Raw genomic sequence first — 57671 nt, 5'->3', positions numbered from 1 at the left:
ATTTTCCGGAAATTCATATTTGTAATCTTTATCCTCAGATTCAGCGTTCTACGGGAAATATGCATTCTGCAAAATATTCAGGACTTGATTTTAAAATTCCGCCGTTTGCAGCTGATCCGAGAGATACTGCAGCGAAAATGGTTGAACTGGCAAAAAATCCAAGAAAAGATTTGTTCCCGGATTTTACCTCGATGATGATGAAAAATCTGTACGGATTATTTCCAAAGCCGATTATTAATACCGCTTCCGCAGCGATGAGACTGCTAATGAAAGTAAAAAATGCTCCTTCTGATTCCGGAAATGTATTAGAGCCTTCTTCAGAACCTCACAGAATTTATGGTGAAACCATATTTCCGATTCCTTCCAGAAAGACAAAAATTGCGATGGTTGCAGGACTTGGATTAGGTTTGGCTTATATGTTTATTAAATTTAAATCTTCAAATAATAAAGCCCGAATTTAAAATTAATTGAAACATAAATCTTTTATATTAATTTAAAAATTAAGTAAATTGTGCTAAAGAATTTTTTGAATAAATGACTTTACACAAAATCTCTATAGTCGCCCTTTCTGTTTTAGGTATTGCTTTTCATGCGCAAAGTAAAAAAGAAATGGCACATCTGATTCAGAAGGAATTTCAATTTGCAGAAAAACAATATAAATTTTTACTTAAAACTGTTCCTCAGGACAAAATGCCACAATCTTATAAAGATGGAAAACTTGTTACGAAAGATATTTCCTGGTGGTGTTCAGGGTTTTATCCCGGTTCGTTATGGATGATTTATGAACAGACCAAAGATTCTGAGATTAAAAAAGAAGCTGAACGAACTTTAAAAATCATTGAACCCAATAAAACTTTTACAAGAGATCATGATCTTGGTTTTATGATGTTTTGCAGTTTCGGAAATGCATACAGAATCACTAAAGATCCAAAATATAAAGATATTATTTTGACTTCTGCGGAATCCCTTTCTACAAGATTTCGTCCGGGGATGCAGGCTATTTTATCTTGGGATAAGATGGCGGATTTCAAAGGTCCCGTCATCATTGATAATATGATGAATCTTGAAATGCTGAATTGGGCTTCACAAAACGGAAACAATAAAAGGTTGGGAGAAATCGCTGTTGCTCACGCCAATACAACGATGAAAAATCATTTTCGTCCGGATTACAGTTCGTATCATGTGATTGATTATGATGTGAATACAGGTGAGGTTTTAAATAAAAAAACTTTTCAGGGATATTCCGATTCTTCGGCTTGGGCGAGAGGGCAAGGTTGGGCTTTATACGGTTATACAATGATGTACCGATTTACAAAAGATGAAAAATATTTGACTCAGGCTCAAAATATTGCAAAATTTATTCTCAATAATCCTACATTGCCGGAAGATAAAATTCCATACTGGGATTTTAATGACCCAAAAATTCCAAATGTTCCGAGAGATACTTCTGCGGCAGGAATTATTGCCTCGGCTTTGTTAGAATTAGGTCAATATTCAAATGGTAAGGAAAAGAAAAATTATATAGATACAGCAAAACAGATGTTGATGAGCTTATCCAGTGAAAAATATCAGGCGAAATTAGGAGAAAACGGAGGTCTTTTATTGATGCAAAGTACAGGCGGACTGCCTTTGAATTCTGAAATTGATGTCCCATTGATTTATGCGGATTATTATTTTCTGGAAGCTTTAAAACGATATAAAGACTGGTATTTATAAGTTTCGGGCAAATCGAAGATTTGCCCGAAACTATTTTAAGTAATGATTTTAAACATATTCAAAGAAATTAATTTATTATTTGGTGCATAATTAATTTTAAACTGATACTTTTGTGTCAGTGAATTAGTTGATGGGAATTTAGAGGTAAGAAATTATTTTAATCAATATAAAAATGATCAAAAAACCTTTACACAATTTCCATATTCCCGTAATGGGATTAGCCTACACGATAGACAGCCCTATTCGTGTGGCACAGTACGGAATTTCTTCCGTAATTTCTATAATTGATGATGAGATTATAGAAAAGATGAAAAATTTTTACAATAAGAAGTTTAATCTGGATTACTCAAGTATTTCAAGCAAGATTGACGACTACCGAGCCAAAAGAATTACTGCTTATCTCGACTTGGTAGATGATATCGTGAACGAAAAATTTGAAGCATTTAAAGAAGAAATTTCAAAAAACAAAACAGCTCTGAAAAATTTTATGGAGATGCTTCCGAATACTTCAGAGTTGAGAATAAGTCTGCAGAATTTCCTGAACCAAAGGGAAAATGTCACTTCAACAATTAAAAATTTTATTGAAAATCATCTTTCTCCTGGAAATATCGATGTCAATATTATGACTAAAGTTGATAAAGATAATTTTAAGAATAATGAGCAATTACCTGTAATCTATAATGATGCTCATGCGTCTTTACGCGGTTTTGCGAACAGCAAACTATCTTCTTCAATGGTTCTTTCTGCAGGAATGAATCCTCGTTTGTACAGCTATATCGAAGAATTTGATGATTTTTTTCCAGACGAAAGTGGATTTCTGAAAAAGAAAATTATTTTGAAAGTCAGTGATTTCCGTTCTGCGATGATACAGGGAAATTTTTTGGCTAAAAAAGGACTTTGGGTTTCCGAATACAGGATAGAATCGGGATTGAATTGTGGTGGGCATGCTTTTGCAACAGAGGGTTTGCTTCTCGGACCTGTTTTGGAAGAATTTAAACAAAGAAAAGATGAATTAATTCAATCTGCATATACTTTAATGGGTAAAGCTTTGGAACAAAAAGGAAAAAATACTGTTTCCAAACCCTTGGACATGAAAATTACAGTTCAAGGTGGAGTGGGAACGGCAGAAGAACATGATTTTCTTTTAAAAACATATGATGTTGACAGCATTGGTTGGGGTTCACCATTTTTGCTGGTTCCGGAAGCAACTTCGGTTGATGATGAAACAAGAAAATTACTTTTAAAATCAAAAGAAGAAGATTTTTATCTAAGTAATCTTTCACCTTTGGGGGTTCCTTTTAATACGGTAAAAGGGACTTCAAACGAAATTATCAGACATGAAAAAGAAAAGAGAAACCGTTTTGGAAGTTCGTGTCCGAAAAAATTATTGGCTTTAAGTAAAGAATATTCTTCGGAGGGAATTTGTACAGCTTCAAAGAAATATCAGGAGATTAAATTTGCAGAACTGGAATCTGAAAAGGAAAATATATCTTTCAAAACATTTCAAAAAAAGAGAGAAAATATCACCGAAAAAGCATGTCTTTGTGTCGGTTTGGTAAATTCGGCTTACATGGAGCAAAAATTGGAAATAAAAGGTGAAAAGCAGGGAGTTGTGATTTGCCCGGGACCTAATTTGGCATTTTTTGATAAGGAAGTTTCTCTTTCGAAAATGGTAAAGCATATTTATGGAAAAGAGAATATTATTTCACATAAAAATCGCCCGAATATGTTCATAAATGAACTGAAAATGTATGTTAATCACCTGGAAAAAGAAATTAATGGTTCTATAGAAAACTTTACTCATTCTCAAATAAAAAAATGGAAAACATTTAAAGAAAATCTTTTAGAAGGAGTTAATTACTATGAAAATATTCTTGAAAATACTTTTTTCTTTAAAACAGATTTGGATATAAATAATCAACTACAGGAATACAAATTGAGATTATCTAAAATTAATATTCCTCAAATTTAACAAGTTTTAGTTCGAATTCATTGTTTTGGTAAATAATTTTATCTGTGTTAAAAATTATATAAGCTTGATTAAAGTTTTTAGGATTTTCCATAGATATAAAAATTAATTTTTGTTGAGAACCTTAATAAAATATGGCATTAAAGCTTATTCTTTAAATTGGCTGATACAATTTTATATTATTGAAATATAGCAAACTAAATATTTTAATGAATATTTTTTTCGAAAACATTTTGTCAGAATCCAAAAACTCTCTATATTTGCACCACTAAAAAACAACAATGTAATTGGAGTTTTTGGAGAGATGGCAGAGTGGTCGATTGCGATAGTCTTGAAAACTATTGACTGTAACAGGTCCGGGGGTTCGAATCCCTCTCTCTCCGCAATTTGGAGAAACAAATAAAATCAAAAGTCTTTAAATCTTAGTGTTTAAAGGCTTTTTCGTTGTTTGAGATTATCAAAATATATCAAAGAAAAACAAATTGAAAGTGAGTAATTCGGTGAGTAGCCGGAAGTATCATTTTCTACTCACCGAATAACAGGTAAACAGCCCATTCATCGATTGAACATCTTGTAGGTTTTAAGATTCGCAAATACATTACTAATCTTAAAAATCTAAAGTTATGGAAATCTACAGCTTACTTTTCTATGCAAAAAAAGTCAAAAACAATCCTGGAATTTCTACCATTTATTTACGGATTACTATTTCGGGTAAAAGAACAGAAATTTCGACAGGGCAGATTATTAAAACATCACAATGGGGTATAAAGTCAGGAAAAATAACAGGCAATACTCCCAATGCAAAACAATTAAATTCTTTTATAGAAGGAATAAGAGCAAAATTATTTGAATGTTATAATAATTTGTTCAGTGAAGGTAAAGAAATAACCTGCGAAAACCTGCGGAATAAATATCTGGGAATTGAGGAAAGAAAGTTTACACTCATTGAGGTTTTCAAAGATCATAATACGAAAATGAAAGAGCTGATAGGAAAAGAATTTTCTAAGGGAACATGGGAGAGATATGAAACTTCATTATGGCATACACAGGCATTTATGAAGTGGAAATTTAATATTACTGATATTGATGTCCGTCATATTAATTCCGGATTCGTTGCCGATTATGAGTTTTATTTGAGAACTGTAAGAGACTGTTCCAATAATTCTGCTGTAAAGTACATTAAGAATTTTCAAAAGATTATAAATATCTGTCTTAGCAATGAATGGATGAACAAAAATCCCTTTGTAGGCTATAAATCCAAAATAGAAACGGTAGATGTAAGATTTTTAACTGATTTGCAGTTAAGGAAAATCCAGTCAAAGAAATTCATTTCTGAAAGGTTAAGTATTGTAAGAGATATTTTCGTATTCTGTTGTTTTACAGGTTTAGCCTATATCGATGTTAAGAATTTGACAAAACTTAAAATTACCAGAGAGATTGATGGAGGGTTATGGATAAAGACCAAAAGGGCTAAAACAAAGATTGAAGCCAGTATTCCCATATTGGCTGATGCACAAGAAATTTTAAAGAGATATAAGGACCATCCAAAATGTATTAATGAAAATGCAGCCTTACCCGTTCTTAGTAATCAAAAAATGAATGAATATTTAAAAGAGATTGGAGATTTATGTGAAATAGATTTTGATATTACTTTTCACACCGCAAGGCATACCTTTGCTACAACTGTTACTCTTAATAATGGGGTACCATTGGAAACTGTCAGCAAGATGCTTGGGCATACCAATATTAAAATGACACAACATTATGCAAAAATACAGGATAAAAAAATTGGCAAGGATATGTCTGTATTAAAAAATATATTAACCAAAAGAAAAAAGGTCATTTAAATCTGTGAAAAGATATTTCCGGAATTTCTTTATTTTCTATTCCCATTTTCTACAATTTTAAAAATAAAGTTATCTGATCCATTTTATGCAGAATTTCTGGATAAAGATTAATCTACGCAAGTTTTTTTACTCCTCTTCGCTCTACAGATTAATTTATATCAGGATTTGAAAATGGGTTGTAAAATAATAAAATCGGAGTATCATTTTTACATCCAGCACATGAAAAAAAAGGCTTAGATGCAAATTACTTAGAGTGGATATTGAACTTGCATTTTGCAATGCAAAACAGCCTTTTGTTAGGAACAGCTTTGTCAACATTTTGGGCAGAAGTTTTGGCGTTTTGGGGCGTGGAATATCAAAAAACATTCTGGGCTTGTGTAATACTTTTTCAAAATATAATTTTATTGCGTTTATTCTGCTATTGATTTGTTTTCAATGCTTTAAATTTTTTTTTTTATTTTTATTGAATTAAAATTCAAAAGAAATATTTGAGATATATTCGGAAATTGACACATATACTTCTTTTCTCTAAGTAATAATATGTCTAATATTACACGTATACAGATATTATAGTTTTTTAAATTAAAAAATGAAGTGTTTTTGAATGAAGTCCCACATTAAATTTCAAAGTACAAAATTTATTGGCATTCTAAAAACACAGGAGATGAAAGTGAAATTAAAACAAGATTCTGCAGGCTTTAGCTTGTAGGATTTTTGTTTATAGAATCAATACAAAAATTGAGAGAGGGGAGTCTTTCATAAGAAGGTGTATTTATAAATGTAATTAATGAAAAAAATAAATAACAAAAAAAGTGTTTTTTTTTATAGCAAAATATTATTAATCCTGCTTTTATTATTTTTTTTCGTTGGGATCATACTATGGTTGCTAAAACCTTTACCATCTCACTTGTTGTTTGTGGGAGTAGGATGTTCAATGGTATTTATCCTTGTTTTTTGTACGCTTTTTAAACTAAAAGTATTTGAGTATGAAAGCTCAATGTTGTTTATTTCCATAAAGCAGTCTTATTTATGGAAATTGAATTCACCTATGAAGCCTATAGAGTTTCCGAACGATATACTGCTTGATTTTGACATTCGTAAAGAATTTTTTACTACATTACTGATTATGGTTATAAAATCTAAAAAATATAAAACCAGAAAAATTTACTGTAAGATAGTAGGATTGAACAACGTACAGATTTCTGAACTGAAACAATCACTTCAAAAAGCAAAAGAGTATGCTACAAATTGAGTTTAAAAGTATCTATATTGGTCTTTAATCGAATCAAAGATAGAGAGTATCTGTAACTTTCTCAATTGGTAAAAATGAGATTCAAACTATGTATGAAGTGGGAAAGTTTGGAAATGAAGGTTTTATTGCGTTATTGTAAGTTATTGAAGTATATGCTCTGCCAGAGAGTAGAGAGAGTGGCAATAATATACAAAACAAATTTAAATATATATACCAATGAACTGATGGATTTTATTTTAGAGCTAATTAATGATGAAAAAAAAATTAAAGCTCAAATGATAAATGAATATAGAATTCCTAAAACAATTTTATACAAATGGATCAAGAAGTACAAAATATAGGACTTGATTACAAACAAATGCATACGATTTCTCACTAGTAAATATCCGGAAAATGAAATTGTATAAAGCTTTTTAAGTAAACCAAGTTTGCCAGTATTGGATATTATAGAAATTGATCAAAAGATTTTTGGAATTACAGATGAGTTAACAGTATTTTTTTATCAGTAACATCGTTCGTATAGTAGGCTATTAATTCGAAAAAAGGACAACGATATGCTTCACCCAAAATTTAATTTCGCTATAAAATAAGATATATCATCAATTTCATTTGAATTATCATATAACGAACCTATTCTAAAGACTCTATATAGATAAGTATGTCTAAGTATATCGTTGTCAAAATCATTTCAACATCACGTTACAATTTTTTTAAGACCAGTCATTTTGGCAATTCATTTTCTATACTCACGAGAATAGTATCATAAATAGGTCTTGTGACAATGCCATTAGCTTCCAGATCTCTTAAGTGCTTCAACAGTAGGTGAAAAATAAACCCCCTTTTTGAAGATATTTCTTGGGAAAGACTTTGCATAATTGAGATTCTTTGTTTTGATTTTATAAATGGCATTGTAGTCAGTTGCCTTTGATCGAATGTAATATATCAGTAGGGTAGCATGTTATGTTAGAAAGGATATTTTATCTTTGGAATAAAATCTTAAGAAATAATATATATACGCTAGTTCATTCAATTATTAAATATGACAAATAAAATAGTATGAAAAAAATAATATTGTTTCAATTTTGCTTGACTGCAATATGCTGTTTGTCGTGGTCTGGTTGCTTTTCACAATCCAAATCTTACAAACCCGTTTCTAAAGAATTGTATGATACTATTATGAAGGAAGATAGTCTGCTTTTCAGTGCCGCAAATTCAAGAGATATTAATACACTTAAAACTTTTTTCACCAAAGATCTTGAATTCTTTCACGATGTTGGCGGGTTGGCAGGCTATGAAGAGACCATTGAAAATTTCACGAGAGTGGCCAAAAACTACGGATATACCAGAAGGGTTCTTGTACCTGGGAGTGTGGAAGTATATCCGGTCAAAGATTACGGTGCCATACAAACAGGACTGCATCAATTCTGCCGTCTCGAAAACAATACCCTTACGAACTGCGGAACATTTAAGTTTGTACACATTTGGAAACAAACCCCTGATGGCTGGAAAATCTCAAGAGTAGTTAGTTATGGACATTAAATACAAGAATATACGTTGCTGTCATATAATATATGGTATAGGATATATATACCTCTACTATCAAAGGTCGTAAATATAAAAGTATTTTCTACAACAGAGCATTTCTATTCTATTAAAAAGTTTTTTTGTGATAGACTGCATTTTCTGATGATAATCAACGGCAGTCATGGTTAATGAACATGACTAGAGTACATCATTCCAAATAAATTTCAGCAATGGAGTAGAGTTTCATCTTACTTAAAGTCTATTTAGTTATCATATTAAAAAGCTCTTCTATACTGCCACGGAATTTCTGCTTGGACTTCCAGTTCTTTGGCAGCTTCCAACGCAAAGTAGGGATCACGCAAATGTTCTCGTGCGATGAAAACCAGATCTGCTTCATCATTTACAATAATATCATTCGCCTGAACCGCTTCTGTAATCAATCCCACTGCGCCAGCCGCAATAGCAGTCTGTTGTTTAATAATCGCTGCAAACGGAACCTGATAATTTGGGAAAACGCGGTCTTTGCTCATGTTGGCAAATCCACCCCCTGAAGCTGTGATGAGGTCTACACCATTTTCTCTCAGGATTTTTGCCAAAACGATGCTGTCATCCAGTGTCCATGCATCTGGGGTTTCCAAATAATCAACTGCAGAAATTCTGACCAATAAAGGCATTCCATCAGGAATTGCTCGTCTGACTTCACCAACCGTTTCTACTAAAAAACGTATTCTGTTTTCGAGACTTCCACCATACTCATCCTGTCTTTTGTTAATTACTGCCGAGTAGAACTGGTGAAAAAGATATCCATGACCTGCGTGTAATTCTATTACGTCAAATCCCGCACCAACCGCTCTAAGAGCAGCTTCAGTAAATTTGACTTTCAGTTCCTGAATCTCGTCAATCGTCAATTCCTGAGGGATTACACCATTTATTTCTGTAGGAGAAGATGATTTTACAATCCAGCCACCTTCTTCTTTAGAGAGTGGTTTCATCTTTTCGTTTGGATGTTTCAGACTTCCTTTTCCTCCAGAGTGCCAAAGTTGGATTCCGATTTTTGCATTCTGCTCATGCACAAATCCAACGATGTTTTTCCAGGCATTTTTTTGTTCATCATTCCAGATTCCAACATCACTTAATGTGGCAAGCCCTTCGGGTGAAACTGCAGTACATTCGGTCATGATCAGACCTGCGCCACCTACTGCACGACTGCCAAGGTGAACAAGATGCCAGTTTCCGGGAATACCTTTGAAAGCACTGTATTGCTGCATAGATGAAACAACGATTCTGTTTTTTAGGGTAAGATCACGAAGTGTTAAAGGTGAGAATAAATTCATAAAATATTTTTTAATTTGTTTTCATATTATCGAAATTCAGCTCAGTATTTATCGTATTTAATGCGTGCAAAGAATGTTGAATGATTTGTTTTCTCCGTTTATGTTTAAAATAAGGCTGCAAAGATTTTGAGCATGACTTTACTGGATCATGTGATCCTTACTTCAGATTCTCATTTTTCATTTGCGGATGAAGGAATGATTTGAGTAGTAAAATAATATGTAATCGAAAAATAATAGGATCAAATAACATCTAAAATCAAGATCATGAACATAATAGGATATCACACGGCAATTTCAGAAGTCAGTACTTTATTGGTATTTCGCCACAGTAACAATTCTGTCGGAATTGTACAGGGTATTGAACACAACGGAAATCTGATAGATATTCCGCCGAACCGCATCAACATTGATTCGGTCATGAGAATCGATTCGTCTGAGGATTCTTTTACGGACTTCTATTCGGATTTTTACCATCAGCTGAAAGATCCCTCTGAATATTCATTTTTTAAAGTGAGGGAATTCGAGGCGCACGATACAGCTTTAGATTTACAAGAATACATTGATTGTTTATCGGAGGTTGAGAGACAAGATCTGAAAGCGGTTGAGGTTTCTATTGAAGCGGTCAATGCGATCAGAAATAAGAAAATCAATGAAAAGGAATCTTCTGTTTTGAAAAAGGGTTTTAGTAACGGGTCGGTTATTAGTAATAGTAGTTCTCAATACCGTTATCAGATTGAAGATGTTCCGTGGGACAAGATGGCTGAATTGGGTATTGACAGGGAAAAGTTGGAAGAGATAGGAGTGTTGGATTCTTTGTTAAAGGGATATAAGACACCGATGTTGATCCCGATATTTTTTAATAATGGGGAAGCGGTAAGTCAGATTGATGCACGCTTACAGTTGCGGATCGATGATGATGGAGAGTTGATTGTTAAGGTGCATCGGGTTCTTAAGAAAGTGGATTTCAGAAAGAAGTTTAAAGGTCACAAGTTTACAAAAGAGGATAGGGTCAATCTTTTAAATTCGGGGAATATGGGCAGAGTGGTGGATCTTATCGATGCGGTTACGGGCGAGATAATTCCTTCATTGATAAGTTTGGATAGGCTGACCAATGAGCTGATCTCTTTGAGAATGGAATTTGCAAGGATTCCCGATTTTCTTTGCGGGGTGAGATTGGATTTGGAACAAAAGCAGGTGCTTCGTGATGGGAAAGCTTTGTTTATTGAAAATATGTTGTCGAAGAAGGGAAAGTTTTTTTCTGCAACTGTGCAGTTTAATGCGGACAGGCAATGGGTGAAGTTTATGTTTGAGAATAAGTTTAGAGGTGTTGGTTTTAGCGAAGTGATTCATTCTGAAATGGAAGTTCCTTCACATTTCAGAGGGATAAAGCTTCGCAGATGGCAGATTGAGAAGTTAAAGGCAGGGGATATTGCTTATATCAATGGGTTGGAGAGCAGAAAAGGGAAGGAGTATCAGGGATATATGAGTTTGATAAGTCTATAGGAAGAATTGTGTTTTCTTTTAAGAATCCGAAGAAGAAATAGGAGAGTCGTGAAGATGTTTTTGGACTCTGGAAGAAAGGAGTAATCAATTTAGAAGATAATTTTTAGCAACCTGCAAGGTCGAAAGACTTTGCAGGTTGCTTTGTTTGCGTTTTAAAAAGTAGATGGCTGATGAAAATCGGGCGGCAAAAATGCAATTCCTCCCTGTGGTCGGAAACGCATTTTTGCGGAAATTGGAGCAACCCCATTTCTAAAACATTGCCCGGTAGGGCTTTTATATGTTTTTGAAAAAAGGTTGCGGAGGTTTTATAATATTTTTAGACAGCGCAACGAATACTATTGATTGCTTCATAATTGGTATCGAAAAAGGTCAGCCAATTAGATACAGTCATCAGGTCATCACCATTATAAACCTAATTAATACTCTTTTGGAAAGTTAGAGATATTCTTCTGGAAGGAGGATTGGCTTGTAAACTTGCCAAAGTTGCAGTTTTTAAAAATCATCTATTTCCCGACGTATTGATTCTTCATTATTTATTATATAGATATTATTTGAAGAGAGCAATAATAGGTAGTCCTATGTTAATCCCAATGACTGGTTTTACTTTGAAATCTGCCTTGTTACTATAATTGCTTATGTCATTTAATCTTATTTGTGGTTCAATATTGATTGGCGTTGATTTTCCTCTAAATCGCAAAGGAATACCAAATCTGAAATTGGTTGCGTTGTAAATACCCATATTTTTTTCAAATAATACACTAATACCAGGCGTAACTAATTTTTCTTTACCATCCTTATTTGTATTAGAAAGCGATACTACAAATTGCAAACTGAAATTGTTGGTTATAAATTCATTATAATCTCCAATATATCCTTTATTGTTTTCGAGAACTGCCAGATTACTTTGCTCGGTTTGAGGAAATTGTGAATATTGATAATAGTCAACTGAAGTCATCAAATCAGCTATTGCAGAATTGTTTTGAAATATTTTCCAAGTAACGGAACCATAAAGAGAAATGGTGTTATTATATTCCCAGATCGTATTACCCTGAAGATTAGCTTCCCATAGATTTAACTTTTTAGGCTCAAAACTAATTGTATTATCCGTAGCAATAAATGTTTTTCGTTCTTTAAATGGATAGAAGCCCCATGCAGAAATCCAATAATTTCTGAACCAGGTATAAGAATCACGTTTATAAAGTCTTTCAACTTCAGCTAAAGCTATTTGGTTTTTATAGTCATCCAATGACGGTGATTTTTCATATTCAGCACTAATTAATTCATTAAGCTTGTCGTTATCTTTATCGGTAATAGAATTCAAATACGCTTTTGTTTTTATATATACAGGATCATTTGGCTTACTATTGGCAATTTTTTGAAGCGTATCAATGGTATTCTGTATAAGGCTCTTAGAGCTTGTAATTTGTTCTGATCTTGCCGCTTCATCAGAATGATTTTTTTTTATAATTTTTGCTAACTGAAGGTTTCTGACAATAATTAAATTGGTCTCCAGATCAGTTTTGTAATCCATTCCCTTATATTTCAACTTTCCTCCCCAGAACCAAGTAAATTTAGCACCAAATCTTATATCCGATTGCCATTCATCATTTTTATACAATGTGGTGAAGTTTTTTTTAATGTTACTTTCAAAAAGGGGAGTGAATAACCATCTTAATTTTTCATCCTCGTCATCATTTCTAAAATTAACTCCAAAATTGAATTTGTCATTGTCGGATGTGTATGTTGCAGTATATCTTGAAAGGTTTATTTCAGAAACACCACTTAAGTAATATGATGTCTTTTTTTGTAGTAGTAGATTAAATGCTCTTTCTGTTGCTAGGCTGTTTTTAAAAGTAGTATCAGTTTTATACACATAACCTTTTATGGAGTCTATTTTGGTCTGGCTCCAACCAGCTGTAGTTACTGATAACATAATGCTTGTAAAAAGAATTTGAGTTTTCATAGTAGTTAGTTTTTAGGTTTATAGTTTTTATTTTTAAGGATCTGAATTCATTTTTATTAGAATTATTTAATTTTTAAAATTTTAGAAAATAAGAAAGTAATCGACAATAAAGAATTATTAATATTTCAATTACGTTTTATAGATGATCTACTTGCTTTTTAATTATATCACATAAAAATACGTTGTTAACGTGCAAAACAAGTCTCAGTTCTACAAAATTGTTTTTCACTAACTTACGGATTTCCGTAAATTGTAAAATTAATTAAATTGAACCAGCAAATATTCAGTGTTTTTACTGAATATTTATAACCTATGCCATCTTACTTCCGAGGGTTCAATAAGTTATAAACATTAAAGACCTTTATCCAAGCCCTTATGCTCAGAAATATATCCAAACTTAGAAATTGTAAAAGTCCGTTTCTCAAAAATAGATTTCATAATGAGCCATATCTGGTCAACAATGGTGTATTTCCTATCATTGTTTTCATTTTTAACCGTTAGAATACCGTTAAAATCTATGCTGCTGATATACTCTTTATTATTATGGTAATATAATGTAGACCCGATAAAATTATAGGCTTTTCCAATAACAAAGTAAGGTTTTCCATTATGCAGATCTTTCTTAAAAATCATTATTGACTTAAAGAGGCTATTTTTTCCTCCTCTGCCATCCTCAATGAAGATTTGAAATTGTTCTCTCTCGGATAATGCTATCAAACGCCCGTCAATGGTATTTGCAACAATCTTAAGAATCTGTGGGCGTCTTAAAATACTATTTATTTTTAAATCCAGAATTCCAATTTCTAACTCTTTTTGTATATCCTTATCCTCACCTCCAGTTTCCCTTAATTGAACAAGTTTTATATTGTAATGGTCTGCAAATTGTTGCGTATCCTTGGTGAAACCTTTTTTAGAAACTATGATACCTTCTTCTATATCAGAATCAAATATGATTGCCCACAACTTCATAACAGTATCTTTATTGATCCTTTTATTCCAGTATTTGCATTCGATAGCAGTTCTGTAAGAGCGAGTACCATCGGATTCAGATGTTAAAACATCTATTTGATGGTAAATATTGGATTTTCCTTTGACTTTACACGCATAGCCATATCCTTCTATACTTACGTTGAATTCTTTTCTCAAAGTTTCATAAATATATTTGGTAATGGATTCATAAGTCTTCCAGTTGAGAGTATTTCTTTGTTCCATCAATTTTATCTTTACAAACAAATAAGAAATAAAATAACGATTAAATTAAATCCTTAAGGAAGGGGTTATTCAAATCCAGTTTGACTATACAACCATTTTTAGATTCTTTAATCCAGTAGTATCTTAATTCTCTCAGAAAATGTTCTATTTACCATCCTACTTAAATGATTTATTCTATAATTTTAAAATTACATTTTCATAACTAGAATCGAGGATGGCTTTTGGATTTTGATCTTTTCTTAGTTCGTCTTTTGCAAATTTCGCTACGCTAGTAGAGAGGTAATCTCTAAGCAGCCTGTCAGTTATATAGTTATCTCCTTTGATCACATCTGGAACGTTGCCTCCTAAAGCATTTACGAGATGATATGTCCATATTCCATTTTTTAAAGTATCACTAGAATATGAACTTTGACCTGATTGGCAAGAAAGAAATGTAATGTAAGTTGGGTGATCAATAGAAAGTAGTACTAGTTCTTCTTCATCAATATTTGAAATGTGACTTCTCTCGTTTTCATCTATAAAACTTTGTGCGCAAGCGTCTATAAATATTAATGCATTTTTACACTTTGATTTTTGTAAAGGATCTATTAATAGTGATCTTAGTGAAACAGATGTCTCTGGGATATTACTTATATGCATATCGTAAGTCGATAAATAATTAGTTATACCGCTATGGAAACCATGACCTACATAATAAAAATCAGTCTATCATCTTTTTCAAATGAATGAAATAAGGACTTTAGGTTGTATTCAATTGAACTTTTAAGGGCTTCCTCATTCAGGAACATAAAAATCTCCTCTTCCTCAACACCGAAATCGTCCAGTAACATCTTTTTGAACTTTAAAGAATCTGAATTTGCATATTTAACTGGAAATATGTTGTTTTTTGGATAGTAGTTTTCAATACCAATAATAATTGCGACTGTTTTTCTAAATTTTGGAATATTTAATATTGTTTGCAATGTTTCTTTGGTACCTTCTACAAGAGACTCTGAATCCTCTCTTACATACTTTTTATTTTCAAACAAAATATCATTATCAGATTTATTAGTTTGAATCATATAGATGGACCTATCTCCAATTTGTACCCAGTCATAATGTACAGAGGGAATCGGATGAAGTAAGGATATTGCTTTTTTTGTTATTTCATCAATTCTAAAATCATTGCTGATACCAACTATTTCATTGTTATTAGGGCTTATTTCTTTAACTCCAAAAATTATTGACCCACCGTTAGTATTTGCAAATGATGAAATAATCCGAGCAATTTTTTGGGGCACGAAAGGAACAGCACTTAATTCTAATTCGTTACTTCTTGCTGTAGTTAATAATTTGTCAATATTAGAACTGGAAATATTTGTATTTCCAACTGGTATTCTATTAATACCAGTTTTTTTAAGTAGTTGCCCCAAGGTTATTTGTCTTGGTGCATTATTACCGTCTTCGTACCATAATTCTGCATCAACATATTCTAAAACGTCAAATTCAGAACTATAATATAAAAGTATATAATCTTTGTCAGATGGTCTTGCCACAAGTGTTATTTCATTTCCATTTTTCGTGATGCCGCCAATAATACTTTCTGCAATGATGTAATTATTGCTCAGGTCATATTCAGGAAAGGTCGAAAGATAATTAATAACATTTGTTACTGCTCTTGCTATGATATTTTTAGTATAGTTTAATAAGTCAAAATCAGGTCTTGACAAATGATAGAACTCAGAAGGTATAACGGTATTATTCGGTATTTTAATTATTTCTGTTGAATAATCACCATCTAGGATGCTAGGAGGATCAATATCTAATGTACTAACCATACCTAAAATTTCAATAGGTATATTCACGCAGAATCTGAAGTCATAAATGAGTTTTCTGAACCAAAAGATGTCAGATTCGAAACAGTCATCAAAGACCAAAAAGGTAAAGTCATTAAGACAATAAAAGGTAGTGAAACCAAAATTTTACCCGGACAAAAAACGATTTTAAAAGCGGAAGCTCAGGTCAATGATATGGAATTCTGGAGTTGGGGTTATGGCTATCTCTATACCGTTTACACAGATTTATACATCAATAATAAACTGATTGATAGAGTGCAAACCAAATCGGGATTTCGAAAAACGAAATTTGAAAATGGAATGGTTTACCTCAATGACCGCGTCATCCAATTGAAAGGTTATGCGCAGCGAACCAGCAATGAATGGCCGGCGGTTGGAATGTCTGTTCCTGCGTGGCTGAGTGATTTTTCTAATAAAATGATGGTGGAAAGTAATGCCAATCTCGTTCGCTGGATGCACGTGACGCCTTGGAAACAGGATGTGGAAAGCTGCGACAGAGTGGGATTGATGCAGGCAATGCCCGCAGGTGATGCCGAAAAAGATGTTTCAGACAGACGCTGGCAACAGAGAACTTTGCTGATGCGTGATGCAATTATTTACAACAGAAACAATCCGAGCATTGTTTTCTACGAATCCGGAAACGAATCTATTTCCGAAGAACATATGGCTGAAATGAAAGCCATTCGCAATCAATACGACCCATTTGGTGGGAGAGCCATCGGTTCGCGTGAAATGCTGGACAGCGAAACTGCAGAGTATGGCGGCGAAATGCTTTACATCAACAAATCTGCTGACATTCCTATGTGGGCAACAGAATATTGCAGAGATGAAGCGCTCAGAAAATATTGGGATGATTACTCGTACCCTTACCACAAAGACGGCGACGGAACTTCCTATTACAAGTCTACCGTAACCAATAAAGTGGAAAAAAGAGAGGATGCTCAGGTCTATAACCGAAATCAGGACACTTTTACCAAAGAAACCGTAACCCGATGGTATGATTATTACAGAGTTCGTCCCGGAACCGGAAACAGAGTGAGTTCGGGTGGTGTTAACATTATTTTTTCTGATACCAATACACATTACCGTGGCGTTGAAAATTACAGAAGAAGCGGTGAAGTGGATGCGATGAGAATTCCGAAGGATGGTTTTTTTGCACATCAGGTGATGTGGGATGGTTGGGTAGATATCGAAAATTACAGAACACATATTGTTGGACACTGGAATTATCCGGAGAATACTCAAAAAGATATTTTCGTGGTTTCAAGTGGCGAAAAGGTAGAACTTTTCATTAATGGAAAATCTTATGGCTTTGGCGAAAAATCAGACGAATTTTGGTTTACTTTTAAAAATATTAAGTTCCAACCCGGAAAGATTGAAGCTGTCAGCTACGACAATCAAAATAAGGAATTGAGCCGTGATAAAATTCAAACCGCAGGCAAACCACATTCTATCAAACTGAAAAAATGGAATGCTGCAGATGGTTTCAAAGCCGACGCGGCCGATTTGGTTCTGGTAGAGGTGGAAGTTCTTGATGAGCAAGGCAATCGTTGTCCGCTGGCTAATAATTTAATTTCATTTGAATTAACCGGTCCTGCAGAATGGCGTGGCGGAATTGCAAAAGGTAAAGAAAATTACATTCTATCAAAAAATCTTCCTGTAGAAAGCGGAATCAATCGTGTTCTGGTTCGTTCAACACTTGAGAAAGGAGAAATTTCTCTCAAGGCAAAGGCAGAAGGATTAATTTCGGATGAGATTAAATTTAATTCCATTCAAATCGATGAAAAGGATGGTTTGTCGGCTTATAAGAGCGGCGATTTCCAACCAGTGAACCTTTCGAGAGGCAAAACGCCATCAACACCATCTTATAAAATTTCAAGAAAGTCAGTTGGGATTGAAAAGGCTGAAGCAGGAAGCAATCCAGAAAAAGCAAAATTTAGTTTCGACGATAACGAATTGAGCGAATGGGAAAGTGAAGGCGATATTTCTAAAGCCTTTATTACCTATACTTTGAAGAAGGAAGCAGTTGTAAGTGAAGTTGAAATGAAACTGGTTTCCTGGCGAAACAAAAGCTATCCTATTAAAATTTCTGTAGATGGTAAAGTTGTGTATCAAGGGATGACGCCAAAGACTTTGGGATATTTCTCAATTCCACTTTCAGTTCCGACCAAAGGGAAAATAGTAAAAGTAGAATTGATGGGTGATGTGGCAGAAAAAGATGCATTTGGTGGCGTTGTAGAAATTACCGGAAAAAAAGAACTGCAGGATAGTAAAAAAACAAACCGTTCGCTTGGCATTGTTGAGATTGAGTTTTACGAAAAAGCAGATGGTTGCACAAGATAATTACACGTTTAAAAAGCAAATCTTCACACAATAGCTGTAATAAATTTTGAAGGATAATAATGATGTAGAGTCGATCAACAGAATTATGAATGAAAAGAGACAAGATTTTTGCTTTAATACAACAGCAATGTCTGCTTTTTTTTGCATTTTGTATATTTGATCAAAACTATTTAACTATGACAGATTTCTCAGACCTTTTCATATTCAATGACCAAGATATGGTAAAAGATGAATTAGATTGTGTGGCAAAACAAAACTTGGGATGACATTGTACGTGATATTTTAAAAGATATTGGTGATAAATGATTTTTTTTTTTTTAATCCACGCTTTTAAGCAATAGAGAATAAAATTGCAATATACAAGCCTAGAAATTAAATTAATGGAATCAGTCAGCAACGTTGATATAATGATTGCTCAAATTAAAAGGAGATGGACTAATTTTAAGAACGATTTTCCCCGTAGTACCAAGAATAGCAGATCATGAATCAAAGTTTTTTGAGGAATTGTTTGCTTAATTCAAGTTACTTTTCTTTAGTTTTGGATCTTTAGTCATAGCGTTTCATTGTAAAAATTTCCAATCTAGTTTTTTTAATCTCAATGTTTGGTTCATAAATAAAAAAGCCTAAATGGTTAAATTTAGGCTTTATCCAGTTAAGTTTATGGAATGTAAAAATGCTGATTAGAAGTAAATAAAGATTTTACCCTCTAACCTCCGTAAGCAAGATGTCTCAGACCTAAGCTCATAAGATATTGAGCTATTCCATCTCCATATTTGGCGTATGAAGAGATTGTTTATTTATCCACTCTATGTCAGGTAGCTTTTGACTGTTTATGAGTTCTGCAACGAATCGCTCTTCGCGGGGCTGGCTTGCCTCGAATACATCTGTAAAAAGACTTTCATCTTCATTAATGCCAATGATGTCGTCTATGTTATCTCTAACGTCTTCTGGCTGTATTCCCGATTAAAATATCCTTTGGCAGAAGCAAAAAATATCCTGGCAATCCTTCCCGCTTGTGCACTGAATGCTTCTCCATTTACCTTACATTCTTCGTGTATGAAATAGATGATGGCATTTGATACATCTTCGGGTTTTAAATTTGCTTTAAACCACTCGCCAATTTCAGTACCTCCCGCTTGGTCTTCGGTCATTTTACTATAAGCCCAAGGCATCAGTGTATTGGCGTGTATGTTGTGCTGTAGTCCTTCTGTTGCCGTTTGACGTGCCAAATTAATGACCGCTGCTTTAACCGGAGCATAATTGGGGTCGTATCCTTTTTTTGTGCGTGGCACTTTTTTCAGGAGGGGCATTAATTAATTTTTATACTACAACAAATACCAATTCGAAGACCTATTTCAGCGAATACTTTAAACGAAATGCTTCGGAGCTGTTTCAGGATTATGTATTATAATCTAATTGCGGATTGTCCAATCAAGAGCAAAACTTACGGATGATCCTACTCAGGAAATATGTTTTGGGGTTACCGATAGTAGCTATTAGCTGTGAAAAATACTGCCAGGTTTTATTTGAACGAATGTAAAATAGCACTAGGTTAAATCTGAGTAAATAGATACAAGAGCGAGGCAAACCTATGTAAAATTAATACAACTAGCTACAGAAAATTATGTAATGTCATATTTAAAGCGGTGTAAAATATTACAAGGTTAATAGATAAAACCGCGAGACAAACCTACCTAAAATTATAGACAACCATCTGAGTAAAATTAACAGAGATGAAAATTTATTAAGATTTGGTTTGTAGGAAGTTAAGTGATTGTATATCCTAGGAGAAAAAAAAATAGTTTCTTGCTATATTTTAAATCCCGCATCCCAACTTTTCTTATAGACGCAGCAAGTAATAATAAAACCTGCGATTTCTAAAACTATAGATCGGTTTTCAAAACTCAAGAAAATAAATACCATTTTGTTTGCAAGATGTGTCTTTGTTCGTACAAACTTTTCAAGTTTTCCTCCAAAGACATCTTGCCTTTTTTGCAAAAAGGAGAAAAAACTTCGGAACTCAGTTTTTATTTTTTGAAATCTTTAAAAGGATTCAAATTAGCCCAGTATATTCTTTTTTAATCTTTGGAAATTCTATATGATTCCAGAATACTCTTATTTGAGTTAAACGTACTCATTACTATTGACTTGTTGTTTTTTTAGTGCTTAATTTGCCTCAGAATTTTTAATCAAATTATTTTCGCAAAAGAAAAACTATGGAAAAAGAAGCACGTATCTTCATAAGGGTTCAAAAATACAAAAAGGAAAACTGGAAGAAACTCTGTTCTAAAAAACGAATTTCTTTGAGTAGTTTAATTATTGACTCAGTGGAGAATAGAATTTTTGATGATGAAAGAAGAAAAATACTTGTATTTATTGAAAAACAGGACAATATTTTTGCAAAGATTGAAAATAATATTAATCAAGTGGCAAGAATAACCAATGCTCAAAAATTTATCAGCAATAAGGAGCTGGAAAACTTCGAGGAAAAGTTAAAAGTAGTCTTTGAACTGAAAAAACAACAAAACGGAATTTTCGCAAAAATCTATTCATTAATTGCCAATGATCATTAAAAGTTTTATGTTCTTCATACCCAGATTTAAAAACGGATACAAAATATTACCAATTCTAATTTATTTGGAAAGATGATAACCAGAAATATTAATGAAATCTAAGTTATTTAATTTTAAAATTCGTGATAACATATTGATTTATTAATAAATTTTTATGGTAAATGCATAATATACAATATGTTAAATGCTATAAAATGGTCGGTTTCCCGTACTTTCTTTTAAAATTACTTTAAACACTTTTTTATTTCTTTTTCAGTACATTTTCGTTGTACACAAAATCAAATTACACTAAATTTGTTACAAATGAGTAATGTGTACTATGTTAATAGGATATGTAAGAGTAAGCAGGTTTGAATAAAATCTCGATTTACAAACAGATGCTTTAAAAAATTTAGGAATTGAAAAAATTTTTGTTGACAAAGTAAGTGGTATAAAATCGGAAAAACCACAGCTCAATGAGTTATTAAATTTTATTAGGAAAGGACCCTAATGGGCATATCTTCGAACTTTTTTATTGAGGATGTAATGAAATTAGTCTTTTTAATGGATTGATTGTAATAAGGTGAATCTAAGCTTTTGCGTAATGTCTGATTGGTCCATTCTTTGGCATTAAATAGAGTGAGAGTTCATTCAAAGTAATCATCTTTTTTGGCTTACATTAATCAATTAGTTTCACTCGAAAATGGCGGCTTGTCTTTTTTTGATGCGAAATCGTATTTTAGTTCCTTCAGTAAACTGTTGAACGGCTAAATGCAAGAAATTGTATCATATAAAAATACATATGGAGAAAAAAATCCTATTTCTTTTAAATTCAATTAAATTTATCCCGTAGGAAAGGTTTAATTGTCTACCTTTAAGTCAAATTAATAATCAAAATATAACGAGTAGTTAGACTGTATTTACATAGGAGAAATCTCCAATTTCTAGTCATAAAAACACCAATCACATTAACTTTTTCAAGACTATACTAATCAATCTGTATTGTTTACAATTTCTAAAAGAAACAAAAAGGAATAGAAATTATTCAAAACAAATGAATTACTGCGTAAGTAGAAGAGCCATAGTCAAAATATAATAGATAAGAACTTATTTATTCTTTGAGGTAAATACACTTCAAAGTCTTATTAATCTGTTTATATGAGGAAATTTTATCAAATTTTATTTTTTTTTATTATTTTTCAAGCCACTGCTCAAGGGGACAGTTTGATAAGATATACTCCTGAACAATTGGCCAATAAATCCTCAATGGCTACCAGACTTAAGGATAAACCATTACTCTGGAAAGTCTATCTGGATGAGATGGAGCGGAAAACCCCTACAGATTCATTAAAAGCAGAAACCTATTACAATTTAGCCTGGGATTTATACAGACAACAGGATTTTGGAATAGATCTTTCAATTAAAATGTTAAATCATGCGCTCGCATCTGCAAAAAAAGCAAATTCAAAACCTGTTACACTTTATTGCTTGGAGAGCCTGAGTACCTTTTATGCCTTAAAAAATGATAACAACAAGGCATTAAAATGCCTTCAGGAAATAAAGGACATTGGTAGTACAGTCTCTGAAAACAGCCCATTATTTGTAACTTTTCAAGCAAGTACAGCTCGGGTATATTCTATAATTGGTGATTTCGAACGATCCATTTCTATTGTAAAAAAATCAAATAGTGATATTGATAAGTATATTTTAAATCATCCGGAATTACCTAAAGACAGTGTAGCGGGGCTGATTTATGAAAAGAAAGGAAACGATATACATCTTGCACAATCATACAATTTTCAAAAAAAGCTAGATTCTGCTTTTTTTTATCTTCAAAAAGCAAAACAGCTTGAAAAGCAGGGTTATAAATTGTACAATAATAATATTTGGGTACAAGAAGCCTTTTACCTGATATTGTCTAAAAAATATGATCAGGCAATTGTAATAGTTAAACAAGCCGATAAGAACGGGTATATTGACACAAAAAACAAACGCTATCGGGCTCTCTATTACTTAGCAATATCTTCCTATTATAAAAAAAACTATACGAAATCTCTTTCTTTTTGTGAACAGGCATTGGCAATTGATGTGAAAATTCCTTCATTTATGAATTTCGAGCTTGAGGTGTATAACTTAGCTATTTTAAATGCAGAGAAACTTCATGATATAACAAAACAGACTTATTATTCAAAAAAATATAATGAAGCTTCGCAAAAACTTAATTATGCTGAAAAGTCTCGATTTATTGCGAAACTATATGATCAGGATGTCGTGATCGCAAAAAAACAACTACAATCAGAAAAAGCTGGAAAAAAATATTTTTACTTTGGCTTGATTTTACTTTCTCTTATATGTGGCTATTTGTGCTGGCATTACATCAAATTAAAAAGAGATCGCAAAAAGTTTAAAGAGATCATTGCATCTTTTGAAAATAATGAACTGGAGAAAAAACTTCAGGAAATAAATAAAAACCCTAAGAATACTCACATAACTCCTTTACAAAATATTGATCGCAAATCAGTCAAAATTAGCTCAGAAGTTGATGAAAAAATTGTAAAACAACTTAATAGTTTTGAAAAAAAAGAACGTTTTCTTTCTCCTAATATTTCCTTAAGCAGTATGGCGAGTGATTTTACTACCAATGCGGCTTATCTTTCTGCCGTCATAAAAAAACACCGTGATACAAATTTTAATGGTTACATCAATGATCTTCGTATCGAATATATTATTAGAAAATTAAAAACTACACCAGAATATTTAAATTATAAAATAGCATATCTTGCAGAAGAATGCGGATTCTCTTCTCACACTGTTTTCATCAGAATTTTCACAGAAAAAACGGGTCTTACCCCTTCAAAATTTATTAATTTTTTGAAGGCAGAAAAGCCTGAATCATAACACAGACAAACTAATAACCAGTATAATATCTTGGAATGAGTAAACTCTATTACGTCTTATTTTTCTTTATTACCTTAGAACTGACAGCCCAAGACAGCCTTGCAAAATACACTCCAAAAGAGCTTGGCTATAAATCTTCAATGGCTACCAGACTTAAGGATAAACCATTATTATGGAAGATCTATTTGGACGCCATGATTCGGAAAAACCCTACAGACTCCTTAAGAACCGACACATATTATAATCTGGCAATAGATACTTACCGTTATACAGACTATAATATAGAATTTTCAACTAAACTAATGAAACAAGCAATTTATTATGCAAAAAGATCGCATAACAATGAATTGTTGTTGTATTGTTTCGATGGATTAGGATCATTTTACGCTATAAAAAATGATAATATCAGAGCATTTCAATGTATAAAAGAAATAAAAAAGCTTCATAATCATGAATCATTAGATGACATAGCCTATCTAAAATTTAATGAATCTAGAATTTATTGGCAAATAGGTGATTTTGAACGGGCTATTTCGATATTATCACATGCCAATAAAAATATTGAAACATATGTGTCTGAACATCCGGCCTTATCAAAGGAAATCAAAACAGGTCTTATTTATGATAGGAAATTAAATTATATAAAGTTGGCAGGATGTTATAATTTTCAAAAGAAATTAGATTCCTCTGCCTATTGTATTAAAAAAATACGTGAAATTGAAAAACAGGGTTATCTCTGGCATAATAATTTTGACTGGATAGAAGAGGCATTCTATCTCGTATTGTCTAAAAAATATGATCACGCCATTGCATATATTGCAGAATCAGAAAAAAAAGGGTTTATAGATAGTAAAGATAAAAAATGCCGAGCTGATTATTATCTGGCAATGTGTTGGGAACAAAAAAAAGATTATGCTAAATCACTCAAATTATGCGAAAAAGCGTTAGATATTCACATCAGAATTCCATCTTTTATAAATTATGAATTGGAACTTTACAGATTAGCAGCATCTAATGCCTCTAAACTCGGAGAAACAAATAAAGAATCTTATTATTCAAGAAAATACAACGAAGCTTCTCAACAACTGGATTATATGGGGAAATCTAAATTTTTGGCAAACCTCTATGAGCAAGATGTTATAGAAGCAAAAGGAGAACTTAAGTCAGAGAAGATCAGAAGTGGTTATCTTTATTTTATTTTCATTATTCTTTTAGTACTTTTTTGTTATTTAATTATACATTATTTAAAATTAAAAAAAGATCGTAAAAAGTTTAAAGCTATCATTGTAGCATTTGAAAATAATGAACTGGAGAATATCTTGCACGAAGCAAATAAAGATTTAGATGATTCTCTAACAATCCAGATTCCGAATATTGATCGTAAAACCATTACATTAAGCTTTGAAGTCGATGAAAAGATAATGAAGCAACTTAGCAAATTTGAGACAAAAGAACGTTTTCTTTCCCCCAACATTTCTTTAAGTAATATGGCAAGTGATTTTAATACAAACTCGGCCTATCTTTCTGCAGTCATAAAAAAACATAAGAATACAAATTTTAATGGCTATATCAATGATAATCGTCTTGAATATATCATTAAGAAATTAAAAACCTCCCCTGAATACCTGAATTACAAAATAGCCTACCTTGCAGAAGAGTGTGGTTTTTCTTCCCACACTGTTTTCATTAGAATTTTCACTCAAAAAACAGGTCTCACTCCTTCAAAATTTATCAATTTTTTAAAAACTGAAAAAATAGATTTACAAATCACATAAATAAAAATAAAATATTGTAAATCAGTTATTTGTGTTATTTATTTGACTCCATAAATTCGGAATTTGTGGAGTCTTTTGTTTTTATAGCACTCTATTTCTGCCTAATCTTACACTATAATATTGCTTTGGTAATCACAAAATTACTTTGAGTTTTAACTAAATTAAAATAATAAGATGAAAAAACAAATTTACACGTTGGCAGTTCTCCTAATGATGGGTTTTGCTGCAAAAGCACAAGTCGGAATTGGTACTCCAACACCTAATTCTTCTTCTATGCTTGATATTACAAGCACAACAAAGGGATTACTCATGCCTAGAATGTCAACAGGGCAGAGAACTTCTATTGCAAGCCCTGCAACGGGACTACAAGTATATGATACAACAACTAATTCTTTCTGGTATTTTAATGGTGCTGTTTGGGTTAATAGTGGTGCTATTTCTGCACAGGACTTACGGCTTTTAACAAATAATAACCACGTTACACAAGATGCAGGCGTGGGTTCTAATGGTACGAACCTGGGGACAGGTTTTAATAATATTGCCATAGGTACAGGTGTACTTAATGCCGTGACATCAGGCGGAAGTAATGTGGGTATCGGTGCTTTGGCTTTAACAGCCAATAGCTTAGGGAATTATAATTATGCTGTAGGAGAAAGTGCTTTAAAAGCTAATACTTCGGGCACTGCAAATGTAGGGCTAGGATTGCAATCACTTCTTGCAAATACAATAGGAAATAATAACGTTGCTTTAGGGTATGTAGCTCTTCAGAGCAATACAACAGGAAGTAATAATACGGCTGTAGGAGTCCAGGCTGGTAATAATATAACGACAGGAACTAATAATATTACAATTGGGGCGGCTACCGCAATAGCGACACCCTCTGCAAGTAATCAATTAAATATCGCGAATAATATTTTCGGAACAGGATTATCCGGATCGGTAACTGCACCTGCTGGAAGAATAGGAATTGGAACCAACAATCCCAGATCACTTTTACATGCTGCCATCGATGCAAGCACATATTCAGGACAGCTTGTAGTTGGAGGCAAAACAATTGAAGATAAAATAATTGAAATAGGTTACAACACCACTACAAATCAAGGGTATATTCAGCCAAGCTGGGCAGGAAATACTTGGTCAGACTTATTGCTTAATCCCAATAACGGAGGGCAGGGTTATGTAGGTATTAACAGCCAGTCACCTCATGGACAGCTGACCTTAGGTAACTTAGTCATGAATAGAAAAATTATCTTATTTGAAACAGTCAATAATGATCATCAGTTTTACGGATTTGGTATAAATGGTGCTACTCTACGTTATCAAACAGATGGTGCAGGTTCTGATCATGTTTTTTATTCGGCTTCTTCGCCAACAACTTCAACCGAATTAGCAAGAATTAAAGGAAATGGAAATGTTGGTATTGGGACATCTGCTCCGATTACAAAGCTAAATGTTGCTGCTAACCAAACAAATTTTACTAATGAACTGGCACAGCTTGTGGTTTCCGGAATAGATACTACGCAAAAATTATTGCTAGGATATAACACAAGTACTGATAATGGTTATATACAGGCAGTACATTCAGGTGTAAATTGGATGAATCTTATTTTACAACCTAATGCAGGTAATGTGGGCATTGGTACAACGACACCAGTAGCTACACTTGATGTAGGAAGCAAATTTAAATTTTACCCCACAGGAGCGCTTGCTAAAACTGATCCGATAATGATAATTGGAAGTACAACGAGTTGGAGCCGTATTGGCACTGGTGGTGGGGCACTGGGACTTTGGGGTGATGGTAATACAGCATCAAACGACTCACCGAATTTATTCATCATGACCAACGGTAATGTGGGTATTGGTACAACGACACCTTCTTCATTACTACATGTAAACGGAGTTATCACAGCTACAAAAATTCAAGGCCCGTCTGACTTCCGATTCAAAAAGAATATTAAACCTATCGAAAATGCTTTAGACAAAGTAGTGAAATTAGGAGGATATACTTATGACTGGAAAGACGCTTCTGAATTTCCTAATCAGAGTTTAGGAAAAGGACATGATATGGGTGTGATTGCACAGGAAGTTGAAAAGCAATTCCCGGAAGCGGTAACCACCAATGCTGATGGATACAAAGCTGTAAGCTATACCGAACTGGTTCCTGCACTGATCGAAGCTGTGAAAACTCTAAAAACGGAGGTTGATGAACTGAAAAAAGAAATAGCCAAAATTAAAAAATAATATTCTGTTTTTTATAATAAAGTTAATGACCGCTTTACATTCTTAAATTCAATTGGAAGAAATTATTTTATGATTTTTTTAATGATAGTTTTCAAAAAATTAGTTTTCATTGTTGGTTGATAGTTCCCCTCTCATTCCAATATAATTTCAACGTAAGGTGGTCATATTTTTTATCATGGTTCTAAAAACATTTAGGTGAAAGTTAATTATTATTCAGTTTTTCAACCTCTTTATAGATTCTAAAACAATAAAAATGAAAAAAATACTTAAATTTTCAGCTTTTCTGCTACTCTTGGTTTCCTTGCCTGTAGTAGCTCAAAATACAGCTTCGGTTTCTGGCAATTGGAATAATTGTGCGACCTGGGGAAACCCAACTACGATTTTCAACAATACAACAGATACTAAAACCATTAACAACGGGGTAGCTGTAACACAAAATACGGCATGGAGCACTAATAATGTTGTATTAAATGGTACAGGAGGAATTACATTTGCCTCTTCTGGTAATTCAATTGATCTTGTAAATGATACTGGAAATGATCAAAGTTGTGTACTTCCAAATTGTCCTACTCCTTCAAACTTAATAGTGAGTGGTATTACTAACACAGGTGCCCCGATTAGTAACCCAGGCATTGTTCCCCAGCTTGGTAATGTAGTTTTCAATCTATCAGGAAATAATATCAGCAGTGCAACCTGGGTGGTTACACCAACCACAGGCGTATTTCCAGTTACAAGCGGGTCTGGTACCAGTACAGGCAATATTAGATTTACCGTGGCAGGAACATATAATATAATCTTTACAGCAAGTAGCACAGGTTCTTGTACAACTACTACAGCTACAGCTACAGCTATTGAAACAGCCGTCGATCCTATTTCGTGTAATCCACCTTTCATTACTTCGGATTTGACAGGGCAAGGTGACTTTTCATCTGGTGAAAGCAAGACCTTTAGTATTACAGCTACCGGTGGAGTTAGAGGTATATATTACGCCATAAATAGAACATATCCTCCATCCAATCAAGCTTTTACTGGTGATTTAATAAAAAGTGGAAATACCTATTCGGTGACACTTTCACGATCATCTTTTCCTTCTTCTTCTGGAACTATTCCAGCCTCTCTATATTTCGTCATATTTAAGGATGCAACTAATGTTTGTCCACAGCCTTCTGTTCTAATTAATTTTAATGTTGCTCCCTAATCCTTTCGTGTGATAGTAATTTAAAATTAATGCAGTAATAATTTAATTAATTAGATAAAACATCGGGATATAAAAAGTCCTGATGTTTTTTAATATAAAAAAGACAATAAACAAATCAATACCAAAAATTAATAATAAAAATTAATAATAAAAAAAACAAATGATGATAAAAAAAATAATCAGCTGTGCAATACTTTTTATAATGGTTTTACTTTTTATAAATACCAATGCACAAAATACAGCTACAACAACAGGTAATTGGAACAACTGTGCTACTTGGGGCAATCCATCTACAATCTTTAATAATACTACAGATACTAAAATCATTAACAACGGGGTTACTGTAACACAAAATACCGCATGGAGTACCAATAATGTTGTATTAAATGGAACCGGAGGAATTACATTTGCATCGTCGTCTAATTCAATTGACTTTGTAAATGATACTGGTAGCGACCAATCCTGCTGTACATTAACAACTCCTGTAGCTACAATATCACAGCCCACTTGTGCTAGTGGTAGTGTAGGTTCAATTACTATTACGCCACAAGCTGGTGCTCAATATTCTATTAATGGAGGAGTAAGTTATCAATCTGGCAATACATTTTCTAATATAAGTCCAGGAAATTACAATATAGTAGTCAGAAGCACAAGTGATACAAGCTGCTTCAAATCAGCTCCTATTACTCTAAATAATCCGGGGATTTGCTGCACCGCTCCAGCTATTACATCAAATCCTGTCAGCGGTACTACAAATGGAGTGAGTAACTATACTTTTTCTGTGGCAGCTACAGGAACAGGTCTTACCTATCAATGGCAACGAGATGGAGTAAATATTTCTGGCGCTACCGGCAATAGTTATTCTACAAATATTCCTGCTACTTATAGTGTGGTTGTTATGGGCACGTGTGGATCTGTAACTTCTACAAATGCAGTACTTACAAACCCATGTACAACGGGTACAGTTTCCACTTATACAGCAAGTGCTCCTTATGTCTATAATCCAAACGGTAATAGTAGCTACACTGTAACGACACATAACGGTATAAATACAGATGCTGTCGGTTGGGATTCTACAGGTGGTTTTACAATTCATTGTGCAGGTACTTATACGGTTGAAGGAGATGTTGTCATGAATATAACTAATCCTGATCCGGCTGGAACAACTACTTCATTGCGTTTAAGTGGTATGGGTGAAATGGCTTATGGCACACAGCATTTTACAGTAACAAAATATATGAATGTTAACGAAAGTCATTATTTTTGGTCATATGTCAGCATAGGTGAAGGTATGAGCTTTATTATTAATAATGGAAAAATTACTAAAATTAATTAAGCACTAATCAATTTCTCAACAATCATAAAGACATCGGGATATAAAAGTCCTGATGTTAAAAGAATAAGCAACATGAATACAGTACAAATCAACGAATACGGTTCAATTTCCAATCTTCAGATCGCTGAGGCGGAAAAACCAAAATTCAGTCATCATCAGGTCTTAATAAAAGTAGAAGCTTCGGCTGTAAACCCTATAGATACAAAAATCAGAGCAGGATATTTGGCCGGCGCACTGCCAAGACTATTTCCAATCAGGCTCGGTTGGGAAGCAGCAGGCAAAATAGAAGCTATCGGTGAGAATGTAAAAGAGCTACAGATCGGCGATGAAGTGTACACCATGATCAACATGGCACAGGGTGGCGCTCAGGCAGAATATGTTGCAGTAAACGCAAACGAAGTAGTCTTAAAACCATTGTCACTGTCATTTATTCAGGCGGCGGCTGTTCCGATGGCAGCAACTACTGCTTACACTGCTTTAAATTTAACTGATGAAGTCAATATCGGGCAAAGAATACTTATTCACGGTGCCGCAGGTGGTGTGGGTACTTTTGCTGTCCAGATTGCTAAAAGAAGAGGATTCCATGTGATTGGCACTGCAACAGGAGATGGGATTGATCTTGTCAAGTCTTTAGGAGCAGATGAAGTTATAGATTATGCCACAACAGATTTTTCAGAGGTCATTAAAAAGGTTGATGTTGTTTTAGATCTGGTTGGCGGAGAGACTCAGTTAAAATCATTTTCATTGCTTAAAAGCAAGGGGTTAATAATTACTACGTTACAATTATTATTATCTCCGAAAAAAATAGAAGAACTCGGAATCAGGGCTCAATCTATATTCACGCTGCCCGATCTATGCAGTTTAACCCGCGCAGCAAGAGAAATAGATAAAGGTATCTTAAAAGTACAAAATCCTATCACGTTGCCTTTCAGTGAAGTACAAAAAGCGCATGATATGATAGAAAACAGGACAGCTAAGGGAAAGATCGTGCTGGTCTTTTAGCTTAAACAAACACTAAGAACAAGTATATGATTTACAATAGCTTAATCGGCAAAACAAGGAAAGATATTCTCGAAAACATAGAAATATCCTGCCTCAATGATCATTGTGATGAAGAGCTCTACTTTTATCTCGGGAAAAGCTATTTCTGGCAAAAAAAATACTTGTGTGTATTTTTTGAAAAAGATACAGTAATACGGTCAAGCATCACCTATAGAAATATTTGGGATAAAAAACTTCATCCATGATTGATTCGAAAAATATTCATATTGGCAAACTTATAGAGACAAGATGGCTGGAATTAAATATTTCAATACAAAGAACAGTTAATTTTTTCAAATGTACAGAAGAAGAAATATTTGCCATGTTTCAGGAAAAAGAATTAAAAACTGAGACACTTCTTAATTGGTCCAAACTATTGCAATATGATTTTTTTAGAATGTATTCTCAATATCTCATCTTATACTCTCCGTCCACTTCTACAGACTACAGAAAAAGAGAAAGTAAAACCAGCTCCCTTCCTTCCTTTAGAAAAAATCTCTATACAAAAGATATTATTGATTTTTTAATGGAACAATTAGCTTCGGGAGAGAAAACAAAACTTCAAATTATTAACGACTATAAAATCCCTAAAACGACTCTCTACAAATGGATAAAAAAATACAACATCAAGAACTGAAAAGACCGGATTATAAAAGAATTTATCAGGATATGATCTCGAAAAAATTTCCTGAAAAGCAGGATCTTTTTGTTTCGGTTTTAGAAAAACAAAACTTGTCTTTTTTTGATGTTTTAAAAATAAGTGATCTTGTTTCCGGAATGCAAAAAAAAGAAACGGTAGTCTTTAATCAAAAGCATAAATCTTATGATCAGGAAAGCATCCGGAAAATATTAGAATATCAAAGAAAAAACAAGCTTAATAATTCTCAGACTGCTATTCATTTCAAATTAAGCAGAAATACCATATCAAAATGGAAAAAGACATTTGATTAAAGTTAAAAAATTAAAACACAATGTAAAAATTTAAAAATGAAAAAAATATGGAGAAAAACACGGCTCGTTTAGAAGCATTTAGCGACGGTATATTTGGTGTTGCCATTACCCTGCTTGCCATCGAAATCGGAATAAAGGAATATGAGGGAGCCAATAACCTCAACCTTTGGGACAAGATCATAGAAAAATGGCCCGAATATTTTACTTATTTTAACTCATTTGCAACAGTTTTACTGATGTGGATGGGGCACAATAAAATTTTTGAACAACTAAAAAAAAGCAATCATTGGGTAGTTCTTTTGAATGGGCTTATGCTGTTGCTGGTTGTGCTTTTCCCTTTCCCGACGAAATTAGTAGGCTCATTTATAGGAACAAACGCACAGGAAACGGCGGTCTCATTTTATGCAGGTTTCACAGGATGTATCACATTGAGTATGCTGTTATTAAACATTGTAATTATTAATAACGAATCTCTATTAATTTCTCCCGAAACAAGTGTTCCCTGGCTTAAAAACATGATAAAAGGACAGATATTGGGTTTTATCGTTTATGAAGCATCAGCAATACTTGCGCTTCAATATTCTGTGATCGCTCTTATGATCACCTTTTTGATGTGGATTTTCTGGGCCATCGTCAGTATGGACAGGGAACGTTCTGTCGAAAAATAAATCTTTTATACATCTAATGATGAAAAAAACAATACTCGTTTCAGCTTTTTTATTAGCTGTTACCAATCCTCTATTGGCACAAGAAAATAATCTTGACAATAACAAAGAAACAGAACTAAAACACTACATGCCGCTCTATCTTGATTTTCCTGCAGAAATGAACGTAAAAAAGGGTTATCAGGAAATAAATATCGCCGGCGGATACGCAGATTTTAAAAACTTTGAAGGAGTGCGTACTTTAATAGAATATGATTTTGCGCCCATTGATAAACTTGGATTTGAAATTGAGGTTCCTTTTATTTTTGTTCATAATAAGCTTCTCGATGAATCTGCCACAGAAAATGAACACATAACAGTACCGGAAGAAGGAGGTGCTGCAGAAGATGCAATGGCTTTGAGAATTGGTTTTAATTATTCATTCCTTACGCTTCCGGAAGCTAAAACCACAATTTCAGCAGGTTATTTCAACGAGTTAGAGACATCTTCTTTTCAGGAATTTAGAAAGCCTTTATTTGTTGCTAATGTTTATAACCCTTTTATAGCTATCGCAAAAATCTGGGGTGAACGGTTCCACACGATGGTTTATACAGGTCCGGCGATAAAGCAGAAATTTAAATCAAACGAAACAAAAACACAGTACAGATTCAATACAATTTTAAGTTATCGCTTTGGAAAAGAAGAAAAAGAAAGCTTTATAGGATTGGAATGCAATCAGACTTTCAGTGCAGAAGATCAGCCACAAATGATTCTAAGACCACAAATCCAGTTACAATTAACTGAGAACTTTAAAATAGGTATTGTTGCCGGTATTCCTGTAAAAACTTCTAACGAATTGAATGGAAGCGGATTTTTAAGACTTATTTATTCACTATAAAAAAGACCTATAAAACAAAAAAGCTATCTAACAGATGGCTTTTTTTGTTTATATAAAATGAATATTGTATATAACTTAACTATTTAAACAACTTTTTCAATAAATAAAAAGTAGAGGCTCCAAAATGAAACCTCTACTTACCAACTAAATTAAAAATTAGGGACCGTGATCCTTACACTATTTTGTTCTTGTTGTAATCAACCATTATATGAAAATAAATTCAGCCAAAATTTTGAACACAAAGTGAGCGATGCCCAGGCCGAATTATAATCAATATGATCTATAAAACTAGTATTTTAGTTGGCAAATAATCTGGTTAAATAAACCACACCATCTGAAGCATTCGTAATTCCGTTATCTGCAATTCTAAGTCTGGTTGTAGAACTGGTTGCCGTGAAAGTCAACTGAATAAAATTATCTCCCGAATTAGAAACAGAATTAATCACAGTACTTCCATTAAGAGCCTGAATAAGCTGGGTAGAATTAAATCCTGAACCAAGCATCCTTACAGACAGTGTATAGCTTTGTCCGACAGTTGTTGCCACATCTCTAAAGATAACTCCTCCTGAAGAAGTATTTCCTGGGTTCAGATACATTCCACACGGGTTTGAAGTGTGTGGTCCCACAGGTCCGGTAGCGCTCCATCCTGACAAACTTCCGCACAAATTATTATCAAAAATATAAGCTGGAGAATTAGTTGTATGTAAGGTAACAACATTAGAATAAATAGTATTTGCAGCACATCCACTTCCTGAGCTGGTAACTTTTAATCTGAATTTCCTTCCTTCTTCTGCCGGGCTTACCCATTTTAGATTTAAAGTCGGGGTAGTACCATTTGTTACGACCATATCGTGATCTGTTTGATCATTTCCTCCCAAACCATATCCGGAAACTGTTATCGGGCTAAAAGTAGAACCTCCATCACGAGAAATTTCCCATGCATAAGTTAAAGTTCCGGAACCCGTAGCCACAGCTGAAAAAGTGGCGGTCTGATTTTCGACATTAATTGTTAGATCTGACGGCTGTGAAGTAATTGCAAGTCCTGTATTTATCGTAACCACAGCAGCACTCGAAGGAGTAGAAGCACACGGGTTACTTACAATTACAGCATAACTCCCCGACACAGCTGCTGAATACGTTGAACCAGTGGCTCCTACAATATCTGCTCCATCTTTTCGCCATTGATAAAGATAAGGGCCGCTACCAGAAGCTGTAACTGATAAATTATGAGTTGCAGGAGAGCAGGCAGAACCACCTATTGGTTGTGTCGTGATTGTTGGTCCAGGACCCGTACAGGCTGTAAAGCTACAGTTTGTCCATGCATTAGCCTGATAACCCCTAAAACAATTTACAGAAAGATCATAAATAATCATTCCATTTATTGGGGTTACTATTGAAGCTGCGCTTGGTACACGAGTAACTAATAATGCTTTATCATTACTTGTTAGATCTAAAATGGCCGAACTTGCTGGTTGTGCAGTGCCTATTCCGACCTGTGAATAAAAGATATTACTTAGAAATAATATCAAGAAAATAATTTGTTTTTTCATTTGCTTAGGTTTAAAAATTATTGTTTATACTGAAAATGTGCTTATTTATTAGCTTACGAATAGTGACTGTCTCTGTTTATTTCTATTTTTTTATTGTTGTTATTTTGAAATAATTTTAATTATTAATATAAATAATCAGGAAACCACTTTCTATAGATTAAAGTAATCCCCTGATTGAAATATGAAGTTTTGTGTCTCTAATTTTTGTTGCAATAATAACCAGGAAATAAGCGATTATAAAGAAATTGATTTCGTAAATTCAATATTTGCGAATAGACTAAAAAGATTTAAATGATTGGTAATCATATATTTGAATACTTAGTTTGTAACAAAAAATTAAAATAAAAATTCATCTCTTGTTTCACTTGTTTTTTGATTGATTAGTCATTGAATATCATAATTTAACAGTATTCGATCTAAGATTTAAACAGTAAACTTAAAAATTAAGTATGATCATCTTCAGTTAAAGTCAATATAGCTAATAGGATATATGGTTTCTTACGTCATGTTTTTAAAAGTATTAATTTGTAAATCAAACAAATATATTATTCTATGAAAACAGCCTATTTATGTGTCCGTGTAAGTACAGACGAGCAAAAAAGAAAAGGTTATTCTTTACCAGAGCAGGAAGATAAATTATTGAAGTATTGTGAAAATAACAATATCGAAGTTAAAGGTATCTATCGGGAAGATTTCTCTGCAAAAAATTTCAACAGACCTGAGTGGAAGGTGTTATTCTCCGAAATTAAAAAGAAATCTTCAGGAGAAGATAAAAATATCCTGTTTATTAAATGGGATCGATTTAGTCGCAATGCTGAATATGCGTATAAAATGATAGGTATGCTTAGAAAATATAGAACAACAGCAATGGCTATTGATCAGCCTGTAGATTTTTCAGTTCCAGAAAGTACAGTTATGCTTGCTGTATACCTTTCTGTACCAGAAGCCGAAAACAGTAGGAGAGCCCAGAATACAGCAAATGAGATTCGTCGGGCGAAACTAATGGGTAGATATACTAATAAAGTTCCTTTAGGATTTATTAATCTAACATTGTTAGATGGTAAAAAAATAATTACTCCTAAACAACCGGAAGCAGAGATTATAAAATGGGTATTCCATCAACTTTCAAAAAATATTCACAAAATAGAAGAGATTAGAAAAATGGCGACTGATAAAGGTTTGATATGCTCACGATCGCATTTTTCAGGTTGATACGTAATCCGGTTTATTGTGGTCTTATATTAATAAATATTAACCCTGCAGAACAACAAATGGTTAAAGAAATGCGTGAGGCATTAATTTCTGAAAGACAGTTTTATGACGTCCAGAGTATTATTACAACGAAAAGACAAGTTATCGCTAAAGCAGATACTCTAAAAGCTACATTTTTTCTAAGAGGATTCTTAATATGTCCCCATTGTAATCAAAAACTGAGTGGAAGCGATTCCTTCTGTTGATGCTGCAAAAAAAATTGCAGATGCTCTTGGCGTAAGTTTAGATTATTTGGTTGGTGAGACCAATCAGGTTTCTTTTGATAAAAGAACTGTGGAAAGAATTAAAGATTTGGAACAATTGGAGGAGAGTAAAAAGCAAACACTTTATGATCTGATAGATACCTACATCCGGGATTGTAAAACTAGAAAAGCGTATTCGTAAAAATATTGCAATACTCTATAAACACAAAACCCACCGCAATTGCGGTGGGTTATTTTTATCTGTTCAAAGTCACAAACTTTGTTAAGGGGAATATTTTATGCTTCTGTAAATTTTGACCGTATTGTCTTGTGAAAAAAGATCAATAATGTTATTGAGCTTATTAGTATTTTAAATAAAGCATCTTGATTGATCATTTTTTGTGAAGTAAAATATGCATAAATAATATACTCAATCAATAGAATTATAATAATACTAGCTACAAAAATTAAAGATTTCTTTGCCTTAAAACCAAAATATAGAGGAGTAGCAAATAAAATTATATCAACAATTGGAAAAAACAAAACAATCCATAAATAATAGAATAAATCTTGTCCATTTCTTATATTATTAATTTGTAATAATTTAAATTCATTATTTATAACCATTAGTAAAATGTAAAATATTAAATATTTTAAAATTATACTAATGCAAATGTTTAAGAATGTAGGTTTTAACATATTAATTTCTTTTATAAAATTTTGATGGATAATATGAAAAATCATATACTGGTTTAGGTCTTAATGTCCCGTAACCATCTTTAAATGGATTCATATTTGAGATACCTTTAAGAGGCGCAGTGTGAGTACCAACAAAAGAAGGTTGTTTATAATTCATTAAAGTTGTTCCTGTATTATTAAGCTTTAAAGTTGCTGAAGGAAATACGTTAGTATAAGCATCTACAGATAAGTTACCATTATCTTTATTGAAACTTATATTTAATTTCTGAGCAACATCAACTATTTTAAAGCCCATAGAATTTAATCCTGATTCTTCAAAGCTAGGAACACTTGCATGTTGTTCATAGTTTACAGATGTTCCAGATTGTGTAAAATAATTATTACTTCCCCCTTCTCCTGGATAAAAATCTCTTCCCGAAAATAAACCAAAAGTTTTCCCTACAGGATCAGCATTTTTTGTAGCTGATAATCCTGTTAATTCACCTTGTGAATTTTCTTGAGCAGAAATATTAATTGTAGTTGTTAATTTATCTCCTTCCGGAAGGCTTCCTAAAGGTCCATCATAATTACTGCCAATGTAGCTATTAAATGTGAATGATAAACTTTTCCCTAAATAAGTTTCCCCTGCTTTAGTAGAGGCTTGAGAATTTGCATTTTTATCCCAATAAATCGAGCCGTCTTTTCTTTCTACAAAATCATTAACTCCACGTCCATCAGGATCAATGAAACGGATAGGATTGTTTATAGCATAATTATAAACAGAATGTCTTCGATATTGTTCCGCCAGTGGATCCACAACTCCCCATCGTCCAAGATCAGGCATATAAAATCTCGCTCCATAATCATACATACCGCTTTCCTGCAGTTCCTTACCATTGTACTTATAATTCTTATAAGAACTCGTCCCAAAGAATGAAGTTCCGCTCTTTAAATGATTCATACCAAAAGGATAATAATCATTAGCATCTACAATTTCAAGAGCATTTGAAGTATTTCTTCCAAAGCTCACCCTCACATTTCCTAAATGATCTTTATACTGGTAAATGTACTGATTTTTTACATAATCATAAAATCCTTCCGCCGTTGGGAAAAACTGTAAATCAGGATTTTTCAAACTTGTAGGCGGTGGAGGTGGATCAAATAACAATGTTGTATCATTCAGAGTATAAGCCTGTGTTTCCAATGCACGGCTTGTCTCCGAATTTGCCATTAAAGATTCAGAACCTCCGCCGCCTCCCGGAGGACTGGCAGGTGGTCTGGACATATACTGGAACCCATCAAGGTAATCTGTAATTTTTATATCGGTTAGAGGTCCTGTCAACCCTTCAATAGTAGTTGAGTTTGTTTTGCTGAGCTTTACTCCGTCTGCACTGTATTTAGTATCAATGACAACCAATTCATTGCTGCTTTTACTGTACTCAAGATGTTTAGGCAAATTAAGATAGTTATATTGTATTGTACCAATACCTTTATCATACATATTAATCATATTGCCATTCAGGTCATAATCAATAGTTTGTCCTCCTCCTTCATAGCCTGTAGCATTGTAAGCAGAGTCGTTGATATTGGTAAGCTTATTACTGTTACCTCCTGATGCATAAACATATCCCAGATTATCAATTAAAGTTGGAGTTGTATTTCCATATTCTGTTACAGAAGTCCTGTACAGGTTGGTAATATTTCCGTTTAGGTCATAATCTAACAATTCCGTATTTTCTTTACTATTAGGATTTTGAGGATTCTGATAATATCCTGCTGTTAATCTGTTCAGTTTATCGTAGGCATAACCATATCTTTTGGGGGTAAGAGATGGATTGTTCCCAATATTTTCTACACTTCTCCAGTCGACCTCGGCAATGTTCCCATTGTATTTTATCGATACGTTTTTACCGGGAAACTGAGCCGGGTCAGGATTATCGATTCCGTCTTTTTGGGTGTACTTAATTTTATAAGAAAATAATTTTCCACCAAGATCAGTAACCGGCATCTGATCTTTATTGATATCTGTCAGCCAACCGCGGATATTATAATTGTAATCAATACTCTGCAGATTATTTCCGACTTTTTTATTGCTAAGTTGAGATAATTCGTTATAAGTATTGTCTGCTAAAACAACTTCAGGCTTATCATCTACCTTGTGATAATGTTGTAATAATCTGTTCTGGTTATCATAAATAAAACCTTCGGTTATAAATACTCCAGTTTCTCCCTGTTTTCTTAAATGAGAGGTATTGTTTCTTCCTACAACTCCGGCAAAGTCCAGCAAAGTTTCTGTTTTGGTATAGCCTCCCAGATGATTGATGGAGTGGGTTCCGATTGCTCTTCCTTTTGTGTCATACCAGGTATAATTCTTCGTCCAGTTATCGTCTTCTATATTTTTTACAAGACTCATCACAGGAAGACTTTTAGTACTCGTTGATTCAGTAGATGAAGCATCTGTCAAAGTTGCCTGTCCCAAAATATTTGCTGGGAAAGTCGGATTAAAACCGTAAGCAGGATATGTATCATAATAATTCACTGAGAGTAATTTTACCCAGCGTGATGAATTGGGATAGGTCTGGTCATAATTCTCATAATATCCTTCTATACCTTGTACGATAAAGGAAACATAGGGACTTCTTCTCACACTACTGTTTCCTGTGGTATCTGCATTATTCTGTTCAGAGAGCCGTGTGTTTCCGTAACCAATGCTTAATCCCGTCATAACGATTCTTCCAAACTGGTCATATTTGGTATACAGCCATTGATTGTTAGCTCTCAGATTAGCATCCTGAGTGGCGACTAAACGATCTGCCTTGTCATACACCATATATTCCCAGCCTTTTCCGGGAAGCTTCTTTTCTACTAATCGATTTCTGCCATCATACTTGTATTGATAACAAAGATCATTTAGTGCGGAATTGGGATCTGAAGCAACAGCCGCCTTTGGTGAAATAACAAAGGCAAGTTGATTGTATTCATTATACACATAATAAGTGTCTGCATTTTCTGTAGCACTGATTACTTTTCTTACCAATAATACCTGTCCTTCTCCATTTTTGAATTCTATGGTTGCATTGCCGTCTTCATCGGTTACCGTATTTTTATATAATTGCGCAGTCCCATAATTAGTAGACTGGCTGAGAACAGAACTTGTAGCACCATTTACCCAAGTAGTAACCGTAGTATATTTTTTAACGGCATCTGCTGTGGTATTGGCATCATATCCAAACTGGACAGGTTTATTATTCCAGTCATTACCAACCTGCTTTTGCTGTAAAATCCTGTCCAAAGGAGAGTTTTCCAATATCTTTTCTGAAAATATTTTTTCTGCTCCGTAAAGGGTAGGTTGTGTTGCATTGCTCAAAGGAGTAGTATAGATAGCTCCGTTTTGCGTTCCTTGTTGTGGAACGGGAAGATAATCTTTTACCTGTCTTCCGAAACCGTCGTATTCTATGTGGGTTACAACATCTTTTCCCGTCGGGGAAGCCTTTACGTTCACTGCCTGTTTGGGTCTGCCCAAACCATCGAAGTACTGAACGGTTTCTATTTGTTTTGCCGTAGAGCTGCTTGTGGTAACAGGCTCTAAATAAGTTCTGCTTTGGATATAGTTTTCTGTGGAACTCAGCTGCGCATGAACTAAACCTGATAACAGCAAAGTTCCTATGGGGATTAATATTTTTTTCATCGTGTATTAGTTTTTGTAATTGTATTTGAATTCTTTCAGGATATTTCCTGCCTGATTATTCTCCCTGATCTCTTTCAGCCTGTTGGCAGAATCGTAGATATACACCTCCCTGATTCCTGACGGAGGGGTAATGCTTCTTACCCCGATCAGTGGATCGTAGGTATAAGTCGTTACCTGATACCCTGCCATAGAAGGATCTTTTCTGAATGTATCCAATAAAGCAAGGAATGCAGATTCATCATTTGAAGCAGTTGCAGACGCATCCGTGTCGGAAGCCGTGACAATAGCATCAATTAATGACTGTTGGATATCTGAAAGTTTTGCTCCTGTAATTTTTGCAATCGGTTGGGTTTGATTATAGCCCCAGATAATTGTTGTGGAAATCCCATCCTTTGTCGTGTATTGCTGTAAATTACCCTTTAGATCATATTTATCGTAAGTGATGTCTGTTGTAGGAGTATTATTTTGAAGATCATAAGATTTTACGGAAATTGGTAATATCAGATTTCCTGCCTGCGGCGTTGGAAGGGAAGTGGGGTAAACAGTTTCTGATTTGCCCAATGGTTTGGTAACACCATTAACAGTTTTAGTTGTAATTGTTTCCAAAGGAATGCCGATCATGTTTTTGGAGATCATTAATTGGTTGTTCTTTTCGTGGGCGTAACTGTAAGAAGTTTCATTTACAACGCCATCACTCGCCGTAGTTTGTTTCATCAATTGATGATGATTGGTTGAAGAAGTGAAAGTTTTTGTAGTTGATACAATATCCTGATTTCCTAAATGCTCTGTGGTTGTTTTGATGAAGTCTCCATTCTCATCAAAATTCTGGAATTTGTAATAATAGCTGTCAAACGGATACCCCGTTCCTATCGCTATAAAATCTGTCATATTTTTAGGTTTGAAAACCATATCATAGTCAATACCATACACCATTTTAGGTTTAATGGTATTTTCATCTGTAACATAATACTGATAAGATTCTTCCTGTCTGTTTCCTAAATTATTAAACAGGATTTTTCCGTTTTTAGGATAATCGAAACAAGGAAGTGTAGAAGAAGCTCTTAAAAAATTTCCTTCCATATTATTATAAAAACATGATCCTAAATAATCTCCTAATATTGTCTTATTTTCAAATACTGAATTAATTGTGATCTTTTGATTAAAAGATATATTTACCTTATCTTCTTTAGCAGCCGTATAGGAAATCATTCTGCCGCTTCCGGTCTGTAAAGGAAATCTGCTTTGAGAATTGACAAAGTTTTTTCCAGGAATCTGCTGAAGAAAATCAAGTTCAAAATTACTGATTCCTGATTCTACACCGTTTTCATTTTTATAATCGTAGTCTCTTGCAAGAACCAAAGCATTATTTTCATTGTAGTTTTCAATTCGTTTCACCCGTAAACCTCCAAAAGGAACTTCTACGCCGTAAGCTGTATTTCTTGCCAGATTAGGGTCAATTTCTTTCCAACTGACATCTACAGTGGCTTCATCGGCATTATAATCAAAAAGCTGACTGTTCGGTGTATTTGGATTTCCCGCATACACCTGCACCTGAATGGTATTTGAAGCCGTTAATTGGTTATAGGGTATTTCAATAACTCTTGTTGTGTTAGTCAGTAGTTTTTGTGATAGAAGCTCTACGTTATTTGAATTAAATATTTTATAATAAATAGAACAGCTTCCGTTGGTAGGTAACGTAAGATCCGGATAAATACATTTTGTCGTATTTGTATTAAGCTCAAACTTGATACTATTCTGATTAGTCAGTTTATTAAAATCAATATTCAAAGGAATATTGTAGGTTTTATTAGTCTGTTGTGTCGGATTTTCTGAAGTAGAAAAATATTTATCAGCTAATGCGTAAGGAATAATGTCGTGTATTTTATATGTCCTTTTAATATCCTGCTCAAAAAATATCCCTTTGTTGCTTTCAGAATAAAATTTAGTTTTTCCTCCGGTTGGTAAAATAATTTCTTCCAGCTGACCTGCTTTTGCAAAATCCGGATTTACATTTCTGTCATTTTCTTCTTCAAAAACAAGATCTATACTTGGCGTTAATCCTAAATTGGCTGTCTTCCCATTGTAATATCCCCACCAGTCTCTGGCATAAGAAAATCGGTGCGGAAGTAATTGGCTGTTATAATTAAACTGATAAGAATTATGTAAATTAACATCACCAAACCATACTTTTTTAAGAATCAGTCTCTTAGTAATATTGCTATTATCCTCCATATGGTTACACGAATAAATAGGTATAGATGGTGGAAGAGAGACCATATAATCATATTGAAAACTGATTTTGTCTACGTTTCTTCCATAACTGTCATTTATGTCAATAGATTCCAGCTTTTTGTTGGTAATATCGTCAAGACGGTCGGATTTGTTGAACTTAACTTCTCCAAAAGTTCCATAAATCCTTTTGATCTGATACGTATAGCCTTTTGTTCTTGAAAAACTGGTGTATACTGTACCTCTGGTATCATTGGGATCAAAAGAATCAACTGTTTTTGACTGTCCTGCTAGTTCACAGGTATCATAAAATGTCCCATCCTCATACTCAAAATTCAATTCATTATTTTGAGGGCTAATCATTTTTTCCAGTATCCATGTTTGGGCATAAGTTCCCTGCTGTCCTGTTGGCTCAGTTCCGATTGATGTTCCTCCGTGCGTATAGGTATGAGAAAAGCTTAAGGTATTACCGATTTTATAAATATATTGAAATCCTGTCGGACTTGTAATGGTCCATTTTCCTGAGGTAGTATTATAATTAATTTTATAATCCGAATCAGGAAACTGTACAAATTGTCCCACGGGGTTTTCAGCACTTCTTTCCTGATTGATCATAAATGAAAGGCTTTGTCCGTCGGGTAAGACTACTTTATAGTCATCAGATTCTAAATCCAGCGCCCCATTTCTGTACCTGTTGTCAAGATCATACGCTGCACTTGAGGGAAGTGTTCCCTGTTCTACCTTACGCATGAGTTCGGTAGCAATCGGAACGGTATATTGTGTTTCGTAGAAAAAACCTCCCGGAGAATCATCTGGAAGTTGTCGTACCGTTCTCACCAGTGACGGGGTGGATAGTGACCAACCTAATCCTACCCACGGGGATTTTTCATTAACGGCAATACCGCTGTAGTTATAAGATAATCTTACATCATATATAATATCAGTGCTTTTTATGGTATAAATAGGAACTGAAATATCCGGATTTCCTGAGTTTAGGGAAACAGGATTTTCAAAATTTTTTAATAAAGAATTGACCTCCGGAACCTGCGGTACAATTTTCTGATAGATATCAGCTGCTGACTGGCTCATGTAAAAATTATAGGCAAGCAGTCCCGTCATGTAAATATATTTTTTCATCATGGTTTATTTCTTAATGAGTTTTGCGTTAGCAGTTTTATTCGTATCCGTTTTAATAACGACTAGATAAGCCCCCTGAATTAATGGTTGTGTATTGATCTTGGTTACTTTGTTTTTCGTTTTCAGACTCTGCAGCTTTCTTCCTCCCATATCATACACCGAGATCTCCGCTTCAAACGCTCCCTCTCTCAGGCCCTCAAATCCAAGCTCCACATACGCATAATCTGACACAGGGTTCGGATAGATTTTAATATCCTGTTTTTCGATTAACTGATCAATCTGCTTATCTCCCAGTTTTACAATCTTCCAATTTTCTTTTCCGAGCTCTTCCGCACTCGTACCCGCCAACACAATAGATCCGTCTCTGTTTAACTTAATGTCTGAAAGCCTTTCTTCACGTTTACTGGATTCGCCTTTCACATGTTTTCTCCACTGCTCATTGCCGTTTTGATCCAGATACAGCATCCAGAATTTTTCATCATCTGTTTCAACTCTTCCTTCCGACTGCGTGTAACCTCCGAGTAAAATGCCTGTGGTTGATGGTTGATTGTTGTTGGTTGATGGGTTATGGATGACACTCATTCCCATCAATACATCTCGGTTTTTGAAATTATAAGACTTCTGCCAGATTTCTTCGCCTCTTTCATTGAGTGAAATCAACCACAAGTCTGTTCCTTCTTCTATTCCGACAGATTTATTTCCTGATCTTTCCGATCTTGATTCTCCACCGATTAAATAGCCTGTTGAAGTCAAAGCCAAGGTTCTTAAATGATCATCGCCTTTTCCTCCGAAGCTCTTTTCCCATTCTACTTTGCCGTCTTTGTTCAATTTGATGATCCAATAATCTCCTTCACCAAAATTTTCGGTTTTCTTGGATCCTCCGACATTGCTTCTGGAATAAACTCCGAGTAAGGCTCCGCCATCTTTCGTCGGAATCATTTTTTCCACTTCATCGAGTCCTTTTCCGCCTAAAACGAGTTGGGATAATTCTTTTCCGTTTTTATCGAGTCTTACAACCAGAACATCTTTTGATCCGTAACCTTTTGCAGAGTTCTGAACGTTTCCTGCAACGAAAAATCCTAAATCTGTAGTTTGAATAACTGATCTTGCTTCTTCATCAGATGTTCCGCCGATTGTTTTTTGCCACATTTCGTCTCCGAATTCATTGATTCTGATGAGCCAGATATCAGATCCTCCTTTGGATTCTTCTTTTTTATCCAAGCCTTTTCCACTGTAAGAAGTGCCCGCTAAAACGAAACCTCCTTCCTGAGTATTCACCGCCCCTGAAAGGAAATCATGGTTTTTCCCTGAGAAATATTTTTCCCAGACTTCTTCCCCCTGTTGATTCAGCTTAACCAAATGAAGGTCGTAGCCATTGTTTTGTTTTTGGTTGTTAGGTGATTGTTGACTGTTGTTAGCCCGAATGGAGCTTCCCGTAATCAGATATTGCTGATCGATGGTGGTGGTGACCTGAGAAAGGAAATCCTGCGTTGAGGATTTAATGTCCCGTTGCCAGACCAATTCCTGTGAGTACAGTGCTGAAACTGTGCATAGTAGTAATGCACTAAAGTAAAATCTTTTCATACCTAGTGTTTGGATTTTATATTAAATTGTAAAATTTCATGGAAAGTACGTTTAAAACCATGCTAAGATGATTTTAAAGCTTTGGTTATTCGTTTGTTTCGCATAATGGAAAATGCATTCATAGAGCCGGTTAAGAGTTTTTATTCATCAAGTTCTTTGTGTTTTAATTTGATACCACAAATTTAAAATATTTTAAATTCACTGCAAAATGATTTTTTTATATTTTCTTTCATAATAGATTGGCTTTTAATTTATAATACAAATTTAATCCCCTAAAGCGACAAACTATGTCGTGTTATATTTTATTTTTCTTATTTATAATAAGGATGCAAAAATTTGGTTTTGGGTTGGAAAAAATTTTTATACTATTTTTTCAGTGTCTACAAAAATACAAAATTGCAGTAATATAAGATTACATAATTGCAGTATTTTATATTTCAATTTGCAATAGTGAAAGAAATAGATGAAAATACTATTGCCCGACTAAAAACAAGTATTCCTGTGGAAGTAGGCAGACAGGTGAGAAGGTTTCGTGAGAAAAAGAAACTTTCTCAAACTGAATTGGCAGAAAGGATAGGGAAGGACAGGCAGTATTTATATAAAATAGAAACAGGCAAGGTAAGTTCCAGTATTTTCACCCTTGCTGTTATTGCTCTTGCTCTGGAAATTTCACTATCTGAACTTCTCCATGAAGTAAAGTAATTAGATTTGGTTTATAATCTTCCCGGTCTATATCTTGTTGTAATTCCTACCCCTGTACCGATAGTTAATGAGGGTTTTGAAATCACTTTTTTGATTATTTTAGGATTCTTACTTTTGTTTTTATACACAAATAACAATTATATACACAAAAGAATTATTCGAATCATGAAGTTACCTTTAGAATTAGAAGATGAATATGTAAATAGAGTTCTTTCCAAGCTTTCCTTAAAAGACCTTCCCTGTGAAGAATGGAAGCTGATAGAAGGTTTTGAAAATTATGCTATTTCTAATTACGGCCGGATAAAAAGCTTGGAACGTTGGGTTACCAATCCAAAAGGAGGAGAGCAGAAAATATTGGATAGGATTATGAAACCACAAGCCTTCAGATATTTTAACAAACATCTAAAGGCTCATTTTTATAATGTGAGGTGTAATCTCTGTGTCGAAGGCAAAACATATGGAAGATCAGTAGCCCGTTTGGTTTATTATCATTTCGTTGAAAAATTTGATATGGAGGATCTTTCGTTCCGTATATCATTTAAAGATGAAAATCGTTTTAATGTACATTTTAGTAACCTGGAGAAAGTAACCGCCAGCGGGTATTTTACTCATCATCAGCCTTCATTTATTAGATAAAGATTTGAAAGGAGTGGTAATCGAATTGCCTTTTTTATTACTAAACCTAGTAATTATTTATCTGCAACACCCTTTATCAAAAAGCTAATAATATGAAAATAATTAATCTCTTACTCATTACATTCTTCGCCATCAGTTTTACCGCTTGCGGACAATCGACAACTCAAAGAACAGAAAGTAAAACAATTCAAAAAAATAACAAAATGGATACAAGTAAACTCACAAACGAAATTGTAAAAAAAGCATTTGATGCCTGGCAAAGTGGCGACAGCAAAACCTTTCTTTCTTTTTTCATTGCCGATACTACGATGACCGATGATGGAAATCCACGTAATTTTCAAGATTTTGTAAAAGAGGCCTGCGGAAAAGAAGTGTTTCTAACCATCGATACTGTAGGAAATGAGGGCAAGGATATAAAAGGAAACTTCAAAGCTGGAAATTGGGGTACTTTCCCTGTGTTTTTCAAATTCCACCAAAATGCCGATGGCAAGTTTGAGAAATTAGATATTGGAAAAGCGAATTAAAGGGAATTTTACCAATAAGTTTTTTTCCACAGATGCACAGATACAAGGTTTATTTTGTGAAAAATATTTGTGCATCTGTGGCATTTTTAGTTTTTATTTCAAGGAAATCATTCGTGGCAAATAATAAAACAATTAACCTCTAAAAACGTGAATAAAACCATCGCTGCTTTACAAAAATACAAATACGAGTTTTTGCTGTTTGCATTAGCCCAGCATCTGTTTATTGGCATTTTCCTCGCCGACTTGGGTTTTTATACAAGGGTAATCTGGCCTGTCAATATGCTGTTGTTGGGTTTGGGAAGTGTTTTTATGTTTACTGGCAAACACAGTTGGAGGCATTGGTTCCGTAATATTCATTTTATTGTGGTGTTATTACTACCTATTGGAATTCCGTTTTTTAAAGATATTCCTTGGTATTTTACTTTTCTCAATATCAATTACGTTATATTTTTCGCCTTTCTCTTTATGGAATTACTGAGGTTCTTGCTAAAACCCGGATACATTAACACAGATATTATTTCAGCCTCTGTCTGCGGTTATTTTCTACTGATAGAAATGTCTGTTTTTTTGCTACAGTATTTTATGTATCAAAACCCGCAATCTTTTAAAGGAATTGATACATCTTCGCCTGCCGCCATCTATACAGACTTGGTTTATTTCTGTTCTATAACTTTTACCAGCATTGGTTTTGGCGATATTACGCCTAATAATCACATTACCAAATTGATTACTTCTTTTATCGGAATTGCAGGTCAATTCTATTCTGTTGTTTTAGTAGGAATATTGATCAGCAAATTTTCATCAAAAAATTAATTTATATGAATATAAGTTCTCATTACAAGCTCCTCCACTTCATTCCCTGGACAAGGGTAAAGATTTACAAAATGCTTATTTTAAGTATTGTTCCAACAGTTTTATTCTACTTTCTAAGGCTTAAATGGTTGGCAATTCCGTGGGTTCCAGTAGCACTTTTAGGGACGGCAACAGCTTTCATTTCTGGTTTTAAAAATACCCAAACTTACAACCGTACCTGGGAAGCACGGCAGATTTATGGAGCCATCATAAACAGCAGCAGAGCTTTAGCAATAATGGTAAAAGATTTTGTACGAGTAAATGATAAAACTGAGGAAGCTGCATTGCAAAAGGAAATTATTTACCGTCATTTTGCCTGGCTTACAGCGCTGCGTTTTCAACTTCGCGAAACCAAAAGCTGGGAAAACGTAAAAACAAAAAGTTACAATATTGAATATTTGAAATATTATAAAGTACCTGAATGGGAGAATAGTTTAGACGAAGAATTTAAACCGTTTTTAAGCGAAAATGAACGCCCATACATTTTGTCAACCAAAAACAGAGCAACCCAAATCATTGCCTTACAATCATCGCAACTAAGAAAATTAAATGAAGAAGAGAAGCTATCTGGGTTTAATTATGGTTTGTTGGAAGGTCAGCTGAAAGATTTGTACGACCAGCAAGGAAAGTGCGAGCGTATCAAAAACTTCCCCTATCCACGCCAGTTTTCGAGCATCAATATCTATTTTACAAACTTATTTTGTATTTTATTGCCGCTTGGTTTTTTAGTGGAATTTTCAAAAATGACAGAGAAATTTGGAGAAAATATTATCTGGCTTACCATTCCTTTCAGTGTATTGTTGGGTTGGGTCTTTTTGGTTTTAGAACAAATAGGGGAGAATACTGAAAATCCATTTGAAGGTAACGCCAATGATATTCCCATCACACAAATCAGTAGGAATATCGAAATAGATTTAAGAGAAATGCTTGGGGAAAAAGATTTACCTCTGGCGATTCAACCTCAAAATAATATTGTACTTTAAAACACTAATTAGCAAATGCAAAACATACAACTGCTGTTTAATTTGTTTGATGTAATTAATAAAGTTAAGACGTTTTTTGTCATTGCGACGAAGGAGGACAAGAGCGATATCATCAGGCGAATTAATAGAAAAAACTCCTGAATAGAAAAAATAAGATTGTAAACAACGAAAACTTGCTTCAACCAAGCGAGTTAAGCGTAATTTAAAAACAGACGAACTATGTCAATGACACAAACAGCTTTCTTAAAAAAAGCAGACATACCGACAAATGGACAAATTCAAAACACTATCCAAAAACTTGGGTATGACTTCAAAATATTGAGTGGACTTGAAAAACAAATAGACCAAGACGGACTTGAATGTAGTATTAACGGACATCAAACATATTTTGAAACCTATGTCGACCTTGCAGACAACGTAATAGCCGACCACGAAGCAGATTGGATTAAACCAGACATAAACCAAGACACTGCAATATCTTTTGTTTGGGGTGCGGACTTTGCAGCAGGTGCTTGTATCGGACTTATTTCACTTGCTTTGATTGATCATAGTAATGCCTTGATTTACTACATGGACGACCAAATGAAATATTCAAGAAAAATGTTACTTACCGACACACCACAATTTCTTGCAGAACTTCAAAAGCAAAGTAACAGAAATGAAAATCATCAAGAACCTGTTAAACCAAAGCCGACAAACACGCAGACTAAAAATAAATTTTTGGACAGACTAAAAAACATATTCAAATAAACTACGCATAACAGTACATTTGCAATAGGCGGGGTTTTGTTCTCCACAGACAGTTTAGTGGTAGCCGAAAGTTTTGTGCTCCGCATAAACATTAGTGGTAAAAAATCCCGCCCATCGCAAATCTGCAAAACTTTACCTGCAAGTTTATCCGAGTGAAACACCTAAAAAAATAGATATGGGACTTGATATTTCTTATACCGTTGACAATGACGAAAAACTTTTTGATTTTGATTATATAACTAACGAAGAATTGCATAAAAAACACGACCTAAGTAGAACACTTGCAAGTTTTATGAGTAGAAAAAATGTAATTAATGAAAATGAAGAAACTGAATTAACTCAAATTTCTAAATTGATAAATATTGACCTATCAAAAATTAATATTTTAGATGAGATACCAAGTTTGGATGAATTAGAAGAAATTATGGAATTCGATACAGAATATGCCGAAAGTCAAAAAGAAGAATACGAAATACAAATAAAAAAAATTGAAAATAATATAGATGACGTTTCCTTAATTTTATCGGAATTAATTTCTAAACTAAATGATAAAGAAGATTTGTCAAAACTACTTAAACCAACTTCATTTGACTCTCTAAATAATTCGTCTTACTTCAAAAAAAATAATCTTGATAGAGATAATTTCTATAAGGATTTAAACAACTTTAATAATTTTGTTGATTATGCGAAATCTAAAGGAACAAAAACAATATGGTTTAAATATTCTTAAAAAAACTTGCAGGTAAAAGGCTTTTGCAATAATAGGGCGAAACTGCAAAGTTCAACGTTGGTTCTTCTATTGAACTTTGTAATAATAACAAGTTGGATGTAATTAAAGTTAAGCCTTGGTAAAATGACTGTATTTTTTATAAATAATTAGCAAAAATTATAATTACATCAAATAAATTAAGGTAACTATACGCAAGTTTACACTAAAAAACAATAAAGACCAAGTGTCGTAGTTGGTCTTTGTTATTAAATAAACATTTATAAAAATGGAAAATACGAAACAACAAAGAGTAGAGACATTAGTTAATGATCTACTAAAAGAATTTCAGGAAGAACCTACGTGGAAATTTAAATGGCTTATTCAATTTTTAGAAAAAGCCATTACAGAAAATTCTACAATAAATAATGATATTGGAAATATATGGGAGAATTATTCTTCAGATTCCTTTATTTTATTTTCCAATTCAGTTATTAAAGATTGATTTACTTTCATTAAATCTCTCAAATCTCTAATTTTTGGATTAGCACCTGATCCCATAGTTAAATCAGAAATTAATGTTTCAGTACGACGATTAATCTCTGATTGACTTTTAATAATACTTAGTAATAATTCTAAATCTTTTTTATTCATAGTTAATAATTTACAAAATGGAAAAATTAAAATTAAAAATTGAAAAACAAAATCGAACTTATATTCTAAAAACAACTGAACAAAAAGTTAGGATCTTAGAAACTGTATCAAAATTTAGTTCTGATTTTGAATCTTTAAAATATAACTTTAAAGAGGTTATATCTGTACTTCATAGTAGCTAATCGCATTGTTTATTATTTGCAATATAGTATCAAAAGGATATTTCTCTCTTTGTAATTTATAGAGAGTTAATTCAAAAGATACGTTGGAATGAAAACTACTTAAATAGTCAATATCCTTTAAAATTTGGTCTATATATACAAGTGTACCAATTCTAATATCTATAGATGGTGCAATTAATTGAGTTCTTAATTCTTGAAGTTTTCTTAGTTGCTCTGAGCTAGCTTTTTTTGACATAATTTTTATGATTTTAGTCATCCAAATATAGTAAAAAAGGTATAATTTTTGTACTTTTGTAGAAAAATTTATCGATCAAAAGGAAGCGTTAGCTTTATTCTGTTAATCTGAAATCTGGAAAATTTCTCTAATACAATGCAGAATAAACGTGGACACTTGCACCATATGGTGTGGGCTTGTCTTGTTTATATTGTATTGGCAATCCAGAGCCACAGATTAATAAGCAAGAGCTACAAACCCACGCCTTTCTTATTTATAATCATAAAATTTCTACGTTGGGTTTGGGTGGATTGAAAAATTCATCAATGAAAAAACTATTATTTATCAGTTTTCTATTTTTATGTACAGTTTGTTTTGGGCAAAAATTTGAAATTAAAGCTCAAGAAGTAAGGTATCGTCAAAATAAAGGCTCTTATTTTACCGAGTGGAGTTCTTGGCAAAAAAATCCTTTGATTATAACTGTTAATGCAGATTTATTAAAAATCACGATGCATTCAAGTCCACAGCAAGAATTCAAAATTATAGATTTCAAACCAACACAAAAAATTGATAATGCAATGGTACAAGATTACTATTGTATTGATTTAAATGGTAAAAGATGCACAATAACTTTAGTATTAAGTAATGACGGAACTTTAATTAATCTCAGATATAAGACTTGGGAATATATTTATAGCGGATATATTTTGTAAAAGGATTAATTCTAAAATTAACGCTTTTTGATTAGCCGTATAGTATCATTATCTTTGTAATAGTATGATTAGCACCAACATAAAATCAGTTTTTGAACTTACTCAAATCTTTTCTACCGAACAATCTTGTATAGATTATTTGGAGATATTGAAATGGAGCAAAGTTCCTATAAGCCCTTTTGATCCTACATCAAAAGTATATAAGTGTAAAAACAATCAGTATAAATGTAAAAATACTGGTAGATACTTTAATGTTAAAACGGGAACAATGTTTGAGAATTCTAAAGTTAGTCTTCGTAAATGGTTTTTAGCAATTTGGTTGGTTACTTCTCATAAAAAAGGTATTAGCTCTATACAGTTAGGGAAAGATATTGGAGTAAGACAGGCTACTGCGTGGTTCATGCTCCAAAGAATTAGAGCGTGTTTCGGTATTGAAAACAGTAACGAACTAGAGGGAATTGTTGAAGCAGATGAAACATTTTACGGCGGTAAAAACAAAAACAGACATAAAGACAAAAAGGTTCCACACTCACAAGGTAGAAGTTTTAAAGATAAAGTTCCTATTATGGGAATGCTTCAACGTGGAGGAAAGATGAATGCTTTTGTTGTAAATGATACAAAGAAAGATAGCATTCAACCACTGATTTGCAAATATGTAAATTCAGAGACATCAGTATTAATTAGTGATGAATGGTGGGCATATAAAGGCTTAGATAAATATTATACTCATAATGTAATCGACCATTCTAAAAAAGAGTATGTAAGTTTGCAGGATAATAATATACACACAAACAACATTGAAGGCAGTTGGAACATCTTGAAAAGAAGTGTTTCAGGAATGTACAATCATGTTTCTAAAAAACATCTACAAAAATATGTTGATGAATTTGTATATAGATTTAACCTGAGAAAGGTCACAGACCAAGAAAAATTCTTACATTTACTACGAAATAGTAACGTAAGAACTAGATATACAGAATTATGTCAATAAAGACAATTAAACAACTAAAAGAACAAGGAATGAAGCACACTATTATAGATGGTGAAACATATTTCTTGGTAGAAGATGTCAAGAAAAATGAAGACTATCTTATAGTTGATTTATCACAAATAATTCGTAAAAACGGAATAGATATAATTCACGAAAAATATATTCATGAATTATCGGACTTCGATAAAATGATAAAACGAACATTAAAAAAAGAGGATTAATTTAATCCTCTTTTATTTTTAACATGCTGGTGTAAACTTGCGTATAATTACCTAAATTAATTTAAGAAACCAAAAAAAACAATGATGGACAATGAAAATCTACAAACATTACAAAAATGGTATCCTAACGCTAAAACAACAGAAGATACTGTAAACAGATTATTAGACGTAATGGAAAGCGAATTGGGCTTGAAACCAAATCAGCTAATGCACGCAGACAGTATGTGTTGCGATGATGTAAATGCCATCCAATATCCGCCAAGAGCTTACGAAATGCTGTGTCCGTTTCATTTAGGTGGGCTTGATGGTTTTCCTTTTGCGAGTATCACAGGTATGAATGCCTTTGCACACCACGTTCCTGAAGATGGTGCAGTAATTGTATTTTATGCGCCACATATTGGGATTTCAAAGGAGGAAAGTATTGGGGAAATAAACAGGATAGGGCAGAGTAGTAATTCCTCTTGTTGCGGTGCTGCAAAAGGAGCTTTGGGGAAACTTTCCACAGAGCAAATAATTGAGGAGAATATTACCTCATTAGATTTTCAGATGAATACCATTGAGCAGATTTTCCTGCATCAAAAAGAGAGAATTTTGAATACCGAAAATTAAATATTTGAAGCGACAGAAGTGATGTATGAGGCCATAGATGACAGGATAGAAGTTCTGGTAAAAGAGACTAATTATCCTTGTAAATATGTAGTTTTGATTGGTGCAATTTTTATCAATGGAGATAAAGATATGGGCTCTTTCTGCTAATATAAAAAGTTCGAATACATCAATCTTGAATCTGACGAGAGAAAAAGCCTTATGACAGAATATTATGAGTAATTAGAAAAAATATGATTACAAATAAAACGGTTTATCAGCAATGTTGGTAAGCCGTTTTTTATGAATGTCAGGAACTCTTTATTTAGATGAGAATTAATAATATATTAACTCTTTATTTTAATTGGTCTTATAAAAATATATTACTTTTCTGAAAATTTTATTGATGCATTATGGAAATTTCTGGAGCCTTTTTAGCTGTAATTTTAGAAGCCATTCTCTCCTTATTTTTGATTAGGAAAGAAAATTCTGACAAGAATATTTTCTTGATTCTCTATATAGCAACCGTCACTTTAGATTTTATTTGTGAATATTTTATTTTTAATGTTGGAAACAATAATACCTTTCTAATAGACCAATATCCTTCAAGTTTTCGATTGTTGAAAGGGCCACTTTTGTTTTTAGCAGGCAGATATTTATTACAATACAAAAATACATGGAAGCAGTTTCTGCATTTCATCCTTTTTTTTGTCGTATTTATCTGTAATATTATTGTTCTTTTTATAGGCTCGGAATCTCAAAGTTTTCACCAGTTTTATTTATGGATTTTCAAAATTTATCCTTTTTACTGGATTGGTTATTTGCTCGTTACACTTACCCAACAGATAAGAAATAGAAATCGGGACAATAAATTCCAGAAAGTTTTTATCCAATTTTTATGTTTTGTACTTGTTCTGATAATTGCATATATGGTATGCGGATATGGCGGATTAATAGACGGAAATCTTCTGAGATTGATATACACTTTTTCATTCTTCGTGCAGTTTGCATTTTTAATCAGACTCAATCAAATAGACAACAAACAATCTTCTCCCATTAATAATATTGAAAATATAATAATAACAGAATCTGAAGAAATCGTTGTAGATGAGAAGAAAAATATGAAATACAAAACATCTTTACTCAGCCCCGATTATATTACAAATACCAATAATAGGTTAATAGAACTCTTAAAGGATAAAAAAATTTACACAAAAGAAGATTTAAGTTTGGATGATGTATCCATTATGATTCATATTTCAAAAAATCATTTGTCCCAATGTATTTCCGAAGGTCTTCATACCACTTTTTACGATTTGATTAATAAATACCGAATTGAGGCATTTATTGAGCAAATAAACCAAAATCCGGAGTTGCATATCAGTGAACTTTACTTCCAATGCGGATTCAGGTCCAAGGCTACGTTTTACAAATACTTCAAGCAGGAGACAGGCATCAATCCAAACGATTACCGAAAAAGGATACTCAAAGAAAAAGAGATCCAGCAGCTTAATTAATCTTTAGTTTTTATTTGTTAATAAATAATTAATTAAGTTTAAATAATTGATAATCATGTGTTTAAAAGTTCAAATATTGAAAATAAGTTCATCTCAATAGAATTGAACCTTTCAAATTTAAAATCAAGATAGATTTACGGCCATGAAATAAATCTATTAAAATGAAAAAATTAACATCGACTTTAGCTGTTGCTCTTTTCTTTTCTTCCATACAATCTTATGCCCAGATTCAGGTAAGCGGAAAAGTGGAAGATTCGCAGGGAAGACTTCCGCAGGCAAAAGTTTTGACCACTGACAACAAAACCTTTGTTCTCACGGATAATCAGGGGAATTTCAATATTACCATTCCCGAAGGTTCTACTTCTATTATCATTACTTATGAAGGATATTCTGACAAGACGATTGATATAGATACCTCTGCCAATCAAAAAATGGCAGATCTGGGAGTTATCGTCTTAGGAAATAAAGAAAAAACAAAAAGTATTGAAGGCGTTGTCATCATTTCTGCTTACAAACCATCCCAAGCCAGAGCGCTTAATATCAAAAAGAACTCCGAAACTATTTCTGATGTTCTGGCCTCCGATGCTATCGGAAAATTACCCGACAGAAATGCTGCAGAAGCTATCCAAAGATTACCCGCTGTAACAATTGAAAGAGATATGGGCGAGGGTAGATTTGCTGCCGTAAGAGGAACGCCTATCCAATGGAGCTCGTCCACACTCAATGGAAACAGGATGCCAAGTGCGAGTGGAGACTATGCCAACAGAGGTTTGCAGATGGATATTTTTCCTTCAGAATTGATTCAGTTTGTGAAATTATCAAAAACACTTACGCCCGATATGGATGGAGATGCGATTGGAGGGACGATAGATTTCATCACAAAAACTGCCGTAAACAAAGAAACACTTTCTGTAAATCTTGCGGGAGGCTTTGTCAATCAAACCAAATCTCCCAGCTACAATTCTTCCGTAGTTTATGGAAATAAAATTACAGATAAATTAAGGTTTATCACTTCTGCCGTTATCTGGAACAGAGAAACAGGAATTGATAACTTCCAGATGGTTTATGATTTCAACAATGCTAATAAGC

The 57671-nt window shown here is 33.5% G+C and carries 47 protein-coding genes, 1 tRNA gene and 2 pseudogenes (2 of these 50 cut by a window edge); 38 read left to right on the top strand and 12 right to left on the bottom strand.

Annotation, left to right across the window (positions count from 1 at the left end; translation table 11 throughout):
• The 7 genes from ABD745_RS13575 to ABD745_RS13545 all read left to right on the top strand — a co-directional run.
• Nucleotides 1–461, top strand: partial view of an SDR family oxidoreductase gene (locus tag ABD745_RS13575; RefSeq protein WP_344830789.1) — the final stretch only. It extends 541 nt beyond the left edge of the window; only the last 461 of its 1002 coding nucleotides appear in the window; the start codon falls outside the window, past its left edge; its stop codon occupies nt 459–461.
• 73 nt (nt 462–534) lie between these two features.
• Entirely contained in the window at nt 535–1716 is a 1182-nt protein-coding gene (locus tag ABD745_RS13570) for a glycoside hydrolase family 88 protein (RefSeq protein ID WP_344830786.1), read from the top strand.
• 172 nt (nt 1717–1888) lie between these two features.
• Nucleotides 1889–3688, top strand: coding sequence for a hypothetical protein (locus ABD745_RS13565; protein ID WP_344830783.1), 1800 nt, complete (start codon nt 1889–1891; stop codon nt 3686–3688).
• 295 nt (nt 3689–3983) lie between these two features.
• Nucleotides 3984–4068: transfer RNA gene (locus ABD745_RS13560), tRNA-Ser, on the top strand.
• Between the two features lie 240 nt (nt 4069–4308).
• Entirely contained in the window at nt 4309–5532 is a 1224-nt protein-coding gene (locus ABD745_RS13555) for a site-specific integrase (RefSeq protein WP_344830780.1), read from the top strand.
• A gap of 787 nt (nt 5533–6319) precedes the next feature.
• Entirely contained in the window at nt 6320–6784 is a 465-nt protein-coding gene (locus tag ABD745_RS13550) for a hypothetical protein (protein WP_344830778.1), read from the top strand.
• Between the two features lie 1176 nt (nt 6785–7960).
• Complete coding sequence (locus ABD745_RS13545) at nt 7961–8323, top strand: nuclear transport factor 2 family protein (protein WP_344830777.1); 363 nt, start codon at nt 7961–7963, stop codon at nt 8321–8323.
• Between the two features lie 260 nt (nt 8324–8583).
• On the opposite strand, the gene ABD745_RS13540 is transcribed toward ABD745_RS13545, so the two are convergent.
• Nucleotides 8584–9642: an NADH:flavin oxidoreductase/NADH oxidase gene (locus ABD745_RS13540; RefSeq protein WP_344830775.1), complete on the bottom strand. Its 1059-nt coding sequence runs from the start codon at nt 9640–9642 to the stop codon at nt 8584–8586.
• 123 nt (nt 9643–9765) lie between these two features.
• Between ABD745_RS13540 and ABD745_RS21620 the strand changes: the two genes are divergently transcribed.
• Both ABD745_RS21620 and ABD745_RS13535 read left to right on the top strand, forming a co-directional pair.
• The gene (locus tag ABD745_RS21620; RefSeq protein ID WP_425549807.1) at nt 9766–9846 is read left to right on the top strand and encodes a hypothetical protein; all 81 of its coding nucleotides are present in this window, start codon (nt 9766–9768) and stop codon (nt 9844–9846) included.
• Nucleotides 9847–9906: 60 nt separating this feature from the next.
• Nucleotides 9907–11145, top strand: a complete 1239-nt coding sequence (locus tag ABD745_RS13535) for a DUF3945 domain-containing protein (RefSeq protein WP_344830772.1) — start codon at nt 9907–9909, stop codon at nt 11143–11145.
• Between the two features lie 547 nt (nt 11146–11692).
• Here ABD745_RS13535 and ABD745_RS13530 read toward each other — a convergent pair.
• The 4 genes from ABD745_RS13530 to ABD745_RS13515 form a co-directional block, all read right to left on the bottom strand.
• Complete coding sequence (locus tag ABD745_RS13530) at nt 11693–13108, bottom strand: hypothetical protein (RefSeq protein WP_344830769.1); 1416 nt, start codon at nt 13106–13108, stop codon at nt 11693–11695.
• A gap of 351 nt (nt 13109–13459) precedes the next feature.
• Nucleotides 13460–14320, bottom strand: coding sequence for a restriction endonuclease (locus tag ABD745_RS13525; protein WP_344830766.1), 861 nt, complete (start codon nt 14318–14320; stop codon nt 13460–13462).
• A gap of 174 nt (nt 14321–14494) precedes the next feature.
• Nucleotides 14495–14959 carry a hypothetical protein gene (locus ABD745_RS13520; protein ID WP_344830765.1) on the bottom strand — a complete coding sequence of 155 codons (465 nt, stop codon included), beginning with the start codon at nt 14957–14959 and terminating at the stop codon, nt 14495–14497.
• A 47-nt stretch (nt 14960–15006) separates the two neighbouring features.
• Entirely contained in the window at nt 15007–16137 is a 1131-nt protein-coding gene (locus ABD745_RS13515; protein WP_344830762.1) for an AlbA family DNA-binding domain-containing protein, read from the bottom strand.
• 21 nt (nt 16138–16158) lie between these two features.
• Between ABD745_RS13515 and ABD745_RS13510 the strand changes: the two genes are divergently transcribed.
• Nucleotides 16159–18498 (top strand): DUF4982 domain-containing protein, encoded by a 2340-nt coding sequence (locus ABD745_RS13510; RefSeq protein ID WP_344832320.1) that lies wholly within the window; start codon nt 16159–16161, stop codon nt 18496–18498.
• A 926-nt stretch (nt 18499–19424) separates the two neighbouring features.
• Here ABD745_RS13510 and ABD745_RS13505 read toward each other — a convergent pair.
• Entirely contained in the window at nt 19425–19808 is a 384-nt protein-coding gene (locus tag ABD745_RS13505) for a Rossmann-fold NAD(P)-binding domain-containing protein (protein WP_344830760.1), read from the bottom strand.
• A 906-nt stretch (nt 19809–20714) separates the two neighbouring features.
• On the opposite strand from ABD745_RS13505, the gene ABD745_RS13500 reads away from it, so the two are divergent.
• From ABD745_RS13500 to ABD745_RS13450, 12 genes and pseudogenes are all read left to right on the top strand, one after another.
• The gene (locus ABD745_RS13500; RefSeq protein WP_344830757.1) at nt 20715–21071 is read left to right on the top strand and encodes a hypothetical protein; all 357 of its coding nucleotides are present in this window, start codon (nt 20715–20717) and stop codon (nt 21069–21071) included.
• A 373-nt stretch (nt 21072–21444) separates the two neighbouring features.
• Nucleotides 21445–21561: pseudogene (locus tag ABD745_RS21615) on the top strand (recombinase family protein); the annotation flags it as partial.
• 755 nt (nt 21562–22316) lie between these two features.
• Complete coding sequence (locus tag ABD745_RS13495; protein ID WP_344830754.1) at nt 22317–23948, top strand: helix-turn-helix domain-containing protein; 1632 nt, start codon at nt 22317–22319, stop codon at nt 23946–23948.
• A 35-nt stretch (nt 23949–23983) separates the two neighbouring features.
• Complete coding sequence (locus ABD745_RS13490) at nt 23984–25723, top strand: helix-turn-helix domain-containing protein (RefSeq protein WP_344830752.1); 1740 nt, start codon at nt 23984–23986, stop codon at nt 25721–25723.
• A 174-nt stretch (nt 25724–25897) separates the two neighbouring features.
• Nucleotides 25898–27964 (top strand): tail fiber domain-containing protein, encoded by a 2067-nt coding sequence (locus tag ABD745_RS13485; protein ID WP_344830749.1) that lies wholly within the window; start codon nt 25898–25900, stop codon nt 27962–27964.
• A gap of 253 nt (nt 27965–28217) precedes the next feature.
• Nucleotides 28218–29162: a hypothetical protein gene (locus ABD745_RS13480; RefSeq protein ID WP_344830746.1), complete on the top strand. Its 945-nt coding sequence runs from the start codon at nt 28218–28220 to the stop codon at nt 29160–29162.
• 160 nt (nt 29163–29322) lie between these two features.
• A complete protein-coding gene (locus ABD745_RS13475) occupies nt 29323–30498 on the top strand; it encodes a hypothetical protein (RefSeq protein WP_344830744.1) in 1176 nt (391 codons plus the stop codon).
• 72 nt (nt 30499–30570) lie between these two features.
• Entirely contained in the window at nt 30571–31500 is a 930-nt protein-coding gene (locus tag ABD745_RS13470) for an NADP-dependent oxidoreductase (RefSeq protein ID WP_344830740.1), read from the top strand.
• A gap of 241 nt (nt 31501–31741) precedes the next feature.
• Nucleotides 31742–32176, top strand: a complete 435-nt coding sequence (locus ABD745_RS13465) for a transposase (RefSeq protein ID WP_344830738.1) — start codon at nt 31742–31744, stop codon at nt 32174–32176.
• The gene (locus ABD745_RS13460) at nt 32146–32490 is read left to right on the top strand and encodes a helix-turn-helix domain-containing protein (RefSeq protein WP_344830734.1); all 345 of its coding nucleotides are present in this window, start codon (nt 32146–32148) and stop codon (nt 32488–32490) included. The genes ABD745_RS13465 and ABD745_RS13460 overlap by 31 nt, the downstream gene beginning before the upstream one ends.
• A 47-nt stretch (nt 32491–32537) precedes the next feature.
• Nucleotides 32538–33158 (top strand): TMEM175 family protein, encoded by a 621-nt coding sequence (locus ABD745_RS13455; protein ID WP_344830731.1) that lies wholly within the window; start codon nt 32538–32540, stop codon nt 33156–33158.
• Nucleotides 33159–33177: 19 nt separating this feature from the next.
• On the top strand, nt 33178–34032 hold the full coding sequence (locus tag ABD745_RS13450; RefSeq protein WP_344830729.1) for an HAEPLYID family protein: 855 nt from the start codon (nt 33178–33180) through the stop codon (nt 34030–34032).
• Nucleotides 34033–34328: 296 nt separating this feature from the next.
• On the opposite strand, the gene ABD745_RS13445 is transcribed toward ABD745_RS13450, so the two are convergent.
• Nucleotides 34329–35582 carry a hypothetical protein gene (locus tag ABD745_RS13445; protein WP_344830727.1) on the bottom strand — a complete coding sequence of 418 codons (1254 nt, stop codon included), beginning with the start codon at nt 35580–35582 and terminating at the stop codon, nt 34329–34331.
• 552 nt (nt 35583–36134) lie between these two features.
• Here ABD745_RS13445 and ABD745_RS13440 point away from each other — a divergent pair.
• From ABD745_RS13440 to ABD745_RS13430, 3 genes are read left to right on the top strand one after another with little or no spacing between them, the layout of a single operon-like run.
• Nucleotides 36135–36794 (top strand): recombinase family protein, encoded by a 660-nt coding sequence (locus ABD745_RS13440; protein WP_344830722.1) that lies wholly within the window; start codon nt 36135–36137, stop codon nt 36792–36794.
• A complete protein-coding gene (locus ABD745_RS13435; RefSeq protein WP_344830718.1) occupies nt 36767–37039 on the top strand; it encodes a recombinase family protein in 273 nt (90 codons plus the stop codon). The genes ABD745_RS13440 and ABD745_RS13435 overlap by 28 nt, the downstream gene beginning before the upstream one ends.
• Nucleotides 37017–37238 carry a hypothetical protein gene (locus tag ABD745_RS13430; protein WP_344830716.1) on the top strand — a complete coding sequence of 74 codons (222 nt, stop codon included), beginning with the start codon at nt 37017–37019 and terminating at the stop codon, nt 37236–37238. Before ABD745_RS13435 ends, ABD745_RS13430 begins: the two co-directional genes overlap by 23 nt.
• Before the next feature lie 498 nt (nt 37239–37736).
• On the opposite strand, the gene ABD745_RS13425 is transcribed toward ABD745_RS13430, so the two are convergent.
• The 3 genes from ABD745_RS13425 to ABD745_RS13415 are packed head-to-tail and all read right to left on the bottom strand — an operon-like array spanning nt 37737 to nt 46352.
• A complete protein-coding gene (locus tag ABD745_RS13425; RefSeq protein WP_344830712.1) occupies nt 37737–41402 on the bottom strand; it encodes a DUF6443 domain-containing protein in 3666 nt (1221 codons plus the stop codon).
• A 6-nt stretch (nt 41403–41408) separates the two neighbouring features.
• Complete coding sequence (locus tag ABD745_RS13420; RefSeq protein ID WP_344830709.1) at nt 41409–44768, bottom strand: hypothetical protein; 3360 nt, start codon at nt 44766–44768, stop codon at nt 41409–41411.
• A gap of 6 nt (nt 44769–44774) precedes the next feature.
• Nucleotides 44775–46352 (bottom strand): T9SS type A sorting domain-containing protein, encoded by a 1578-nt coding sequence (locus ABD745_RS13415; protein WP_344830706.1) that lies wholly within the window; start codon nt 46350–46352, stop codon nt 44775–44777.
• Between the two features lie 420 nt (nt 46353–46772).
• Between ABD745_RS13415 and ABD745_RS13410 the strand changes: the two genes are divergently transcribed.
• The 7 genes from ABD745_RS13410 (at nt 46773) to ABD745_RS13380 (ending at nt 51529) form a co-directional block, all read left to right on the top strand.
• Nucleotides 46773–47054 carry a helix-turn-helix domain-containing protein gene (locus ABD745_RS13410; RefSeq protein WP_344830703.1) on the top strand — a complete coding sequence of 94 codons (282 nt, stop codon included), beginning with the start codon at nt 46773–46775 and terminating at the stop codon, nt 47052–47054.
• Between the two features lie 165 nt (nt 47055–47219).
• Nucleotides 47220–47690 (top strand): NUMOD4 domain-containing protein, encoded by a 471-nt coding sequence (locus ABD745_RS13405; RefSeq protein WP_344830701.1) that lies wholly within the window; start codon nt 47220–47222, stop codon nt 47688–47690.
• A 92-nt stretch (nt 47691–47782) separates the two neighbouring features.
• Entirely contained in the window at nt 47783–48214 is a 432-nt protein-coding gene (locus ABD745_RS13400) for a hypothetical protein (protein WP_344830700.1), read from the top strand.
• Nucleotides 48215–48361: 147 nt separating this feature from the next.
• Entirely contained in the window at nt 48362–49027 is a 666-nt protein-coding gene (locus ABD745_RS13395; protein WP_344830697.1) for an ion channel, read from the top strand.
• Between the two features lie 5 nt (nt 49028–49032).
• Nucleotides 49033–50049, top strand: a complete 1017-nt coding sequence (locus ABD745_RS13390) for a bestrophin family protein (protein ID WP_344830694.1) — start codon at nt 49033–49035, stop codon at nt 50047–50049.
• Nucleotides 50050–50268: 219 nt separating this feature from the next.
• Complete coding sequence (locus tag ABD745_RS13385) at nt 50269–50799, top strand: hypothetical protein (RefSeq protein ID WP_344830692.1); 531 nt, start codon at nt 50269–50271, stop codon at nt 50797–50799.
• Nucleotides 50800–50974: 175 nt separating this feature from the next.
• Complete coding sequence (locus ABD745_RS13380) at nt 50975–51529, top strand: hypothetical protein (RefSeq protein WP_344830689.1); 555 nt, start codon at nt 50975–50977, stop codon at nt 51527–51529.
• 429 nt (nt 51530–51958) lie between these two features.
• Here ABD745_RS13380 and ABD745_RS13375 read toward each other — a convergent pair whose 3' ends face one another.
• Both ABD745_RS13375 and ABD745_RS13370 read right to left on the bottom strand, forming a co-directional pair.
• Nucleotides 51959–52159 carry a hypothetical protein gene (locus ABD745_RS13375; RefSeq protein WP_344830688.1) on the bottom strand — a complete coding sequence of 67 codons (201 nt, stop codon included), beginning with the start codon at nt 52157–52159 and terminating at the stop codon, nt 51959–51961.
• 156 nt (nt 52160–52315) lie between these two features.
• Nucleotides 52316–52576: a hypothetical protein gene (locus ABD745_RS13370; RefSeq protein WP_344830686.1), complete on the bottom strand. Its 261-nt coding sequence runs from the start codon at nt 52574–52576 to the stop codon at nt 52316–52318.
• A 305-nt stretch (nt 52577–52881) separates the two neighbouring features.
• Between ABD745_RS13370 and ABD745_RS13365 the strand changes: the two genes are divergently transcribed.
• The 6 genes and pseudogenes from ABD745_RS13365 to ABD745_RS13340 form a co-directional block, all read left to right on the top strand.
• A complete protein-coding gene (locus ABD745_RS13365) occupies nt 52882–53268 on the top strand; it encodes a hypothetical protein (RefSeq protein ID WP_344830683.1) in 387 nt (128 codons plus the stop codon).
• 64 nt (nt 53269–53332) lie between these two features.
• Nucleotides 53333–54259, top strand: a complete 927-nt coding sequence (locus ABD745_RS13360; protein WP_344830682.1) for an IS1595 family transposase — start codon at nt 53333–53335, stop codon at nt 54257–54259.
• Nucleotides 54250–54480 (top strand): hypothetical protein, encoded by a 231-nt coding sequence (locus ABD745_RS13355; protein WP_344830679.1) that lies wholly within the window; start codon nt 54250–54252, stop codon nt 54478–54480. The genes ABD745_RS13360 and ABD745_RS13355 overlap by 10 nt, the downstream gene beginning before the upstream one ends.
• 81 nt (nt 54481–54561) lie before the next feature.
• Nucleotides 54562–55236, top strand: a pseudogene (locus tag ABD745_RS13350) (hypothetical protein).
• 242 nt (nt 55237–55478) lie between these two features.
• Nucleotides 55479–56582, top strand: a complete 1104-nt coding sequence (locus tag ABD745_RS13345) for a helix-turn-helix domain-containing protein (protein WP_344830677.1) — start codon at nt 55479–55481, stop codon at nt 56580–56582.
• A 161-nt stretch (nt 56583–56743) separates the two neighbouring features.
• Nucleotides 56744–57671: the 5' portion of a TonB-dependent receptor gene (locus tag ABD745_RS13340; RefSeq protein WP_344830676.1), read on the top strand. 1922 nt of this gene lie beyond the right edge of the window; 928 of the gene's 2850 nt are visible here — the first part of the coding sequence; the start codon lies at nt 56744–56746; the stop codon falls past the right edge of the window.

It is taken from the genome of Chryseobacterium ginsenosidimutans (assembly GCF_039536845.1).
In the GTDB taxonomy this organism is placed as follows: Bacteria; Bacteroidota; Bacteroidia; order Flavobacteriales; family Weeksellaceae; genus Chryseobacterium; species Chryseobacterium ginsenosidimutans_B.
Note: the sequence above shows the minus strand (reverse complement) of the source record. Positions and strands in the feature narration are given on the sequence as shown.

Bases quoted from the DNA above. Each gene is read 5' to 3' on its own strand.
- ABD745_RS13555 (WP_344830780.1), top strand. From the start codon at position 4,309: ATGGAAATCTACAGCTTACTTTTCTATGCAAAAAAAGTCAAAAACAAT.
- ABD745_RS13420 (WP_344830709.1), bottom strand. From the start codon at position 44,768: ATGAAAAAATATATTTACATGACGGGACTGCTTGCCTATAATTTTTAC.
- ABD745_RS13415 (WP_344830706.1), bottom strand. From the start codon at position 46,352: ATGAAAAGATTTTACTTTAGTGCATTACTACTATGCACAGTTTCAGCA.
- ABD745_RS13400 (WP_344830700.1), top strand. From the start codon at position 47,783: ATGAAAATAATTAATCTCTTACTCATTACATTCTTCGCCATCAGTTTT.
- ABD745_RS13545 (WP_344830777.1), top strand. From the start codon at position 7,961: ATGAAGGAAGATAGTCTGCTTTTCAGTGCCGCAAATTCAAGAGATATT.
- ABD745_RS13360 (WP_344830682.1), top strand. From the start codon at position 53,333: ATGATTAGCACCAACATAAAATCAGTTTTTGAACTTACTCAAATCTTT.
- ABD745_RS13355 (WP_344830679.1), top strand. From the start codon at position 54,250: ATGTCAATAAAGACAATTAAACAACTAAAAGAACAAGGAATGAAGCAC.
- ABD745_RS13515 (WP_344830762.1), bottom strand. From the start codon at position 16,137: ATGGTTAGTACATTAGATATTGATCCTCCTAGCATCCTAGATGGTGAT.
- ABD745_RS13495 (WP_344830754.1), top strand. From the start codon at position 22,317: ATGGCTACCAGACTTAAGGATAAACCATTACTCTGGAAAGTCTATCTG.
- ABD745_RS13500 (WP_344830757.1), top strand. From the start codon at position 20,715: ATGGAAAAAGAAGCACGTATCTTCATAAGGGTTCAAAAATACAAAAAG.
- ABD745_RS13550 (WP_344830778.1), top strand. From the start codon at position 6,320: ATGAAAAAAATAAATAACAAAAAAAGTGTTTTTTTTTATAGCAAAATA.
- ABD745_RS13455 (WP_344830731.1), top strand. From the start codon at position 32,538: ATGGAGAAAAACACGGCTCGTTTAGAAGCATTTAGCGACGGTATATTT.
- ABD745_RS13440 (WP_344830722.1), top strand. From the start codon at position 36,135: ATGAAAACAGCCTATTTATGTGTCCGTGTAAGTACAGACGAGCAAAAA.
- ABD745_RS13535 (WP_344830772.1), top strand. From the start codon at position 9,907: ATGAACATAATAGGATATCACACGGCAATTTCAGAAGTCAGTACTTTA.
- ABD745_RS13385 (WP_344830692.1), top strand. From the start codon at position 50,269: ATGTCAATGACACAAACAGCTTTCTTAAAAAAAGCAGACATACCGACA.
- ABD745_RS13470 (WP_344830740.1), top strand. From the start codon at position 30,571: ATGAATACAGTACAAATCAACGAATACGGTTCAATTTCCAATCTTCAG.
- ABD745_RS13520 (WP_344830765.1), bottom strand. From the start codon at position 14,959: ATGCATATAAGTAATATCCCAGAGACATCTGTTTCACTAAGATCACTA.
- ABD745_RS13425 (WP_344830712.1), bottom strand. From the start codon at position 41,402: ATGAAAAAAATATTAATCCCCATAGGAACTTTGCTGTTATCAGGTTTA.
- ABD745_RS13465 (WP_344830738.1), top strand. From the start codon at position 31,742: ATGATTGATTCGAAAAATATTCATATTGGCAAACTTATAGAGACAAGA.
- ABD745_RS13565 (WP_344830783.1), top strand. From the start codon at position 1,889: ATGATCAAAAAACCTTTACACAATTTCCATATTCCCGTAATGGGATTA.
- ABD745_RS13380 (WP_344830689.1), top strand. From the start codon at position 50,975: ATGGGACTTGATATTTCTTATACCGTTGACAATGACGAAAAACTTTTT.
- ABD745_RS13485 (WP_344830749.1), top strand. From the start codon at position 25,898: ATGAAAAAACAAATTTACACGTTGGCAGTTCTCCTAATGATGGGTTTT.
- ABD745_RS13480 (WP_344830746.1), top strand. From the start codon at position 28,218: ATGAAAAAAATACTTAAATTTTCAGCTTTTCTGCTACTCTTGGTTTCC.
- ABD745_RS13365 (WP_344830683.1), top strand. From the start codon at position 52,882: ATGAAAAAACTATTATTTATCAGTTTTCTATTTTTATGTACAGTTTGT.
- ABD745_RS13445 (WP_344830727.1), bottom strand. From the start codon at position 35,582: ATGAAAAAACAAATTATTTTCTTGATATTATTTCTAAGTAATATCTTT.
- ABD745_RS13525 (WP_344830766.1), bottom strand. From the start codon at position 14,320: ATGGAACAAAGAAATACTCTCAACTGGAAGACTTATGAATCCATTACC.
- ABD745_RS13370 (WP_344830686.1), bottom strand. From the start codon at position 52,576: ATGTCAAAAAAAGCTAGCTCAGAGCAACTAAGAAAACTTCAAGAATTA.
- ABD745_RS13530 (WP_344830769.1), bottom strand. From the start codon at position 13,108: ATGAAAACTCAAATTCTTTTTACAAGCATTATGTTATCAGTAACTACA.
- ABD745_RS13405 (WP_344830701.1), top strand. From the start codon at position 47,220: ATGAAGTTACCTTTAGAATTAGAAGATGAATATGTAAATAGAGTTCTT.
- ABD745_RS13540 (WP_344830775.1), bottom strand. From the start codon at position 9,642: ATGAATTTATTCTCACCTTTAACACTTCGTGATCTTACCCTAAAAAAC.
- ABD745_RS13435 (WP_344830718.1), top strand. From the start codon at position 36,767: ATGCTCACGATCGCATTTTTCAGGTTGATACGTAATCCGGTTTATTGT.
- ABD745_RS13450 (WP_344830729.1), top strand. From the start codon at position 33,178: ATGAAAAAAACAATACTCGTTTCAGCTTTTTTATTAGCTGTTACCAAT.
- ABD745_RS13570 (WP_344830786.1), top strand. From the start codon at position 535: ATGACTTTACACAAAATCTCTATAGTCGCCCTTTCTGTTTTAGGTATT.
- ABD745_RS13490 (WP_344830752.1), top strand. From the start codon at position 23,984: ATGAGTAAACTCTATTACGTCTTATTTTTCTTTATTACCTTAGAACTG.
- ABD745_RS13505 (WP_344830760.1), bottom strand. From the start codon at position 19,808: ATGCCCCTCCTGAAAAAAGTGCCACGCACAAAAAAAGGATACGACCCC.
- ABD745_RS13475 (WP_344830744.1), top strand. From the start codon at position 29,323: ATGATGATAAAAAAAATAATCAGCTGTGCAATACTTTTTATAATGGTT.
- ABD745_RS13460 (WP_344830734.1), top strand. From the start codon at position 32,146: ATGGATAAAAAAATACAACATCAAGAACTGAAAAGACCGGATTATAAA.
- ABD745_RS13390 (WP_344830694.1), top strand. From the start codon at position 49,033: ATGAATATAAGTTCTCATTACAAGCTCCTCCACTTCATTCCCTGGACA.
- ABD745_RS13345 (WP_344830677.1), top strand. From the start codon at position 55,479: ATGGAAATTTCTGGAGCCTTTTTAGCTGTAATTTTAGAAGCCATTCTC.
- ABD745_RS13375 (WP_344830688.1), bottom strand. From the start codon at position 52,159: ATGAATAAAAAAGATTTAGAATTATTACTAAGTATTATTAAAAGTCAA.